This window comes from Streptomyces sporangiiformans (assembly GCF_005768555.2).
GTDB classification, from domain to species: Bacteria; Actinomycetota; Actinomycetes; order Streptomycetales; family Streptomycetaceae; genus Streptomyces; species Streptomyces sporangiiformans.
The window spans coordinates 1-55,216 of the sequence record NZ_VCHX02000176.1; the positions used below are offsets into that span (position 1 = coordinate 1).

Sequence of the window (55,216 nt, forward strand, 5' to 3'; positions counted from 1 at the left end):
TCCAGGGGGCAGAGCCCCCTGGCGGGGTCTGGGGCGGAGCCCCAGGGGACGGGAATGGGTAGGGGCGGCGGGGGCGAAAAACCCCCCGGGCCCTCACACCTGAACGATCGGCTCCTTCGTGAACAGCGCCCCCAGCTGTGGCGCGTTCACCCGGCGGTCAGCCAGCCGCAGCGCCTCCCAGACCGTCACCTGGTTGGCGGTGAGGACCGGCTTGGACAGGGCCTTCTCCAGCGCCGGGATGTGGGACGCCGTATGGAGCGCGGTGTCGGGAAGCAGCACCGCGTCCGCGTCGGGATGGTCCCCCTCCCGGGCGAGCGCGAGCACCTCGTCCTCGCCCCACGTCCCGACCTCCGCGGCGGTGATGATGCCGCTGCCGCGCATGGAGACCACCTCCAGCCCCGCGTCCTTCAGGAACGCGACGAACAACGAGGCCACGTCCTCCGGATACGTCGCCGCGACAGCGACCCGCTCGGCGCCGATCTCCCGCGCGGCGTGGGCGAAGGCGAAGGACGTGGAGGAGGCCGGCAGCCCCGCCGCCAGGGCCAGGGAGCGCACCTGTTCGTGGGCGCCCTGCCAGCCGTACACGAAGCTGGCGCTGGTGCACGCCCAGACCACCGCCTCGGCCCCGGACAGGCGCAGCTCCTCGACCCCGGCGGCCAGCCGGTCCACCGAGCCCATCTCCAGGAGGGCGTCGACGCGGTGGGCGTCCTCGCCGATGTCCGTGTGCACCAGCGGGAGGCGGATGTCGCTGCCCAGGAGCTGCTCGATGCGCGGATAGTCGTCCTCGGCCGAGTGGCCCGGGTAGAGGAATCCGAGAGCCGTCATGCCCAACCTTCCTGTTCTTCCGGCAGTACGGGGTCCTGCCGCGCCGTCTGGTCTATCAGCGCCTGATAGGACCCCACCGCCCGCGTACCCAGATGGCGCAGGGCAGCCCACATCGTCACCTGGTTGGCCGAGAGCACCGGGATGCGCAGTTCCGCCTCCAGCTGTGGGATCACGTCGTACGTGGGGAGGTTGGTGCAGCTGATGAAGAGCGCGTCCGCGGCTCCGCGTACCGCGCCGCGGGCCATGTCGACCACGTCCCGGTACGGGACCTTCCAGATGTGCCGGGTCAGGCCCATGAAGGCACGCCCGGTGACCTCGACGCCCGCCTCGGCGAGGTAGTCCTCCAGGGACTGGGTCACGGAGACCGTGTAGGGCGTGACCAGGGCGATGCGGCTGGCGCCCACTTCCCGGAGCGCCGAGAGCAGGGCGCCGGAGGTGGTCAACGACGGCACCGCGCCCGCGCGGGTCATCGCCTCGCACATCGCGCGCTCGCCCGCGATGCCGCCGACGAAGCTGCCCGACGTACAGGCGTACGCGACGATCTCGGGCTCGACCGCGTTCAGCGCGCGCACCGCCTCGCCGAGTGTCTCGTGCTCACTGACCAGCCGCGCGAGGTCGAGGCTGACCTCGACGGGCACAAAAGGGGTGCGGGTCAGGTGCAGCGACACCCCGTCCGGAACCCAGCGCCACAGTTCGCGATCGAGGGCGAAGTCGAAGGGCGCGACGACACCCACACCCCTTTGAGGGTGCGGTCCACCAAGGAAGGAGACGTCCATGAGCAGGCCCCAAACTCAAGAATTTGTGCGGTGGAGACCGGCCCGTGGGCCGGGGGACACAAGCCGGCGCATGCCGGGACGTCGGGACAGGGTATGGACCGCTTTCAGGCCCATGTTGACGAAGGTAGGTTCGGGTGCGAGCGTGGTCAATCCGCGCATCTCAGACGGCTGATTTCAATTTCCCGCAACTGTGCCCCGACTCCAGAGAAGCGGATCCTCATTGCGAAATGGTTTCTCCCCGATGACCACCCCCACACCCTCACAGATGGCTGAAAACAGGACGACTCTGCTGGTGCTGGACGCCGAGCCCCTCCCCCGGCTCGGCCGGCTCACCGGGCGGGTCCGGGTCGAGCACGCGAACGAGTCGACACTGGCCTCGCTCCTGCCCTCGGCGGACGTCCTGCTGGTCTGGGACTTCGCCTCGCACGCGGTACGCCGTGCCTGGCCCGGCGAAGGGCCGCGGCCCCGCTGGGTGCACACGGCGAGCGCGGGCGTGGACCACCTGATGTGCCCGGAGCTCGCCGCGTCCGACACGGTGGTGACGAACGCGCGTGGTGTCTTCGACCAGCCGATCGCCGAGTACGTGGCCGCGCTCGTCCTCGCGATGGCCAAGGACCTCCCGCGTACGTGGGACCTTCAGCGGGCGCGGGAGTGGCGGCACCGTGAGTCGCAGCGGGTCGCGGGCACGCGTGCGTGCGTGGTGGGTTCGGGGCCGATCGGGCGGGCGATCGTGACGACGCTGGAGGCCCTCGGCATCACCACGGCACTGGTGGGTCGCACCCCGCGCGCCGGTGTCCACGGCCCCGAGGAGCTCGACCGGCTGATCGCCCGCGCGGACTGGGTGGTGTCGGCTGCGCCGCTCACGGAGGAGACCCACGGGATGTTCGACGCGCGGCGCTTCGGCGTCATGCAGCCGTCCGCCCGCTTCGTCAACGTCGGGCGCGGGCAGCTCGTCGTCGAGGACGCGCTCGCGCGGGCCCTGTCGACGCACGGGATCGCAGGGGCGGCGCTCGATGTCTTCGAGCACGAGCCCCTCGGCCCCGAAAGCCCGTTGTGGGAGGTCCCGGGCTTGATCGTGTCACCGCACATGAGCGGGGACACCGTCGGCTGGCGGGACGAACTGGGTACACAGTTCGTGGAGTTGTACGAGCGCTGGGAGGCGGGCGAGCCCCTTCCGAACGTGGTCGACAAGCAGCGTGGGTACGTACCTGGGCACTGAACCTCCCTGGTACTCCCGGGGCAGCGAACTTCCTGGAGGGCGGATGACCGACTTCACCGAGCTGACCGCGGTACAACTCGTCGAGGGCTACCGCAAGGGCGAATTCAGCCCCGAAGAGGTGACACGAGCCGCGCTACGGAGGGCCGAGGAGGTCCAGCCTTCCGTGAATGCTTTCGTGCGCCTCGATATTGACGAGGCACTCACCCAGGCGAGTGAATCCGCCGAGCGGTGGCGGCGGGGCGAGCCGGCCGGGCTCGTGGACGGGGTGCCGGTCACGGTGAAGGACATCCTGCTGATGCGGGGTGGTCCGACCCTGAAGGGCTCCAGGACGGTGCGCGCGGAGGGGCGCTGGGACGAGGACGCGCCCTCCGTGGCCCGGCTGCGCGAGCACGGCGCCGTCTTCCTGGGCAAGACCACGACGCCCGAGTTCGGGTGGAAGGGCGTCACGGACTCACCGCAGGCCGGGATCACCCGCAATCCGTACGACGTGTCGCGTACGTCGGGCGGGTCGAGCGGTGGCGCGGCGGCGGCCGTGGCGCTGGGCGCGGGGCCGCTGGCCCTCGGCACGGACGGCGGCGGCAGTGTCCGTATCCCCGCCGCCTTCTGCGGGATCTTCGCGCTGAAGCCGACGTACGGGCGCGTGCCGCTGTATCCCGCGAGCGCCTTCGGGACGCTCGCGCACGTCGGGCCGATGACGCGCGACGCCGCCGACGCGGCTCTCACCCTGGACGTGATCAGCGGCCCGGACGCCCGCGACTGGTCCGGGCTCGGTCCGGCGGCCGGCTCGTTCACGGACGTGCTGGACGACGGTGTGCGGGGCCTGCGGATCGCGTACTCGCCGTCCCTCGGCGGGCAGGTAGCGGTGCGGCCCGCCGTCGCGGCGGCCGTACGCCACGCGGTGGAGGGCCTCGCGTCCCTCGGTGCGTACGTCGAGGAGACCGACCCGGACTTCGCCGACCCCGTGGAGGCCTTCCACACCCTGTGGTTCAGCGGCGCCGCCCGGGTGACCCAGCCCCTCGGCCCCCACCAGCGGGAGCTGCTCGACCCCGGGCTGCGGGAGATCTGCGCACTGGGGGCGCGGTACTCGGCCCTCGACTACCTCGCCGCCGTCGACGTCCGCATGGAGCTCGGCCGCCGTATGGGGCACTTCCACGAAACGTACGACCTGCTGGTGACCCCGACGCTCCCGCTGACGGCCTTCGAGGCGGGCGCGGAGGTCCCGCGCGGCTCCGGCCATCACCGCTGGACCGGCTGGACCCCGTTCACGTACCCGTTCAACATGACCCAGCAGCCCGCGGCCTCGGTGCCGGTGGGCGTGGACGAGGCCGGCCTCCCGGTGGGGCTGCAGATCGTGGCGGCACGCCACCGGGACGACCTCGTTCTGCGGGCGGCTCACGCGCTGTACGAGGCGGGGGTGGCCGGTGTGGCTCCCCCGCCGTACCCCACCGCGGTGGGCTAGGAGGCCCTGTCGCCTAGGACTTCCGGAAGCTCAGCGTCTCGCCGAGAGCCCCGGCGCGCCACAGGTCGTTGCACGCCTCCGCCATCGCTTCCAGGCCCTCCACCACCTGCCCCCACACGATGCCGGGCACCCAGCCCACATCGCCGTTGAGGAGGAGGTTGTTGCGTTCGTAGAACAGTGCCAGGTCGATCACCGGGGTGCCGGCCTGGACACCGGAGGTGTCGGAGTAGCCGTAGGACTGCGTGCCCAGTTGGGTGCCGGAGAAGGAGAAGTAACAGAGGTCGCCGGGGATGGGGGTGACGGTCGGGTTTTCCAGGGGTGGCTCGGCGGGGGCGAAGGCGGGCAGGAGGGTGTAGATCTCGTTGCGGGCGTACTTGGCGTGGTAGACGTCGCTGCCGAGCGGGAGCGCGTTCCACACCGCCTCACAGGTGATCGGGGCGCGGTCGTCGAGGAGCTTTGCCGTGCAGTGGACTCCCCGCTTGACCAGGGAGACTTCGATGTAGCGGTCTGCCATGGACCCATGGTCCACCCCCGGTCAAGGGTGCCTCGGTAGCGACCGGGGCCAAAAGTGATCCGCATAACTCGCATGAAGTCGGGTAGCCGCGCGCCCATGGCTCGACCACACGCAAACCGATCAGGAACCGACAACGGACCCAGAGGTCTCAGTCGCCGCTCGCTGCTCGCCGGAGCGGTGTCGCTGGGCGCGGCGGGCAGTCTCGGAGTGGCCGGCTGCAGCCGCGTCCCCGAAGAAGGAAAGGTGCTCGGAGGCAGCCTGCTGGACACCCTGCGGGACCAGGGATCCGTGAAAATCGGCATAGCCAGCGAGCCGCCCTTCGGTTACGTCGGAGACGACGGACAGGCCACCGGCGAAGCACCCGCGATCGCCGAGGTGATCTTCAAGAGGCTCGGCATCGACGAGGTCCTGCCGGTGCCGGTGGACTTCGGGGCACTCATTCCCGGCCTGAAGGCCCGGCAGTTCGATGTGGTGTCCGCCGGGATGTACATCAATCCGGACCGATGCGCGCAGGTGCTCTTCTCCGACCCGGACTACCTGATGCTGGACGCCTTCATCGTCAAGAAGGGGAATCCGCACGGCATCAAGACGTACGAGGACGTCAAGAAGAAGGGCCTCAAACTCGCCTCCGGCAAGGCCTACGCCCAGATCGACTATGCCAAGGCCGCCGGCATCAGCAACGTCCTGATCCTTCCCGACCAGGTGGCCGGCCTCGACGCCGTGGCCCAGGGCCGGGTCGACGCCTTCGCCGGGACCCGCATCACGGTCAAGGACGCGGTGCAGGGATCCAACCGCGCCTCGGCGACCGAGCCCTTCCAGCCCAAGATGGACGGAAAGCCCGCCTATGGCGCGGGCGGGTTCGCCTTCCGGCTGTCCGAGCAGAACTTCCGTGACGAGTTCAACAAGGAACTGCTGAAGCTCAAGGAGAACAACTACAAGGAGCTCCTCAAGATCGTCAGCCCCTTCGGTTTCGGCATGACCGAGATGACCGACCTCACCGCGAAGGAGCTGTGCGCCGGATGATGAGCTCGGAGTTCTTCACCACCTGGTTCCTGCCGGGTATATGGGTCACCATCCAGGTGACGGTGTACGCCGCGGCCCTCGGCGCGGCCATCGCGTTCGGCATCGGTCTCGCACGCACCTCGCAGCTCTGGATCGTCCGTTTCCTCGCCGGTGTGTATTTCGAGATCTTCCGCGGGATGTCGGCCCTGGTGCTGATGTTCTGGATGTTCTTCGCACTGCCGTTCTTCGGCTGGCAGTTGGTGCCCATGTGGGCCGGCGTCAGCGCGCTCGGTCTCACCTACGGCGCCTACGGTTCCGAGATCGTGCGCGGTTCGCTGGCCGCCGTCGCCCCGGCGCAGAAGGAAGCGGGCATCGCGCTCAACTTCACCCGCTGGCAGCGGCTCCGCCTGATCGAACTGCCCCAGGCATGGCCCGAGATGGTGCCGCCGTTCAACAACCTCCTGATCGAGTTGCTGAAGGGCACCGCCCTGGTCTCCGTCATCACGGTGGCCGACATGACCTTCGCCGGCAATCTGCTCCGGCTGGGCACCAACGAGACCACCCCGGTCTTCACCCTGCTGCTGGTCCTCTACTTCGTTCTCGCCTTCCTCATCACCCGCGGCATGCGGCTGGTGGAGCGCAGGGCGAAGGCCGGAGTCGGGCAGCGACCGCAGAAGACGGGTGGGATCACCAGCAGGCTCAGCTCCCGTGGCGAGAGTCTGCAGGCCGGCTCGCAGTCCGCAGGAGGTATGTGATGAGCTGGGACTGGCAAGTCGTGGACGACTTCATGCCGCGGTTCTGGGACGGCGTGTTCGTCACGCTCCAGGCCCTGGCCATCGGCACGCTGATCGCCTTCGCCCTGGGCCTGGTGTGGGCGCTGGCGCAGCGGTCCTCGCAGGTCTGGGTGCGCTGGCCGGTCGTCGCCGTCACGGAGTTCATCCGCAACACCCCGCTGCTGGTGCAGCTGTTCTTCCTCTTCTACGTGGTGCCCAACTTCGGCCCGTCGATGTCGCCGCTCACCACCGGCATCATCGGCCTCGGACTGCACTACTCCACCTACACCGCTGAGGTCTACCGTGCGGGCATCGACGGCGTCCCCGTCGGCCAGTGGGAGGCGGCCACGGCGCTGAGCCTGTCCAAGGGCCGTACGTGGCGTGCGGTGATCCTTCCGCAGGCGATCCGCCGTGTTGTCCCGCCGCTGGGCAACTACGTCGTCGCCATGCTCAAGGACTCCCCGATGATCGCGACCATCGGTGCCCTCGACATGCTCGGCGAGGCCCAGGCCTTCAGCAACGAGACCTTCACCACGGAGGCGCTCACCGTCGTGGGTGTGGCCTTCATCGTCATCGCCTACCCCGCTTCCCTCCTGATCCGAGCCCTGGAGCGACGTCTTGTCCGCTGACACCCCTCTGCAGAACGACCATGACGGCAACGAGAACCCACCGGTGGACGGCAGCGAGCTGATCCGGTTCGACAAGGTCACCAAGCGCTTCGGCAGCAACGTCGTCCTCGACGAGCTGGACTTCTCGGTCGCCTCCGGCAAGCACGTGACGCTGATCGGCCCGTCCGGCTCCGGCAAGACGACGATCCTGCGTCTGCTGATGACCCTGCTCAAGGCCGACGAAGGCACGATCAAGGTCAACGGCGACTACCTCACCCACGAGGAGAAGAACGGCAAGCTGGTCCCGGCCGGCGAGAAGCACGTCCGCGAAGTCCGCAAGAACATCGGGATGGTCTTCCAGCAGTTCAACCTGTTCCCGAACATGAAGGTGCTGCGCAACATCACCGAGGCGCCGGTCACCGTCCTGGGACTGTCCAAGGACGAGGCCGATCAGCGGGCGCGCGAGCTGCTGGACATGGTGGGGCTCGGCGACAAGGCCGACGCGTATCCGACGCAGCTGTCCGGCGGTCAGCAGCAGCGGGTGGCGATCGCCCGCGCGCTGGCGATGCGCCCGCAGGTGCTGCTGCTCGACGAGGTGACGTCCGCGCTCGACCCGGAGCTGGTCGCGGGGGTCCTCGACGTGCTGCGCGACATCGCGCACACCACCGACATCACGATGCTCTGTGTGACCCACGAGATGAACTTCGCCCGGGACATCTCGGACCAGGTCCTGATGTTCGACTCGGGGCGGGTACTGGAGTCCGGTACACCGGAGAAGATCTTCGGCGATCCGGAGCACGATCGGACCCGGGAATTCCTCAGCGCGGTCCTGTGAGGCCTTTTCCTTGGTCGTGAGCCGAAGGAGGGCCGACCTCCTTCACTCCCCGTAGTCGCCCGAGGCCGGACAGCTATGACATGACTGCGGCATATGCCAGAGTGGCGCGTTCCTGCTGAGAGAGCCGGGACGCGCCACTTGTCTCGTCAACAGACCCTCCCGCCAAGGCTCTTGGCGTCTATCGTGGAGGCAGCCCGGTAGCCCGGGCTGCCCTGAGGGGAAAAGCGGGCCGACAAGCGCAGGGGGAACCGTGGCGCTGATGCACGAGCCGACCGCGCCGTACCACTCGGCCCAGGACGCCCTCCGCGTCCTGGAGGCCATGGCACGGCACACCACCGGCGTCACCGACGCCGAACTCGCCCGGCAGACCGGCCTCGGCACGGAGCGGCTGACCACGCTCCTGCGGATGCTGAACCGGGAGGGGTACGTCGAGCGGGCCGCCGACGGTGCGTACGTCACCGGGGCCGCGCTCAGCAGGCTGACGTCCACGCACGGCCGCGACCGGGCCCTGCGCGAACAGCTCCAGCACAACCTCGAGCGGCTGCGCGACTCCGTGGGCGCCGCCGTCTACATCAGCCGGTACGTCGACGGCGAGATCCACATCACCCAGTGCGCCGCCAGTCCAAGCACGCCCGCCGTGAACGAGTGGGTGGACTTCCGCTCCGCCGCCCACGCCAGCGCGATCGGCAAGAGCCTGCTCGGCCAGCTCGACCTGAACGCCCGCCGCGACCACCTCTCCCGCCACAAGATGGCCCGCCTCACCTCGCGCACCATCACCAGCGAGCGGCTGCTCCTGTCCCGGCTCGACGCCCAGGCGCCCAGCGTGCCGGTGCTCGACCTCCAGGAGTACGCGGTCGGCACGGTGTGCGCGGCGGTCCCCATCACGGCCGGCTCGGCCGTGGGCTGCCTGGCCCTCTCCCTCCCCGTCGCGCACGCCCACCGTCTGCGGGCGGCGGCGGACACACTGAACCGGGGCGCCGCTCCCGTACTGCTGTCCCTCGCGATCTAGGGGTCCTGGGGGCGTGTACGGCGGATCGTCCGCGCCCCTCGGACAGTGGTCCGGAGCACCTCTTCGGACCAGGTAGTATTTTCTCTGTCGCCGCCCGCGGAAGCGGGGGGGCGGGAGTCATGCGCCGCTAGCTCAGTTGGTTAGAGCAGCTGACTCTTAATCAGCGGGTCCGGGGTTCGAGTCCCTGGCGGCGCACGATGACGATGGCGGGGTATGTTCGCACAACGCGCGAACGTACCCCGCCATCGTCGTTACTGCGCGGCTCCGCCGCGCGCTTTGGGGGCTTCGCCACCCACACCCCTTGCGCCGCGGTGAGCCTCGCTGCTACCTGGCCAGCAGCTCCTCCCGCCCCCGGGCCCGGTACTCGGCCTCCAGCCCCGCCACATCCTCCGCGCCCAGCCGCCGGTACGTGGTCTCCCCGGGCGGCCGCCACCACACCGGATCCGTGCACCGGAACCCCTCCCGCCGCAGCCCGACCCGGTGGATCTTGTTGGTGGCCGTGACGGGCATGCGCGCGACGACCCGTACGAACCGGGGCGCCATCTTCGTCCCCAGATCGGCCTGCGCCGGCAGGAACGCCTCGAACCGCGCCGGATCGAAGACGGCCCCGTCCCGCAGCGCCAGCGCGGCCATCACCTGATCACCGGCCACCGGGTCCGGCACCGCGTACACCGCCACAGCGGCGGCGTCCCCGTACCGGGCGAGGATGTTCTCGATCATCGCCGCGGCCAGGTTCTCGCTGTCGACCCGCAGCCGGTCGTCCGTCCGCCCCGCGAAGTACAGAAACCCCTCGGCGTCCCGGAAGAAGAGGTCCCCGGTCCAGTACCAGCCGTCCCGCTGCCGCGCCCGCTCCGCCTCCGGGTTGCGCCAATAGCCCTCGAAGGGACTGGGCGCGCGGTTCACCAGTTCACCTATCGCGTCCCGCCCGTTCAGCAGCCGTCCGTCCGGCCCGAGGACGGCCGGCGGGCACTGCGCCCCGCTCACCGGATCGACGACGGCGAGGTCGTTCCCGGGTGCCGCCCGCCCGATCGCCCCCGCCGGTGTCCCGGGCGTCCGCTGAATGGCGGCACCGCCCTCGGACGACCCGTAGCCCTCCACCAGCCGCACCCCGAACCGTTCCTCGAACGCGGCCGCGTCCACCGCTCCCGCCTCCGTCCCGAAGCCCATCCGCAGCGGGTTGTCGCGGTCGTCCGCGCGGGCGGGCGTGGCCAGGATGTACTGCACGGCCCGCCCCACATACGTGAAGTACGTGGCCCCGAAGGCCCGTACGTCCCCCAGGAACCCCGAGGCCGAGAACCGTCGCCGCAGCGCGACGCCCGCGCCCGCCGCGAGCGCGGGAGCCCAGTCCGCGAGCACCGCGTTGCCGTGGAACATCGGCATGCAGACGTAGTGCACGTCGTCCGCGCGCACCCCGAAGTGCTCCACCAGCGACCACCCGGCCGCCGCGAGCCGCCCCTGCGAGCAGATCGCCGCCTTGGGCGCGCCGGTCGAGCCGGAGGTGAAGTACAGCAGGAGGCGGCTGCCGGGAGTGGCCTTCGAGGGGTCCGGCCTCGCGCCCTCGTACGGCGCGAGGAGTTCCTCGTACGCCTTGGTGTCGGTCACCAGCAGCCGTACGCCCGGGAGTTCGAGCCCGTCGAGCAGGGGCAGATGGGCGCGTTCGGTGACCAGGACGCGGCATTCGGTGTGCAGGATGTCGCGGGCCAGTTCGGGGCCGCGCCGGGTCGGGTTGATGCCGGCGACCGCGGCCCCGGCCAGAGCCGCGCCGCTCAACCACAGGGGGTATTCAGGGGTGTTGTCGAGCAGGACACCGAGGTGCGGCTCCGCGCCGGGCGGCAGCAGGTCGGCCAGCACCGCCGCCCGCGCCGCCGCACCCGCCGCCACCTGGTGGTGGCTCAGCACCCGCTCCTCGAACCACAGCCCCGGCCGGTGATCACCCCACCGCTCCTGCACGAGTTCCGCGACGGTGCACCTCTTGGACCCCATGGGCGCACCATAATTGACGATGCGTCAGATAGGGAGGTCCAGGAGGAGCGGGTCAGGAGGAGCGGGTAAGGAGGAGCGAGTCAGGAGGCGAGCGCCGCGACAACGAGGAGGCCGATGGCGATGAAGGCGACGCAGAAGGCGATGATCACACCGAAGCACCCCATCGTCAGGCCCGTGCCCACGGAGAGCCTCCCGTGGCTCGGGGCGTGGGCCGTCGCCCGCTCCGGGTGTTCGGCGGTGTAGTACACGATGGCGAGATCGCCCTCGACCCTGGTGGAAGGCCCGTTCACCTCGTCGAAGCGGAAGACGCGGCCGTCCCACGTCATGAACTCGTACACATGGTGCAGCCTCGTAGTCACAGAGGTGTTGCCGCCGCCACCACTGGTCGTCGTGTACGTCCGCAGACAGCGCGCCTGGGCCGTCAGACCGCTGGTCCAGGCCCGCCTGACCTCCCGCGTCCGGCCGATCATCTTGACCATGGAGAACACCACGAGGGCCAGGATCAGCGTCGGCACCAGCAGCAGGAACAGTACGAAGAATTCCATCTCGTCCCCCGTCGTTCGGTTCCACGCACACCACCTCGCCGATCGTGAAGGGCGGCGTGCGTGGAACCTACCCGCGCGGGGTGCCGAAGATCCTCAAGGGACGCTCAGAGCTCGCAGCCCCGAAGACTTCAGAACGTGACGTCCGAGCAGGCGTAGAACGCGTTGCCCGTGTCGGCGATCGTCCACACCGCGAGGATGACGTGGTGCCCGCTCTTGCCCGACGGCAGGGTGCCGCTGTGCGAGAGCGTCGCGGGCGGCTGACCGCTGTAGGGGACGGTCAGAAACGGCGTGGTGTTCAGGGCCGCCCGGGTGAGCGGGGCGTTCTGGTTCCAGCCGTTCTTGGTGACGTAGTACCTGAAGTCGGTCGTGGAGTGCCGCGCCGTGAACTGCCAGCGGAAGGTGTACCTCTGGCCGCCGGTGACCTTGGTGGTGGGCCAGGCGCCGCCGGACGGGGTCTTCGGCTGGTCGAGTGAGCCGAAGTTGCTGTGGCCCGCGGAACAGATCCTGCCGTCCGCGGGTCCGGCCGAAGGGAAGCCCTTGGGGCCCTCGACGCTCTGGGGCTCCCACTGGATGGCGCCGCAGTTGGTCACGGTGCCGTTCTGGCAGAGCTTCTGCCGGCTGATGGGGAGGTCGGTGTAGCCGTGGCCGCTGGCGCCGCCACTGGAGAGCACCAACGCTCCCGTGGTGGCGAGGCCGACCACGGCCGCGTACCACTTGGTCTTCTTTCGCATGCTGCCGCTCCTGAGAACGTGGGGAAGTTCCGTGAGCTGTGCGTGCGCATCGCGATGCGGTGAGCCTGTGATTCAGGTCTAGACCAAGCTTCAGATTATTGCGGGCCGTTGGACATGTCCATACCAATCGGGGAGATGTCCGCCCCCACCGTGGAGACGAGCCGGTGGCAGCGCTCCCGCGACTTCTCCACGAGCTCCCCGTTCGGGTCGTCGTTCGTCGCGACCCAGTCCCGCGCCGCCTCCTCGGTCCGTCCGCCCGCCAACTGCCGCTCCACCAGCCGCGTGTGGCGTACGTCCCCGGGCGCCTCCACGTACCAGCACTCCGCCATGAGCGCGTACGCGTCCCGCCAGCCCGGCAGATCGCAGGCGAGGTAGTTCCCCTCGGTGACGACCAGCCGGGCGCCCGGCGGCACCAGGTGCCGTGCGGCGACGGGCTCGTCGATCGTGCGGTCGTAGTCCGGTACGTAGATGTCGGCGTCGGTGTCCGTCAGGACCCGGCGCAGCAGCGCGACGTATCCCCGTACGTCGAAGCTGGGCTCCGATCCCTTGCGGGAGGTCAGGCCCAGCCTCTCCAACTGGCGGTTGGAGAGGTGGAACCCGTCGAGCGGAAGATAAGCGGCCTGTTCGCCGATGTGCGCGACCAGGGCGCGGGCGAGGGTGGACTTCCCCGCGCCGGGCGGGCCCGCGAGGCCCACCACGGCGCGCGGCACGTGGGCGGTCAGCTTCCAGGCGTCTGCGGCGAGCCTGGTCAGTGGGCGACGGTCAGCGATCTCCATGCCCTGTATAGAACGCCACTGTCAGGTCCTTCACCAGGGCCTTGCGCTCGAATTCGTCGAGCTCGATGAGCCCGCGCGTCGTCAGCTGCGTCACCGTGTCCTCCACGGAATCGACGACGGAGCTGAGGAACCTGTCGCGGTACTTGGCGTCCAGCGCCGCGATGCGGCGGCGCTGGATCCCGGGCGCGACCTCGGGGGCGTACTCGATCTGGGCCGGCTGTGCCGAGAACACCTCCAGCCCGATCGCCGCGGCGTCCGCCGCCACGATCCGGGTCAGCGCGTCGCCGACGGCCTCGACGTCCTTGGCCGCGGACACGCCGGCCATGTCGGCCGGCAACTGCCCGAGCACCCGGCTGAGCCCTGCCTCCACACATTCCTGCAGGTACCGCTCGTGGTCCTCGACCCCGAGCACGGCACGAGCGGTGTCCTCGACCCGCCACACGACGAGCACGACGACGCGCAGAGAGACCCCGTTCGCATCGACCGCGGCCATCGGCTCACTGCGCCAGTGCCGCAGCCGCACATCGATCCGGCGGCGCATCAGGAACGGGTTCACCCACATGAGCCCGGTACGCCGAATCGTGCCCCGGTAGCGCCCGAAGAGGTCGAGCACCCAGCCGCGTTCGGTCCTCCCGCGCGACAGCCCGGCGAACCCGAAGAGCCCCACCACCGCGGCACCGACGAGCGATGCCAACTGCGGGATACCGGGCTCGGCACCCGCGAGCACGGGCAGCCCCATCGCTTGCACGGCCTCCGGCGGCACCAGACCCGCCCACCAGGCCGCCACGGCAGACCCGGCCACCCCGGCGCCACCGGCCAGCGCACCGACCGCTCCGGGCAGCACACGCGCCGGATACTCAGCGAGGTCGGGGTCGACGACGGGCACGGGCCGCGGTGTCACCGGCGTACGCCAGGCCGTCCGCGGCTGCTCGCCGGTACCGCGCCGCCGCCCGATCACGGAGGCACCCGCCGGCATGGAGACGGGCTCGGGCTCGTCCCGGAACAACTGGTGAACCGGAATCTCTATGGTCACCTCGTTGTGGATCAGCCGAGCGCCCCTGGTGCCGGCCTCGGGAGAGCAGTCGGACGGCCGGGGCCCTTCAGGCCCTTGCCCACCTTGCTCGCCCTGCTCGTTCCTGCCGCTCTGCTCGACCGGGCCGCCCTGCTCGACCGGGCCGCCCGGGCCGGCTTGCTCGCCGTGCCCGGCTTGCTCGCCATACCGGGATTGCTCGCCCTGTTCGTACTGGTCGTACAGTTCGGGCTGTTGGGACTGCTGGGACTGTTGGGACCGTTGGGACTGCGAAGTAGTTGTGCCCATCCGTACCTCCATACCTCCGCACTAGGAAGAACCCTTTTGAGCCCGCGCAGAGCACGCGGAGCGAACCAGTGAGGAAAAACCGTCGGGAAAGCCGCCGGTCAGCCGCCGGTCAGCCCTCGGTGAGCCGCCGGTCAGCAGTCAGTGAGCCGCGGTCCGGCCGGCCGTGAGCCGCCCGGTCAGCCATCGGTGAGCCGCCGTTCGGCCCGTCAGTGAGCCGCCCGGTCAGCAGTCAGTGAGCCGCCCGGTCAGCCGCCAGTAGGCCGCCGGTCAGCAGTCGGTGAGTCGTCGGTAAGTCGTGGTCGAGTCGTCCGGCAACCGTCAGGAGAAGAGCCGCCGCCAGGTCTCGGGTCCCGGATAGCCGTCCGCCGCCCCACCCCGCCAGCCCTGTGAGCGCTGGAAGGCCTCGACGTTGCGCCGGTCGGCCTCGCCCCAGCGCGGTCCGGGACCGCTCGTGTAGTACTTGCTGAAACCTTTCTTCACGAGCTGCCGACCGAGTTGGGTGACGTACGCGTTGTTCGCCCCGGGACGGAACAGGCTCCGGCCCGGATAACCGGGAACGCCGTGCGAGGCGACGCCCCCAGCGGAAGGCAAGGGCTTCCCGGCGCTGCCGGCGCTCCCGGCCCTGATGTCCTTGCCCTTCCCGTTCACCAGGTACGACCACGTCGTCGGCCCCGGCAGCCCGTCGGCGTCCGCCCCTCTCCAGCCCTGAGCCAGCTGGAACGCCCGGGTGGCCCGCCGGTCCGCGTCGGTCCAGCGCGGGCCCGGCCCCGAGGTGTAGTAGGGACCGGCTCCCCGCTTGACCAGCATCCGGCCCAGCTGGGTGACGTACGCGTTGTTCGCGCCGGGGCCGAAGGCGGCCCGGCCGGGGTAGGCCCGCGCGGACGGAGAGGTGGCACCGGGGCTCGCGCCGCCCGTCCCCGCCGCCCGCAGCCCCTTGTAGCGGTACGCCACATAGCGGTTCGACTGGCTCCAGTAGGCGAACGGAGTGGCCTGCCCGCGGGCGCGCGGGCGGACCGCCTCGTACGCGAGGTAATGGGTCTGCGTGTAGTCCGTCCAGCCGCCGAAAATCACGACGTGCGAGCCTTTCTGGGGGTCCGCCGGATTGTGGAACAGCAGAATGTCGCCGGGCTGGAGCTGGCTCCGGGAAATACGGACGCCGTACTGGGCGAGGCTGCCCGTCCATTCGTTCGCGCCCAGATTCCAGGCCATCGAGACAAAGCCCGAGCAGTCCTGCCGGTAACCGTCGGACCAGTACGCCCTTATGTTGTACGGCACCTTCGCGGCGACCCATTTCTTCGCCCGGTTGATGATCTCGGCCCGCGTCGCCAGAGGTGCCTTGGCCGTTGCCGCGGCACCCGCGGGCCCGTGCAGCGGGGCCTTGCTGCCCTGCGGGGTGTCGGGCTCCTCAGCTGCGACGACGCCGGGGAGCAGCGGTGCGTGCGCGGCGGTGGCGGCGACGGCCGGCACCGTCTGCCCGGCACCGAGCGCCGTGCCCGCCACGGCCGCAAGGACGAGCGCCCGGTGGGCGGCCGGGTGCCCACCGAACGAACTGGGCAGGGAATGCGGCCTGACGCGTCGCCAGTGCACACATCCAGGGCAGTCGCAGTCACTCGCGGGATCGAATTCCTCGAATGCCGGAGCAGCCATGCGAAACCCCTCAAACTCCACGTGGAAATGTCCGCGCTTCTGCACGACCGTCAGTTTCTCAACGGTCCTCGCGCGTCGCATGTTGACGGTCCGAACGATGTACGCGCCTGCTCGCTCCCCCCGGCACACGTCGGGAGCGGCAACCCGCGAACGCCCGGTCCCAGGCGCCCCGCCCCCCGATACCCTCTCGCCATGGCGCGCGACCTGCAGGAACGGATCAAGAAGCTCATCATCGACCGTCGGCTGCCTTCGGGGGCGACCCTGCCGACCGAGCCCGAGCTGATGGAGCTCCTTGGCGTCAGCCGGAACTCGGTGCGCGAGGCGCTGAAGGCGCTCCAGGCGATGGGCATCGTCGAGATTCGCCACGGCTTCGGGACCTACGTAGGGCCGATGTCGATGGCGCCGATGATCGAGGGCCTCGCCTTCCGCACGGTCGCCGGGCACTACCGCGGCGAGGACAGCCTGCTTCAGCTCCTGGAGTTGCGCGAGGCCGTCGAGACCGGCCTCATCTCCCGGCTCGCGGGACGTGTCCCCGAGGACGATCTCGCCGAACTGGACGCGCTGGTCGACCGCATGGACGCGGAGGCCGCCGCCGGCACCGGTCTCGCCGAGACCGACCGCGCCTTTCACGCCACCCTCTACCGCGGCCTCGGCAACCTCCTCCTGAGCGAGGTCCTGGAGGCGTTCTGGGACGCCTTTCACCGTGTACGCACGGACCTCGTTGAGCTGCCCCAGGATCCGAAGGTCACCTGCCGGCAGCACCGGGAGATCCTCGACGCGGTGCGTTCCGGGGATGCGGTTCGGGCGGAAGAGGCGATACGAGAACACTTCGGCCACATCCGTACACGAGTGACCGCAACGGCAGCAAACGAGACCAACAGGCGCCCCAATTAGCGCGAATGACCGGTAAACACCGCGTTTCGCATCTTGCGATCATGACGAACGCCGTAGAACCCTGAACCCTGGATTATGAAGAGCTGCGGTGACACCGCGGTTGGGGGCTTGGAACCGGTTGCGGGATCGAGACGGGGATGGGGGCCCCGTTCATGAAGCGATGCCGAGTAGAAGCATCATGCAACCGGAAGGGCGCTGTCCCATGTCTATAGAGTGTGGGGGATGTGGTGGCGGGGGCCCACAGTTGATACGCCTGTGAAGGTCGAGGGGGACGCGGAGCGGGCGAACGGAACAACGAGCACGCGTGCTTTGCGTGTGGGGGGAATGACTCATGACGTCGACGCCGACGGGCGCCCGGCACAACTCCGACGCGTCTCAGACGACCCAGCTCAGGGTGCCGTCACACCGGACGGGCAGCTTCCGCAGAATCAAGAAGGCACTGCCGAGATACGACTACGAGCACTACAGCCGGCTCGCGGGTCCGCTCACCCAGCCCGACCCGACCAAGCCGTACAAGGTGCAGTACCGTTCGCTGCTCTCGCAGGAGCCGCACCGCCTGCGCGCGGCGCTCATGCTGGGCGCGGCACCGCTGCTCTCGCTCGTGCTGCTCGCCTGGCTGCTCCAGCCCACGCACTGGACCGAGCGCGACTACGTACCCAACGCCTACCTCGAGTACCTCGACATCGTCATGCTCGTCTCGATCGGTCTGATCGAGTTCTTCCGCTGCATGAACGTGCTGTCGAACGCGCACGCCACGCTGGTCGCCCGCGATCCCATCCCGGTCGTGCCCGAGACCGGCACCAGAGTGGCCTTCCTCACCTCCTTCGTGCCCGGCAAGGAACCGCTGGAGATGGTGACGAAGACCCTGGAAGCCGCGGTGAAGATCCGCCACCGCGGCCTCATGCATGTCTGGCTGCTGGACGAGGGTGACGACCCCGAGGTGAAGGCGGTCTGCGAACGCCTGGGCGTGCACCACTTCTCCCGCAAGGGCATCGCGAAGTGGAACCAGGCCAAGGGCCCGCACCGCGCGAAGACCAAGCACGGCAACTACAACGCCTGGCTGGACGCGCACGGTGACAACTACGACTTCTTCGCCTCCGTCGACACCGACCACGTCCCGCTGCCCAACTACCTGGAGCGGATGCTCGGTTTCTTCCGTGACCCGAACGTCGGCTTCGTGATCGGCCCGCAGGTCTACGGCAACTACGACAACCCCATCACCAAGGCCGCCGAGTCGCAGCAGTTCCTCTTCCACGCCCTGATCCAGCGCGCCGGAAACGCCTACGGCGCACCGATGTTCGTGGGCACCTCCAACGCCGTACGCATCAAGGCGCTGAAGCAGATCGGCGGTCTGTACGACTCGATCACCGAGGACATGGCGACGGGCTTCGAGATCCACCGCCACAAGAACCCGGCGACGGGCAAGAAGTGGCGCTCGGTCTACACGCCGGACGTGCTCGCGGTCGGCGAGGGCCCGAACGCCTGGACGGACTTCTTCACCCAGCAGATGCGCTGGTCGCGGGGTACCTACGAGACGATCCTCAAGCAGTACTGGAAGGGCTGGTACTCGCTGCCGCCGAGCAAGCTCTTCAACTACACGATGATGATCATCTTCTACCCGATGTCGGCCCTCAACTGGCTTCTGGCGGCGCTGAGTTGTGCGCTGTTCCTGGGCCTGGGCGCCTCGGGTGTGAACATCGACCCGGCGATCTGGCTGATGCTGTACGGCAACGCGTCCGCCCTCCAGATCGGTCTCTACGTCTGGAACCGCCGCCACAACGTCTCGCCGCACGAGCCGGAGGGCTCCGGCGGTGTGGCCGGCATGATCATGTCCGCACTGTCGGCGCCGCTCTACGCGAAGGCGCTGATCGACTCCGTACTGCGCCGCAAGAGCAAGTTCGTGGTCACCCCCAAGGGCGATTCGGCAAGCCCGGACACGTGGTTCGGGACCTTCCGGTACCACTGGTACTTCATCCTGATCTTCGGCGGTTCGATCGGCGCCGGCTTCTACTTCGGCCACTCCCACCCAGCGATGATCATCTGGGCGACGTTCGCGATGCTGATCACCGCGTCGCCGATCTTCGCGTGGCGCTGGATGATGCGGCAGGAGCGGAAGAAGCCGCCGGCCCCGGCGGAGCCGCAGGACGCCGTGACCCCGCCACAGCCGTTGCCCGCCCAGCACGCGCCGCGCCATGCGCCGCAGCACAAGCCCAGCTGGGCGGCCTCGAACGGGGGAAATGACCAGACCATGCAGATCGCCCTTGGGGGACGCAAGAAATGAAAGACCGTTCCAGCCACCGCCGCGCCCGGCGCATCGCGATAGGCGCGGCGGTGGTGCTAGCGCTGGCCGGGATGAACGGACCGGCGCTCTACCGCTTCGGGTCGGAGAAGTACCACGAGTACGCGATCAACCGGCCCGAGTACAAGGCGGAGAACGGCAGGTGGGAGATAGTCGAGTTCCCGGAGGAGTACCGGCTGAACACCATTCACGCCGCGCTCCTGCACACCGGGAAGATCCTGCTGATCGCGGGCTCGGGCAACAACCAGGACAACTTCGACGCGAAGAAGTTCGACACCCGCGTCTGGGACCCGGTCAAGAAGACGATCAAGAAGGTCCCCACGCCGGCTGACCTGTTCTGCACGGGCCATACGCAGCTGCCCAACGGCAATCTGCTGATCGCGGGCGGCACCAAGCGGTACGAGAAGCTGAAGGGTGACGTCACGAAGGCCGGCGGCCTGATGATCGTGCACAACGAGAACCCGGACAAGCCGATCACGCTGCCCGCCGGCACCAAGTTCACCGGCAAGGAGAACGGCCAGACGTTCGTGTCGAAGGACCCGGTCGTCGTCGAGCGCGCCGAGAAGAAGTTCGACCCGGCGACCGGCAAGTTCCTGCGTAATGAACCGGGTCTGGGCCGCATCTACGTGGAGGCACAGCGGAGCGGCAAGAAGTACGAGACAGGCACCGAGGACAACTACCGCATCCAGGGCCTGTCCGGCGCCGCCGCCCGCAACACGTACGGCATCGCGCAGAAGCTCGCCCTCGACAAGAAGGACTTCCAGGGCATCAAGGACGCCTACGAGTTCGATCCGGTCGCCGAGAAGTACATCAAGGTCGACCCGATGAAGGAGGCGCGCTGGTACCCGACTCTGACGACCCTGTCCGACGGCAAGATCCTCAGCGTCTCCGGTCTGGACGACATCGGCCAGCTGGTGCCGGGCAAGAACGAGGTCTTCGATCCGAAGACCAAGAAGTGGACGTATACGAAGAAGATCCGCCAGTTCCCGACGTACCCGGCGCTGTTCCCGATGCAGAACGGCAAGATCTTCTACTCGGGTTCGAACGCGGGCTACGGCCCGGACGACGTGGGCCGCGAACCCGGCATCTGGGACGTGGAGTCCAACAAGTTCACCAAGCTGCCGGGCCTGAGCGACCCGAAGCTGATGGAGACCTCCGGCACGGTGCTGCTGCCGCCCGCGCAGGACGAGAAGTACATGGTGATCGGCGGCGGCGGGGTCGGGGAGTCGGAGCGGTCCAGCGAGAAGACCCGCGTCATCGATCTGCTGGCCGACGACCCGAAGTTCACGGACGGCCCGTCCATGGAGAAGGGCACCCGCTACCCGCAGGCGTCGATCCTGCCCGACGACACCGTGCTGATCTCCGGCGGCTCCGAGGACTACCGCGGCCGCGGTGACTCCAACATCCTCGAGGCGCGGATGTACGACGCGAAGACCGGCAAGATGAAGCGGGTCGCCGATCCGCTCGTGGGCCGCAACTACCACTCCGGCTCGATCCTGCTGCCCGACGGCCGCCTGATGTTCTTCGGCTCGGACTCGCTCTACTCGGACAAGGCCAACACCAAGCCCGGCAAGTTCGAGCAGCGCATCGAGATCTACACGCCGCCGTATCTCTACGGGGACTCGCAGCCCACGCTGTCCGGCGGCCCCAAGACCGTCAAGCGCGGCGCCTCGGCGACGTTCACCTCGCAGCACGCCGCGGCCATCAAGACGGCGCGGCTGATCCGCCCGAGCGCCTCCACGCACGTCACCGACGTCGACCAGAAGTCCATCGCCCTGGACCTCAAGAAGACGGAGGACGGCGTCACGGTGACGGTCCCGAAGAACCGGAACCTCGTCCCCTCGGGCTGGTACATGCTGTTCGTGACGGACGAGCAGGGCACGCCGAGCAAGGCGCAGTGGATCAAGGTGCCGTAACGCTCCGCTCGGTTCTCCGACGGCCCTGAAATCCGACGGCCCTGAAAGGTGTGGCCCCCGCGCACAGCGCGGGGGCCAGCCTTTTTCCTGGTGTCAGCCGGAGGCCTTCGCCAGCTTCAGTGCGTACTCAGGCCACCACTCGCCCGCCTTCGGGCCGCCCTTGCAGGTGCCGTCGGACTCGCCGGGGCGCTTGACCCACAGATAGGCGTCGATCAGGTCGTCGCCCGTCTTCGTCGTGGGTGTCTCGCCGAGCGCGCGGCCCGGCGGGTTGCACCAGTTGTCCTTCGGATCGCCTTCCGTGTACGGCCCGTTGCCGTTGCGGCTGGTGTCGATCACGAAAGGCTTGTTGCCGACCTTCGCCGACAGTTCCTGGCCGTACTTCTTGCTGTCCGCCGTCGTGTAGAAGTTGGAGACGTTGACCGAGAAGCCGTCGGCCTGGTCGACACCCGCCCACTTCAGCGGCTCGAAGATCTGGTCGGGTTTGCCCCAGCCCGCGTTGCCCGCGTCGAGGTAGACCTTGGTGTTCTTCAGTGACTTGAACTTCTCGATGGCGCCCTTGAGGAGGTCGTAACGCTCCTCGTGGAACTCGTCGGGCGTGCAGCCGTCCACCATGTGCAGGACGGCGTCCGGCTCCAGGATCACCGTGGCGGCCCGGTCGCCGATGCCCTTGGCCACCTTGTCGATGAAGGCCCGGTACTCGTTGCCGTCCGCGGCGCCGCCGCCCGAGAACTGGCCGCAGTCGCGGTGCGGAATGTTGTAGACGACCATCAGCGCGTCCCGGTCGGCCTTCGCGGCGGCCTCGGTGAAGCCGCGGGCCTCCTGCTCGGCGTTCTCCGGAGTGAGCCACTGACCGACCGGCTGCTCCGCGATCTTGCGTATCAGCTCGGCGTCGTCGTCCTTGCCGTCCTTCTCGTAGGCGACCACCTGCTCGGCCGCGTTCCCGTCCGGGTTGACCCAGTACGGGTCCTTGCTCTTGGGCTGCTGGCTGACCTTGTCGGCCGACTCCTTTGGGTCATCGTCGCCCCCCGACGAGGAACACCCCGTGAACAGCAGCACCGCTCCGGCCACCGCCACGCATGCTCTGGCCCCGGCCCCCCTGCTCCCGTACATCCAACTCCCCCCATGGGCGCACTGTCCGAAGCACCAATCCTGACATACGTGTCGCCACGCCCACGAGTGCGGTCGAACCTTGTCGGGCAGCTGTTACAGCCTTCCGCGGGAAGGGTAGGCGCCGGACGGACGGGGGCGTGCCGACGCAGGCCTTGGGGAGGGCTCGACATGCACCACTGCATCCGGGAGACCCGGCTGGGGGTGGCCCTGCTGGAAGCCGCGGACACTCTGTCCGAGGCATTCGACACCGGGCTGTATCTGCAACGGCTGTCGGACCACTGCGTGGATCTCCTGGGTGCCTCGGCCGCCGGCATCATGCTGATCGAGGGCGGCGAGACCGTGTCGTTAGGTGTGAGCAGCCGCCGACAGCGGCTCGCCCAGGACCTGTTGGAGGTCCAGCACCACAGTGGTCCCTGCCTGGACAGCTATGGCACCGGTCAGCCGGTCCCGCCGATCGCGATCCTCGCGGCGCACGCGTCCTCCCGCTGGCCCGACTTCACGCAGCGGGCCCTGCGCCACGACATCGACGCCACGTTCGCGGTGCCCCTGCGCCGGAACGGGACGCGGCTCGGCGCACTCAACGTCTTCGTCCCCGCCGGCGGCGAACATCCGGCGCCCGACCGGGAGTCGGGACTGCGCCTCGCGCAGGTCCTGGCCGACGCGGCCGCCGTCGGGCTGACCAACCACCGCACGGTCGCGCGGCACCGCACTCTGACGAGCCAGTTGCAACAGGCCCTCTCCAGCCGCGTCCGCATCGAGCAGGCGAAGGGCATGCTCGCGGAGCGCTGGCGGACCGGCGCCGACGAAACGTTCACGGCGCTGCGCCAGTACGCACGCCGCCACCGCCTGCCCCTCCACGACGTGGCGACGACGGTGATCGAGGGCACGGAGGACGCCGAGGGACTGGCGCGCGAGCGCCCGGCACCCTCGTAGCCGACTGGGCGGGTAGGGGGTAGGGGGGTAGGCGGCTACTGGGTGGGGCGGGGCCGTACCCGGGGCAGGGCTCACGCCCTCGTCCCCGTGAGGTACGCGGAGACGACCACGTTCGCCGTATAGCCGCGGCGGGCCCCGTCGAACGTGCCCCCGCAGGTGATCAGCCGCAGCTCCGCACGCCCGGACTGCCGTACCCCGTATGCCTTCTGGGCGTCGAAGCGGTCCCGGGCGAAGACCTGTACGTCGTCCACGGTGAACTCGGCCACCGTGCCGTCGTCCCGGATCACACGGACCGTCGCACCGGGCCGCACCTCGCTCAGGTGGTAGAAGACCGCTGGCCTGGTCTCGGTGTCGACATGGCCCACCAGCAGCGCGGCCCCCTCGGCGCCGGGCCCCGCACCGGCTCCGTACCAGCCCACGGCCCCCGCGTTGCTGTACGGCGGTGGATCGATGGCCCCCTGCGGGTCGAGCCCGCGCGCGACCACCGGCGCCCGCACCCCCAGCGAGGGGATGTCCACGCGCTGCGGTCGCGCGTTGCTCAACGGCTGGGCGGCGGGGGGCAGTTCGACCCCCTGGGGACGCCCCACCGCCGCCACGTCCCCCGTGGTCGGCGCGGACGTCCCCGGGCGGATGTCGGTCACCTCACGGCCCCACAGCCACAGCCCGAGCAGCAACAGTGCCCAGGCCACGCCCATCATCAGGCGGCCGGTACCGGAGGAACGCTCCCGATCGGACTCGAACATGGCCGGTCAGTCCGTGCCGCCGCCGCGTCCCCGGCGGGCGCTGCGTACCGCCACGGCCACCGCGGCGACGCCCGCCAGGACCAGGCCGACCACCGCGTGCCAGGTGCCGGGCCCCTCCGACCGGTCCTCGACGGCGGACAGCTGTGCGGTTCCGCCGCCACCCGCGCGCACAGGCGCCACGGGGGACGCGGGCGCCCACACGTCCTCGTCGCTTTCGGATTCGTGTTCGTGGTCGGGCTCGGGCCTGGGTTCGGGTCTGTGAGTGGGCTTGTGGGTGTGTTTGTCCGGTACGACGGTGATCGTGCCCCTGATCTTGGCCCTCTCCTCGAAGTCACCACAGATGACCTTGACGTCGTATGCGCCCGGGGTGAGCCTCGAGCGGACCCGCGTCTCGCCGAACAGCAGACCGCCCTTCCCGACCAGCTGCGCCGGAGCGACGAATGCCTTCGACTTGGCGGTGGCCGACTTCCCCTCGCAGCCCCGCACCCGCAGCCAGACGTCGGTACCTGGGGTCGGGAACGACGGCGTCACGGAGACGCCCGTATCGCTCGCGTACGCGGCTGGGGCGGGGAGTGGGAGGGAGACAGGGCCGAGCGCGGTGGCGACCACCGCACCAGCACACAGAGTGAGTCGCAGTGAGCTCATCGTGAACCTCCAGACATCTGGAGACTCCTCCCCGGGGCGTGGCGGCGCATCCGGGGCGAGGGCTTGCTACTCCGTTCGGGTGGCTTGCGGGCCCACCCATGCCCAGAGATTCACAGGGGTTCAGATCCGGTCGACGAGGTCCGCGATCGAGTCCACGACCTTGGACGGGCGGTACGGATACCGCTCGACCTCATCGGGCGCGGTCAGTCCCGTCAGCACCAGGAAGGTCTGCATGCCCGCTTCCAGCCCGGCGAGGACGTCGGTGTCCATGCGGTCGCCGATCATCGCGCTCGTCTCGGAGTGCGCGCCGATGGCGTTGAGCCCCGTGCGCATCATCAGCGGGTTCGGCTTCCCCGCGAAGTACGGCTTCTTGCCGGTCGCCTTGGTGATCAGCGCCGCCACGGCGCCGGTGGCGGGCAGCGGGCCCTCCGAGGACGGCCCGGTCTCGTCCGGGTTGGTGCAGATGAACCGGGCCCCGCCGTTGATCAGCCGGACCGCCTTGGTCATGGCCTCGAAGGAGTACGTACGGGTCTCGCCGAGCACCACATAGTCCGGCTCGTGGTCGGTGAGCACGTACCCGATGTCGTGCAGCGCGGTCGTCATGCCCGCCTCACCGATGACGTACGCCGTGCCGCCGGGCCGCTGGTCGTCCAGGAACTTGGCGGTGGCCAGCGCGGACGTCCAGATGTTCTCGACGGGCACGTCCAGGCCCATCCGCTGGAGACGGGCGTGCAGGTCACGGGCGGTGTATATGGAGTTGTTGGTGAGGACCAGGAAGGGCCTTGCGGAATCCCTGAGCTTCTTGATGAAGGCGTCGGCGCCGGGAATCGGCACACCCTCGTGAATGAGCACACCGTCCATGTCGGTGAGCCACGATTCGATGGGCTTGCGCTCTGCCATGTGCCGTCTCCTGCCGTACGCGGTGCTGCGTGTCTGCGTGTGCCGTGCGGGTGTGGGGGCGCCGCCACAGCGGTGTGCCGACGCCCACAGCCTAGCCACCGGCCGGATCATGTCGGAGGGGCCGTCGCCCTTGCGATGCGGGGGCGGTCGTGCTTGCGATGCAGGGACCGTTGTCCTTGCGGTTCGGTCGGGCTCAGCGTCGGCGCCGGGCCACGAGCAGGACACCGACCCCGGCACCGATCAGCAGGAACGCACCGGCCGCCGCCCCGAGCAGACGGCGCGGCGAGTTCATTCCCGTACCGGCCATCTCCTCGGCGAACGGCACCGCGCTGTGCGCGGATTCGGGGGTGCCTTCCGCTTCGGTGGTGGGCTCACCTTCGGCGGTGCCCTCCGCTTCGGGAGTGGGCTCACCTTCGGGGTTGGCCTGCGCTTCGGGAGTGGTCTCCGCTCCGGGGGTGATCCCGCCCTCGGGAGTCCTCTGGGCTTCGGGGGTGCTCTGGGCTTCGGGGGCACCCCCGGCGACGATGCGGAACCGGTAGTCGTTCGATGCCCCGACCCAGTCGCCGTCGTCGTCATGCCGCTGCACGACGGCCGCGTTCGCCACGACGTCGTTGGGCACCGCGTCCGCCGCGATCGCCAGCCGCACCGTGACGGACACCTTCGCGCCCGGCGCGACGGTGAAGCCGGGGAACCCGTCGTCGAAGACGCCTACGTTCTCGGCCTCGCTGGTCCGCTGGAAACGGACGGGGTGCGGCCGCTCACGCTTCCCCGCGCCTTCCCCTTCGCCTTTCCCCACGCCCTCGCCGTCGCCCGTGGCCTCGCCCTCATAGAACTCGAGCCGCGCCTGAGCGGGCTTCAGCGCTCGCTTCTCGTCGACGAGTACGACGACCGGGTGGATGTTGCCGCAGACGTCGTCGGTGGTGTTGGTGAGGTCGAGGTACCAGGTCCGGTAACCGCCTCCGGCGCCGTACGTGTCGGGCCCACCGTGGATCCGCGTACGCACGGGGAATTCCCGGCTGCCGGAGCCGGCACAGGTGGGCTGACGATCCGCCCCCGGTGCGGCGAGGGCCTGCGCGGGCGCGACGGTCGCGAAGGTCGCGAGGGTGGGGATCGCGAAGGCGAGGGCGGCAGACGTGACGACGCGGGGGACGAGGGACACGGCCTTGCACAGTCGCATAAACACGAGACGTTGCCAGGGGTTGGGCGAGGTCTCGACCGCGCCACGCTCACCGGGCACCCGTTCGGCGACGGAATCCATCCCTTCGGCCCAGCGGCTCCCCCGCCTCGCTCACCCCTCCGCTCGTCCGAACAGCGGCGCCAGCAGGAGCTGGGCCGCGCCCTCCGCCACCGCTCGCGCCCCGCCGGAGGCGACCCGGACCGGTACGGGGCTGATCGCGCCCTCGCGCTGGGCGAGTTCGTCCAGGACGGCACCGACGCCCCGTACGAAGCACTCCGGGTGGGCGGCGACGGTACGGCCGCCGAGCAGGACGAGGTCGACGTCGAGAAGCACGGCGAGGTTCGCGGCCCCGGCGCCGAGGACGCGCGCCGCCTCGTCCATGTCACCCCGCTCGACCGCCGCGAGGCACAGCGCCTCGATGCAGCCGCGGTTGCCGCACGAGCACAGCGGCCCGTCCATCTGGATGACCTGGTGCCCGAACTCCCCCGCCCCGGTACGGGCTCCGCGGTACACGTCACCACCGAGCACGAGCCCGGCCCCGAGCCCCGTACCGAGGTGGAGATACGCGAAGGCCCCGACCTCGCCCGCGACCGCGAGACAGAGGGCGGCGGCATTGGTGTCCTTGTCCAGCACGACGGGCACGCCCAGCCGCCGCGCCAGCGCGTCCCGCAGCGGAAAGCCGTCCCACTCGGGGAACCCGGTGACCCGGTGCAGTACTCCGTGGGTGTGGTCGAGAGGTCCGGGCATCGCCACTCCGACACCGAGGACGGTGGAAGGTGCGTTGCGAAGTGAGACGTCGGGCGACGCCCCGTCCAGCAGTGTCTCCACACCCCCTCGGCTTCCGCCGCGATCAATTCCATCACGGTCTCCGCCCCGGCCCCCAGGTCCAGCGCGGACTGCCGCTCTCCCATCACCGCCCCCGTTAGGTCGACCAGCACCGCCCGCATCTCGTCCCGTTCGAGATGCAGCCCCACCGCGTGCCCGGCCTCCGGCACCAACCGCAGCACCGTGCGCGGCTTGCCGCCCGTGGACGGCTGCTGCCCCGCCTCCGTCGCCAGCCCGTCGAGCCGCAGGCGGGCGGTGATCTTGCTGACGGCCTGAGGCGTCAGCCCCGTACGCTCCGCGAGTTCGAGGCGGCTGATGCCCGCGCGGCCGGCGCCCCGCAGCAGGTCGAGCACCAGCGCCGTGTTGTGCCCGCGCAGGGAGAGCAGGTTCACCCCGGTGGCGCCGTTCGCCCCCGTCGCCCGGACCCCTCCTGCGCCCCCGGCGTTGGTCGCACCCGCATTCGTCCTGTTCACGTATCTATTGTCCACCCGGCTTGCCCTTCGGCAACAGCGTTGCTTAAGTGAGGGGGCGTTGTGGAGCGGTGGAGCAATGGAACAGACGGCGGAGAGCACGGTGAGGACCATGGCGGACACGACGGCGACGGGCACAGCCCCCGGCACACCCCTCCGCGTAGGCCTCGTCGGGTACGGTCTCGCGGGCTCCGTCTTCCACGCCCCGCTGATCGCCGCCACCGAGGGCCTCGCGCTCGACACGATCGTCACCGCGAATCCGCAGCGGCGCGAGCAGGCCGACGGCGAGTTCCCCGGCGTCCGCCTCGCCACCGCACCCGATGACCTGTGGGCCCGGGCAGGCGAGTTGGACCTGATCGTCATCGCCTCCCCGAACAAGACCCACGTCCCGCTCGCCACCGCCGCCCTCGAGGCGGGCCTCCCGGTCGTGGTCGACAAGCCGATCGCGGGCACGGCGGCGCAGGCACGCGAGCTGGCCGCGCTGGCCGACGCGCGCGGCCTGCTGCTCTCCGTCTTCCAGAACCGCCGCTGGGACAACGACTTCCTGACCCTCCGCGGCCTCCTCACCAAGGGCGAACTCGGCGACGTCCGCCGCTTCGAGTCCCGCTTCGAACGCTGGCGCCCGCAGCCCAAGGGCGGCTGGCGCGAGTCCGGCGACCCGGAAGAGATCGGAGGTCTGCTCTACGACCTCGGCAGCCACGTCGTCGACCAGGCGCTGGTCCTCTTCGGCCCCGCGGCATCGGTCTACGCGGAGTCGGACGTACGGCGGCCGGGCGCCGAGGCGGACGACGACACGTTCATCGCGATCACGCACCAGGGCGGCGTCCGCTCCCACCTCCACGTCTCCGCCACCACCCCCCAACTCGGCCCGCGCTTCCGCGTGCTGGGCTCGACCGCCGGCTATGTGAAGTACGGCCTCGACCCTCAGGAGGCCGCCCTGCGCGAGGGCGAGCGGCCGACGGCCGGTGAGGACTGGGGCGTCGAAGGCGAGGACCTGTGGGGCCGGATCGGCTCCGGCGAGTCCCCGCTGACCGGCGGCGGCCGCCCCGTCCCGACCCTGCCGGGTGCGTACCCCGCCTACTACGCCGCGGTCACCGCCGCCCTCCGAGGCACCGGCGAGAACCCGGTCACGGCCCTGGAGGCGGCTGGTGCACTGGACGTACTGGAGGCGGCGGGGAGGTCGGCTCGGGAAGGGGTCACTGTTCGGCTGTAGGAGCTGCCTCGGCAGAGTTGCCGGCCTGCCGCTCGTGCGGGAATTCATCCGTGGTGAGCGTGATACCGACCGGAGTCTGGGTGAGGTCGATCTCGTCTCCGAAGTCGAGAGTCAGGTTCGCGCGGTACTCCCCACCCTTGGGGCGCGTGTGGAGGTGCCACTCGCAGGTGTACGGATCGACGATCAGATAGACCGGCACTTCGGCGGCGGCGTAGGTCTCCAGCTTGGGCCCGTAGTCGTTCGCCGCGGTGCCCTTGGAGATCACCTCGGCCACGAACTCGACGTCCTGGTGACGCCATCGGCCCTTGTCGTCCTTGACCGCGCCTTCCTTGAGGGCGACGACGTCCGAGGCGAATCCGTTGAGGTGGCCGGGGTAGTCGATCCTGACGTCCGACTTCACGCGCTTGCGGGGGTACTTCTCCCTCAACTGCTCGACGATGTCCAGGATGATGTCCCAGTGGTTGTCCCGCTGCGGCGTCATGTAGATGGCCCCCCGGACGATCTCGACCTTGAATCCCTCGGGGGCGGGCTCAATCCACTCGAACATCTTGTCGAGGGAGAGCTCGTCGCTCTGCTCGGCCATCACGATCCTGTCTTCGAGAACAGTCACCGTTGCCGCTCCTCCCCGCTGCCGCACGGTTTGCGGGCAGTCGCGCAGTACAACGATACGCTCGGCATCCCGGTTACGCCGGGATGCCGAGCGCCGCTGTCATGCCGCCGCCGGAGGCGCCGGCTACGCGTCCTTGAACTCCTGCCGCTGCCGCCCCAGCCCCTCGATCTCCAGCTCCACCACGTCCCCGGCCCGCAGGAACGGCTTCGGCTCCGGCTGACCGAGGGCCACCCCCGCCGGCGTACCCGTGTTGATGACGTCGCCCGGGTAGAGGGTCATGAACTGGCTTACGTAACGCACCACTTCGGCGACCGGGAAGATCTGGTCGGAGGTGTTGCCGTTCTGCTTCAGCTCGCCGTTGACCCACAGCTTCAGCGCCAGGCTCTGCGGGTCCGCGACCTCGTCCGCCGTCACCAGCCACGGCCCCAGCGGGTTGAACGTCTCGCAGTTCTTGCCCTTGTCCCAGGTCCCGCCCCGCTCGATCTGGAACGCGCGCTCGGAGACGTCGTGCGCCACCGCGTACCCGGCGACATGCGCGAGCGCCTCCTCGTGCGAGCCGAGATAGCGCGCCGTACGCCCGATGACGACCGCCAGCTCGACCTCCCAGTCGGTCTTCTCCGAGCCACGCGGCACGAGCACGGTGTCATGGGGCCCGACGACCGTGTCGGCCGCCTTGAAGAAGATGACCGGCTCGGCGGGCGGCTCCGCGCCGGTCTCGGTGGCGTGGTCGTGGTAGTTGAGGCCGATGCAGACGACCTTGCCGATCCGGGCGAGCGGCGGCCCGATCCGCAGCCCCGTCGCGTCGAGCGCGGGCAGCTCCCCCGCCTCGGCCGCACTCCGGATCCGGCCGAGCGCCGCGTCGTCGGCGAGCAGCGCCCCGTCGATGTCCGGCACGAGCCCGGACAGATCCCGGACGGTCGTCCCGTCGGCGTCGAGCAGCGCGGGCCGCTCCGACCCCGCCGTACCGACTCGCAGCAGCTTCATTGGTCCATCTCCCAACCATGGGTACAGCCATAGGACAGCCATAAGACAGCCATCGGAGGTCTGGTCGATCCTCCAAGCTGTACGTCCACTCTGCAATACCCGGTTCACACCCTGGACCTACCCCCTGGACCTTCACCCGGCGGTAGCCGCCATCGCGGCGCCTCCCGCCCCCGGCATGTCCCGGTACAGCACAGCCCGCTCGACCGCACTCCACGTCGTACTGGTCACCACGTACAGCGCGGCGGCGAGCGGGACGACGGCGACCGTGAAGAGGGTCATGAAGGACATCAACGGCATGATCTTGAGGACCGCACCCATGCCGGGCACCTGCTGCTCGCCGCCGGCCGCGACGCCTCCGGTGGCGCCGGTGGCCATCTGCCGCTTGGTCCGCCGGTAGTTGAAGGTCGCGACGGCGGCGACGACGGCGAACAGCCCGAGGTAGACGAGCCCCTGCGCCCCGAACACCCCGCCCTCGCCGAGCGCGTCCGCCCACCGTCCCCCGAGCGGCGCCGCGAACAGCTTGTGCGCGAGCATCTCGTTCGCCTCGCCGCCGATCGTCGAGTTGGAGAACAGGTGGTAGAGCAGGAAGAAGGCCGGCAACTGGAAGAGACTCGGCAGACAGCCGGACAGCGGTGAGACCTTCTCCTTGGCATGCAGCTCCATGACGGCCTTCTGCAGCTTCTCGGGGTTCTTCTTGTGCTTCTTCCGCAGCTCGGCGATCTGCGGCTGCAGCTTCGCCCGTTCCCGCTGCCCCCGCGCCGCGGCCCGCGACAAGGGGTGCACGAGCAGCCGTACGAACGCGGTGAACAACACGATCGCCGCAGCCGCCGCGGACGCCTGGAACAACGGCTCGAGCAGCTCGGCCAGCCCCTCGACGAGGTCGGCGAAAACGGACATGAAAGCGGACATGGGTGAGCCCTCCGTGGGTCTCGTCGTGCCGGGAGATGTCCGTGAGATGCACGGACATGGACGTACGTCGGCGTGACGACCCGCGAAGGGTGATGGGGTGAGGGTGTGCTGGGGTGCTGCTGAGTTCCCCTACGCGGCCGTCAGGAGGAGACGGCCGGGGGCTCGGGGACGCGTACGCCCCGATGCGTCGGGGTCGCGCTGCGGCAGGAACGCCGTGCGTTGCTCACGGTCACGGATGGCCGTACGCACCCGGGTGCGCGGCACGGCGGGCGCGAGCCGCGAGGCGATGACGGAACAGGCGGCGAGCGCGGACCCGGCCGCGGCGGTCGCCGCGAAGGCGACGGCGCCGGCGAGGCTGCCGGTGTCGAGGAGCGCCACCTCGAGAAGGAGGACGAGCAGCACGGCGGCGGGCTTCAGATTCGCCCAGGTCCGCGGCATCGGCTGTACTCCCTCCCCGTGTGCTCCATGCTCCATGGCTTTCCCTGCGTACTCCAGGGCTTCCTGCCGTTATACAGGATCCGTCTCGATCGGCTGAAGCAGCCTCTTGGTCGCCGTACGGGCCGCGGCCGCCCGGCCGATGGTCAGTGCGGTCGGCGCAGTCCTGCGATGAGGAGCTCGACCAGTCGCCGTGCGTCGTAGCGGGGATCACTGTCCGCCCCGATGCAGAGGTTCCCGACGCCGCGCATGAGCTCGTAGGCCTCCAGGTCGGAGCGGATCTCGCCAGAATCGGCTGCGGCGTCGAGCAGTTGGGCGCACACCGGCACGAGGCGGTCGAGGAAGTAGGCGTGCAGCGTCTCGAAGCCGGCGTTGTCGGACTGCAGCACGGCGGCGAGTCCGTGCTTGGTGACCAGGAAATCGACGAAGAGGCTGATCCATTGCCCCAGTGCGGCGTGAGGGGTCGCGCTGGTGGCCAGCAGGGCTGGACCGGCCTCGGCGCAGGCGTCGACCTGGTGCCGGTAGACGGCGATGATGAGATCCGCCCGAGTCGGGAAGTGGCGGTAGATCGTGCCCACCCCGACGCCGGCCTTGGCCGCGATGTCGCGTACCGGCGCCTCCACGCCTGACGCGACGAAGACCGCGGCGGCCGCATCGAGCAGAGTCTCCTTGTTGCGCCGGGCGTCCTTCCGCTTGGACTGGGCCGCGTGCCCTGCGCCCTCGTCGCTGTCGTTCACCGCGCCGCTCCCTCCGCCACCGAGCTTGCCAAAGCGGAACAACGTTCCGTATCGTCGAACCGGAACGAGGTTCCGTTTGCCTCTTGCTCATGATGCCAGAGCACGGGCCCGGCAACCAAGCCACGCATCATCACCACGCTTTCATCCGCAATGGAGGAACACGGTCATGCAGTACCGCACCTTGGGCCGCACCGGTGTGCAGGTCAGCTCCCTCGCGCTCGGCGCGATGAACTTCGGCGAGATCGGGCGCACCACCCAGGACGAGGCCACCGCCATCGTCGACGCCGCCCTCGAGGGCGGGATCAACGTCATCGACACCGCCGACATGTACAGCGGCGGGGAGTCGGAAGAGATGGTGGGCAAAGCCATCGCCGGCCGCCGCGACGACATCGTGCTGGCCACGAAGGCGAGCATGCCCATGGGTGACGAGCGCAACCACCAGGGCAGTTCGCGCCGCTGGCTGGTCACCGAGCTGGACAACAGCCTGCGCCGTCTCGGTGTCGATCACGTTGATCTCTACCAGATCCACCGGTGGGACCCGAGCACCAGCGACGAGGAGACGCTGTCGGCTCTGACCGACCTGCAGCGCGCGGGAAAGATCCGCTACTTCGGCTCCTCGACCTTCCCGGCCTACCGCATCGTGCAAGCCCAGTGGGCCGCCCGCGAGTATCACCTGAGCCGTTACGTCACCGAACAGCCCAGCTATTCGATCCTGCAGCGCGGGATCGAGACCCACGTGCTGCCCGTGACCGAGGAGTACGGGCTCGGTGTGCTGGTGTGGAGCCCGCTGGCCTCGGGCTGGCTGTCGGGCGCGATCCGCGAGGGCCGGGACATCACCACCAGCCGCTCAACGTTCATGCCGGAACGCTTCGACACCACCCTCCCCTCCAACCGGGCGCGGCTCGACGCCGTCGAGCGGCTGGCCGAGGTCGCCGACGAGGCCGGCCTGACCATGATCCAGCTCGCGCTCGGATTCGTGACCGCGCACCCCGCCGTGACCAGCGCGCTCATCGGCCCCCGCACACTGGACCACCTGCACGCGCAGCTCGCCGCCGCCGACACCGTGCTCTCCGCCGACGTACTCGACGCGATAGACGCGATCGTCGCTCCCGGCACCGACCTGGCCGCGCACGAGAAGTACGACACTCCGCCCGCGCTGCTCGACCCGTCACTGCGACGCCGCTGATCGTCCGGGGGCCGGCGTCCGCATCCTCTCCCGCGGCTCCCGAGTTCCGCGGGAATCGCGCAGGTGCCCGGCGAACCGGGAGGTTCGCACGTACGGCATCGCGATCGGCGCGCCGCTGGGTGCTCCGACACCGCTGGTAGACGGCGCCGGAGCACTCACGGGTGGTTCACCGGTGCGTCAGCGCACCCAGAGCTCGTAGTCGCTGAAGGCGCCACCGCATGTGCACTGGTACTGCCTCCAAGCACCAGTGTTGATTCCGCCGTTGCCGGTGTTGGTGCAGGTGCTGGCCCAGTAGTACTCGCCGACATACCGCCAGCCGCGCCCGGGCGGGCACTCGGGTACGTCGTCCTTCGGGCTGACATCCTTGGCGAGCGCGGTGCGGACGCCGGACACCGAGCCCGATCCGGCCTTCGACGACGCGGAGACGGTGGAACAGGCCTTGGCTCCGGCCTTGTCGCCGCCCTCGGGCTTCTCGGCCGCCTGCGCGGCCGGCGTCATGAGTGAACCGACGACCAGGGCGGCGCCTAATACCGCGCTGGCCAGGGGCTTGCGAAGGTGCATGGTTCCCCCTAAACGGTGGTCAGGTGGAATGCCGGGAGTCGTCATCCCCGTACGACTGCCTGTGACGAATTCCGTGGCGAATTCCTGTGGGCACTCACCATCGCGAGTGGCCGCCGGAAAGTCCTCGGCACAGCGTGCACGGATCCTTAACCCTGCTCGCACACCGATGCGCTGAGCGTCGCTCGGCGGTAGTCCCGGGGTGGCACGCCGTACGCGGTGCGGAAAGCGCGGCTGAAGTCGGCCGGGTGGGTGAATCCCCAGCGGGTGGCGATGGCCTGGATGGCTGTGGCGCGCTGTGCGGGGTCGGCGAGGTCGGCGCGGCAGCGTTCCAGGCGCTGGGCGCGAATCCACGCGGCCACGGTGTGCTCTTGCGGTTCGAAGAGGCGGTACAGGTACCTGAGCGAGATGTGGTGGGCCGCGGCGACCACGGCAGGGCTCAGTTCCGGGTCCCCCAAGTGCCGCTGGATGAACGCCCGAACGTCCAGGATCAGCGCACGCTGCCGGCTCTCGGGCGGCACGGAACTCTCCGCTTCGAGTTCGTGGGCGAGCAGCGCGGTGACCAGATCGAACAGGACCGTACCCAGGCGGGAGGCGTCGGACGGCGGGTAGGAGTCCGTGTCTTTGATGAAGCGGGTGAGAAAGTCGGCGAGCAGGGCCCCGATCCCCTCGCGCCCGTCGAGACGTCGGGCCGCAAGCTCATCGACCCTGGCCTCCGGGAACGGCAGCAGTGCTCGTGGAAAGCGGACCACCGCCGCGTCGACCCTGCCCTGGGTGTTGGCTCCTTGGTAGGGCCGCGAGGTGTTGAAGAGCGCGAACTGCCGTACGCCGATCGTGGTCTCCCGGTTCACCTGGGACAGTTCCGTCTCTCCGCGCACGTTGAGCCGCAGGTGGTACAGCTCCGGATCTGATCGCCGAATGTGCCTCGGCGTTCGGTAGGCCCGCACTGACGGGATGGACGTGTAGCACACGTCGACGGCATCGAGGACCACGGTGCGTGCTGCCGCGCGGAAGTCGTCCCTGTGGTCGCAGCGGATCTCCATGGGCACGGACGCCTGGTCGGACATCTCACGCCATGCCTCGAATCGCTCTGCCGGCGGTAAGTCATCGTTCCGGAATACTGTCGCGATCATCATCCCCTCCGTATTGAGCGTCAGTCTGAACAGACCGTACTAAGTGCGCATAAATGTTCGATGAACGCGCAGATGTCGCTTGCTGAGCGGTTCGGCCCCCACCACCCCGGCGAACCGGCCTACGCCCCCGGCCGGCCGGCCGACCTGTGCACATGCACACCCTGTCTGGCCGCTTACGCCAAGTCGGGCGCCGCGTACGTCATGATCAGCACACCCGCGGCCACGACCGCGGACTGGAGGGCGAACTTCTGCCATCGCGAGGTCCGCCACCGGGGCAGGAGCGCCAGTACGCTCCTCCCCCACATCGTCCCGATGGCCGGCATGAACCGCGGTGACCCTAGCGGGGCCGCATGGACGCCAACTTCCCCCACACCACCAGGCGGTACTTGGAGGTGTACTCCGGAGTGCAGGTGGTGAGGGTGATGTAGTAGCCGGGGTCGGTGTAGCCGTACCGCGGGTGGACGGTGCTGCGGGGTATGCCGCGGATCACCCCGCCGTCCCGGGGTGAGGTCTGCGCGAGCGTCGTGTCGACGACGTACGTGTAAGTGGCCGTGCTGGTCTCGACCTTGAGCCGGTCGCCCCTCCGAAGCCGGTCGATATGGCGGAAGGGTTCACCGTGGGCGTTCCGGTGTCCGGCGAGCGCGACGTTGCCGGCCCGGCCCGGCTGGGCGGTGTCCGGGTAGTGGCCGACGTACCCCTTGTTGAGAACGTTCGGCTTGCTGATCCCCTCCGCGACGGGGACGCGGAGCCCGAGACGGGGGACGGTGAGGATGGCGTAGGCCTGGTCCCAGCGCGGTGGCGTGGCGGGGGCGGAAGCGGTGGCGGGGTCGGGGCCGGCGCCGGAGCTCTGGGCCCGACGGAAGGAGCCGCCGGAACCACCGGACCCACCGGACCCACCGGACCCACCGGAGCCACCGGAGCCACCGGAATCACCAGAACCACCGCCCGAATCGGCGAGGCCGCCGCTACCGCCGTCCCACTCCCTCTCCAGGGCCTGGACCTTCCGTTCGGCCCCCTCCCGCGCCTGCCGGTTGGTCCACCAGAGCTGATGGACGACGAGGAGCATGAGGACGAGGCCGAGGGTGACGAGGAGTTCGGCACCGGTCCAGACGGCGCGCGCGTAACGGGCACGCCGCCGCCGGTCCCGCTGACTGGTGACGGGAACCCGCATACGTACGCCTCCTGCCGCCGTCGAACGCCTCCCTGCCCGGTCCCTGGCTAGGCCCATGACCCGGCCTCGCGGGCGCACGATAAGGGCTGCCCCCACAACTCACCAGGCCCATGTACTCAGCCGTGCAGTATGCGGCCTCCGGCCGGGGCAGCCGTCGGCCAGAGTCGCCCTCACTCCGGGAAGGGAACGGCAGTACGGTGTCACCCATGCGCCCCGACACGTCTGCCGAACACGTCGACCACAACGCCGAAGCAGCACGCCTGGAGCGGACCGCCGGCCTCTATCCCGAAGACGCCGAACACCTGCTGCTGCAGGCCGCGGCCCACCTGGAACTGGCCGACGACCGCCCCCGGGCCTCGTCCCTCTACGACCGCCTGCTCGCCACCCCCTCCTCCCTGGAGAACCCGCTCCTGGTACGCGCCCTGAAGGCGGCCAACCTCTGGGAGTACGGCCACGAGGCGGAGGCCCGCGCGATCATCGACGGCGTCCGCGCCTCAGCTCCCCGCGACCCGGCCCCCTGGGTGATCGTGGCGGAGGCCCTGGAGGCCCACGACGAGTTGGAGGCGGCGCAAGAAACGTTCACGCAGGGCACGACCCTCCTGCTGACGGACGTGACGGACCCCCCGTACGCCACACACCCCCTGCTCTTCGGCCGCCACCGCGTCCGCCGCATGCTGGGCATGCCGCACGACGACTGGGACGCCCGCGCGGACACCCTCCACAAGGCCCCGGTGTCCCTGGACGAGCTCCACGACCCCAAGCGGGTATGGGCCCTCGGCTCCGACAATCCAGCGGAACTCCAGGCGGAGATCGCCCGCCTCCAGTCGGAACTGACGACGGCCCGCGAGGCCCTGTCCCGCCCCTTCCCGGTGGCGGTCCTGCACTGGCCGGCCGACGAACTGACCGAACTCATCGCCGCGTACCCCTCCCTGGAGTCGGAGTACCCGTCCCACGAGCAGCACCTGGCGACGATAGAAGCCTCACTGCGAGAGCTCGCGGCCTCCGGCACGGGCAACCTGGGCATAGTCCCGGGCACGGTCCCGTCGTACGAGGCCTTCGCGGCATCGGAACTCGCGTCACCCGCGGACGCGAGCCTGCTCCCCCAGTACGCGACCACCCTCGCGGCCCGCGGCCGAGCGGTCCCGTGGCCGCCCGAGCAGGGGACGGCATGCTGGTGCGGGTCGGGCCGGACGTACGGGGAGTGCCACGGGGACGCCGGCTGACGGGGAGGAGCTCGAGAACGGCCAAGCCTGGCTCGGCACTCGTTGGGCATGTGAACGGCGCTGCTAGATTCGTCCGCCATGCGCTCACGTGAGTTCGACCTCGACTTTCGCGACCGAGCCAGTCGAATACGCAGCTGGGGTATCGGCCTGTTGTCCCTCGCGGCGCTCCTGTGGACCTGGTGTTTCCTGTTGCTGCTCACGCCGTACGAGGTCGACGAGGAGCCCGACGACCGTTACCCCCAGGAGTGCGAATCACGGTTGCTCACCGAGCGCGGTACGGCCAACGATGGCCTGCAAAGGGGTGCTTGGTGTGAGAACGAACGTGACTGGCCCGAGGCCCTGGCCGTGCTCGGGCTGTCCGTGCCGGTATCGGTCGCCGGCGTGGCACTCTTCACGAGCGGCAGCCTGAGCCGCCGGATGAGCGCCCACGCCGAGGCAATGCGCGAGCTGGACAGGCTTGCCGACGCACGGAAGAACTAGTGGCGTGTCGCGCTTCCTCGGCCGGGTAATCGACGTGTTGCCCGGTGGTCAGCAGACTGTCTCCAGGACCTGATCTTGGAGGTGGAGCAGAGCGCCGCCATCGGCACCTACATCCGCTGGCGCAATACCCGCGCCGAGCCCAAGACCGACTTCGCGCCCGACTCACCGATCCGTCAGTGGACCGAATACCCGGCCAAAGCCGCGTGACAAGCCACTAGTCCTGCGGAGCGTGCCCTTGCGGCTCTTGCGGCGGCCAGGTCTGTCCGGCCGGTTCCTGTCCTGGCAACGGGGGTGCAAAAGGAGCCTGTCCGGGCAAGTGCGGTCCCGCCGTGATATTTCCGGCGTGGGCTCCCTGCCCGGTCGGGACCCGACCCCCGCCACTGCTGACGATCCGCCGCAGACCCGCGCCGTACCGCAGCCACACCACCCCGATGACGATCGGGAACGCCAGACCGCACACGACCTGAGCAATGGCGAGCGCGATCCCGGCCGCCCCGTACTCGTCGAGGTCGGGCTCGAAGGCGACGACGGGCACCCCGAGGAGGCCGACGGCAGGCGTCACGGCATGCCACTGCCACGCTTTGGGCGCGATGTGCCGGGCGGCACGGGCCTGCTGGAAGTGGCCGTAACTGTAAGCCAGCCAGGCGGTGGCCAGCCCGCCGACGGTGAGCTGTGTCGTCTCGTCCGACCAGGTCTCCCACCGACCGAACGCAAGCATCCCGGTCGCGGCCGAGGTGAACTGCAGCAGCCCGCCCGACATAAAGGCCCGCGCCGCCTTCGGCCCTTCGACAAGCGCGAGCGCCCGCCCCATGGCCAGCGAGAACAGCGCGTTGACCAGGGCGGCCCCACCGATCACGACGACGGTACCGATGAAGAAGGTCAACTTCTGCTCGGCGGTCACCGTCGCGATCCCGTCGCCGATGATGGCCGCGATGGCAGGCAGCAGGAGCAGCCACAACACGCCGTTGACAGTCACCAACCACGGCAGCGAACCAAGCCCACGGCCCAGTGGCGTGGGCGGTGTCGCCGAAACGGGTGGCTGCGTTACGGGTCCGCCTCCGTTGAACTCCATGTGCGTCCGCCTTCCCCCGGGGCGGCTCGCCCGCCCGTCGCCCGCGTCATCGTAGGCCCAACGTGCGCTGTGGACCCGCCCGGGCGGCACGCCGCTGGGCCTTGCGCCCCGCGCTGTGCCTTCCTCGGCACTGAGGACGCGCAGGCGGCAGGCGAGCGGGTCGCCGGAGATCCGCGTGGTGTGTGCTGACCGCCGAACAGCACGTCGATTACTCGGTCGAGGAACCGCGACAAGCCACTAGGCAGCTTCTGGTGGAACTCCTTCAGAAGCCCCCCGGCCCGTACGGCCGACTGCTACAGACCACGCATGGTGAAGGCACTCAAAGGGCGAGGCCACGATGCCCGATCGATGTCAGGGCCACGACCCCCGCCACTTCCAGAACGAAGGCGAGCGCCTCGGCGACCCAGGCGAACGGGGCGGGGGTCGTCATGGTGCGTGGCCTCCCGTGGCTGTACTCGCGCGGTGTCTCTGCCCAATGGGGACTTGTTCGACACAGGCGTACGGGTCGTCAGGGCCCTGGCAGCGGCAGACTGGGCAGCTCCGGCTGCCGCAGGTACTGACCGCCGTCGTCAATGTGCAGGGTGAAGGTCTCCGCCCCTGGCCGGTCGGCCGAGTCATAGGCATCAATGAGGCACTCGGCCAGCGTCAGGTAAGGGTGGCGGCGGAGCCAGTGACCACGTCGGCGATGGCTTGGGCGATGCCGTGGGCGCGAACCTGCTCCCGCTGGCGGAGGCGAAACAGCAACCACCCCCCGTAACTTGGCGCAAGGTACCCCCTCTGCTGCGCTTCCTCCTTGCGGAGCCTCAGACCAGTGGCATGATCTATACATGACAAAGAAGGAGATAGTCATAGCCCCCGGGGACGTTGTCACAAGAGCCCAGATCCGTGAGGTGTTTGGAGGCAGTGCACAGGGAGGGATTTGCCCCTCCGTTGAAATGCAGAGCGTGAACCTATTTTCCGACCCCTCCGTGGGCGAGAAGTTAGGTTACTACGATGGGTGGCTTGCCGAAGATGACGACCTGGGCCCGGTCTTCGAATACACCGGGGCCGGGATGTCAGGGAACCAGACTTTTGAAGGGGTCGCAGGAGCTGGGAATAGGGCGATCCTGAAGCACGCCGAGCAAGGTCGCGCACTGAGGACATTTACGCAAGTTGGTAAAGTGCCCGGGAGTGGCACAAAGACCCATAAATATCTTGGCGAATTCTCACTCGATCGACTACAGCCCTACGCTTGGCGCCAAATACATGGCGCCGACGGCCGCGATCGAAATGTGGTGGTTTTCCGACTGAGGCCGGATGGTGAGGTACAGCGTTCCGAAAAAGATATAATCCCGCCGGCAGAGGAAACCACCGCAGAGCTTGTGCCCTTTACCGTGGTCACAGCGGCGATGCTCCAATCCGCTCCCGCAACAGGTGGTGCATTGTCGCAGCCAAAGCAAAGAAGGAAGAAGCCAAGCTCGCGAAGTAAGCCTGTCAATGCCGCAACCAGCGGAACATTTGTTGTACCAGAATCTTTTAACACGAGAATGAGCCTTCGGTCCGCCACGGCATCTTTTATCGCTGTGCGGCGCGAAGCAGAATTAACCCAGGCATACAAGGATTACCTTGAGTCCCTAGGGCACACGGTTGGTGCTTTCCAAATAAAAGTCAGAGGCTTGAGCTCGACGCTTCGAACTGACCTGTATGACGCGACAGATCACATACTTTACGAAGTCAAAGGTGCGAGCGCCCGCGAGGACGTGAGAATGGCCCTCGGGCAACTTCTGGACTACAGCCGGTATGTGAGCACAGAAGCACATCCCGGGTCCCCCAAGCGGATCATCCTCCTACCTTCCGCACCTGACACAGATATGTACGACCTTTGCGAGAGGTACGAGGTCGGGTTAATCCATCGTTCAGAGAGCGGAAAGTTTACTGTCGGCTCAAATCCCCTGGAGGGCTCTAAGGTTTGTCCAGCGCCTTAGCCTGATGCTTGGCTTGACCCATTGGCCAACGGCGGACGGATGTACCCAAAGGCGTAGCATCCGAGTAAGGCACAAGGTCTAGAGGGTTCATCCATGCGTCCGAGAAGTGAATATTAAGGTGTAGCGCAAGGGGCAGCAAGATATCCTGGTTGGGTATTGCGTCGATCTGCAGAAGCGACGCCCCTGGCTCGGGAGACCTATCAATATATCCGTTTACCGGGCTCTGCCATTGCAGCTGCCCCTTGCCAAGCACCCAGACGCTATCTGGCCATTCAACGAGATCTCGACTGCTGCACCATTTCGCGAGGTGCCCACCGACGGTCTCCAGCTTTAGACTGTCAAAGGCAATAATGATCCCAGATGTCGGGAAGAAGTCGTGAGCCTTCCCGTATGCCGAGGTAGATCTCGGAATTAATCCAGGTGTGGGGCGATAAGAGTTTTTCGGCAGCTGTCGCAACTTACTGATCTTATTGCATGCGTCTGCGAGTTGGTCGCCGTCCAGCTTGGTCTTCACCTCAATCACCCCATATACACACTCATTCGGGATGATCCGGTAACCACTCAAGGTAGTGAAGGAGGGCGTTCCACGGTCAATGAGTACGATGTCACACTGGGGGGAAGTTTCTCCGGTCGCAGTCACGATTTCCGCGTTGTGTACTGCTTCAACATGAGGCGGTAGATATCCCGCTAGGAAGTCGCGAATAATTAATTCGCGCGACGTACCCGCCTCGCCGTTGTGATTGAAGGTCTTGGATTGCTCAAAGTCGGCTCGCATTCTCTTTGCAACTGAGCTGAGAATCTTGCCGAGCTTCTCCTGAGTCATGCCAATATCGTAGGTCATCTGGCGTAGCGCCGTGTCAGAACTGCTGCTGACGTTCCCGAAACAACCAGCGCTCAGCAGACAGCGCGCCCACCCTGCGCGTACATCATGAAGGCGCCCTACCGGCTCAGTCGCTCCGTGGCTAGGTGTCAGTGGCCTCTGTTAGACATGGCACAGCCGCCTGAGCGACCAAGGGAGCCACTGCGTGTCCGAGCCGACGGATGTGTCACAACCTGTCACGGGCTTGTACGAGCAGCTCATCACGCTGCGCTTCGAGCAGCAGCTCAAGGAGCTCACCGATCAGGGCTGGCATCCGATCAGCAACGCGGTAGGGGACGAATCCGTTCCGCACGTACTGACTGGCCATGTCGCTAACACAGTGAAGCGGGTGCTGCAGGGCCTGCCGGCCGAGGAGCGGGTGTACGCCGCGAATCACATCCTCGAGTCCATCAGTACGCTCGATGGAGCACGTGAGTGGGTGGATCTCGTGGCCGCAGGGCCTCGTCAACTCCTCGCTCTCACAAGGAACGAGGCGCCTGGTGTCTTCTCGGTCCGTCCAGTCACCCCACTCTCCGATACGGCTCTGATCACCAACTCGCCGGAAGATCCCAGCCTCGGCTTCGAGCTTCGCGCCGAGCTCGCCACGGCCGACCGCGTGGATTTGCTCTGCGCCTTCGTCAAGTGGCATGGACTGCGGATCATCGAACAGTCCCTGAGAGCCGCTCATGAGCGAGGCGTCCCCATACGCGTCATCACTACGACCTACATCGGTGCAACAGAACGGCGGGCGCTCGACCGACTGGTGCAGGAGTACAACGCTAAGGTCAAGGTCAACTACGAGACCCGGACGACACGTCTCCATGCCAAAGCCTGGCTCTTCCGCCGTAACAGCGGATACGACACGGCATACGTCGGCAGCTCCAACCTCTCCAAGGCCGCGTTGCTCGACGGCTTGGAGTGGAACGTCAGGCTGTCGTCCGTAGCCACGCCTGACGTGCTGCGGAAGTTCGATGCGACCTTCGATGCGTACTGGAACGATCCGTCATTCGAGACGTACGACCCTGACACCGACGGCACCCGGCTTCAGGAGGCGTTGGCCATTGCGGGCGGGACGTCGTCCATCACAGCCGCCGATCGCAGGATCAGCCTGTCCGGTCTTGAGGTACGTCCGTACCCGCACCAGCGCGACATGCTTGAACGGCTGGAAGTGGAGCGCGAGATCCATGACCAGCACCGGAATCTCCTGGTTGCGGCGACGGGGACCGGGAAGACCGTGATGGCTGCACTTGACTACAAGCATCTACGCAAGAAGCACGGCCGCGATCTACGACTCCTATTCGTCGCACACCGCAAAGAGATCCTTCAGCAGTCAATGCGGACCTACCAAGACATCCTGGTAGATGCGAACTTCGGAGAGGCGCTCTACAGCGGAGAGATTCCGGAGCGCTGGACCCATGTCTTTGCCAGCGTGCAGTCGCTCAACGCTCGGGCGCTGGATCGGCTCGACGCCAATCATTTCGACGTGATCGTGATCGACGAGTTCCACCACGGTACGTCACCAACGTACCGAAAGATCGTCGAGCACTTCCGACCGCTGGAACTACTAGGGCTGACGGCAACACCTGAGCGTATGGACGGCCGGAATATCCAGGACGAATTCTTCGACGGCCGCATCGCTGCCGAGCTGCGTCTGTGGGAGGCGCTGGAGAACGAACTACTCAGCCCCTTCCACTACTTCGGGATTAGCGACAACACCGACTTGAGCGCGGTGGAGTGGAAGCGCGGAGCCTACGACGAGACCGCCCTGAGTAACCTGCTGACCGGCAACGACGCGTGGGCGCGGCTCATTGTGAAGGCCGTGAATGAGAAGGTCGTTGAGCCGGGCGCAATGCGAGCGCTGGGCTTCTGTGTCTCGGTGGCGCACGCCCACTTCATGGCCAGGTACTTTCGCGCCGCTGGCCTGAAAGCCCTCGCCCTCTCGGGAGAGACTCGGGCCGAGGAGCGTAGGCAAGCCCTCGCTGATCTCAAATCCGGTGCTCTGCAAGTGATCTTCTCTGTAGACCTCTTCAACGAGGGACTCGACATCCCCGACGTAGACACCCTGCTTCTGCTGCGTCCAACGTCCAGCGCAACCGTGTTCCTCCAACAACTCGGTCGAGGTCTACGCCGGAGCGAGAACAAAGCGGTGCTCACCGTGCTCGACTTCATCGGCCAGCACCGCAAGGAGTTCCGCTTCGAGAACCAGTTCCGGGTCTTGACGAACCTCACCCGCAAGCGGCTCCTGGACAACATCGAGCATGACTTCCCGCAGCTTCCGTCCGGCTGCCAGATCATGCTTGAGGAGAAGGCAAAGAAGACCGTCATCGACAACATCAAGGACCAGATCGGCGTCAACGTCACCGCACTAGCCCGCGAGGTTGCGGCCTATGCCGAACCTAAGCTGAGCTCCTACCTCTATGAGAGCGGTCGGGAGCTGAAGGAGCTGTACCGCGGCAACGGCAACTCCTGGACAGGATTGCTACGACGTGCGGGGCTCCTCAAGGGTGAGCCACCGGAGGGTGAGGCTGCCCTCCTCAAGCGTGTGCCGGCCTTCCTCCATGTCGACGATCCGCTGCGGGTCGAGGCGTACACACGCATGTTGGAGGACGACGCCCCCTCCTACGTTGACCTCGATGAACGGGGACAGGCGTATGCCCGGATGCTCTTCTTCCAGTTCTGGCCACTAGGAGGCAGTACCCGCAAGGGTTTCAAGGATTACGACGCTGGGTTCGCAACACTCCGCAATCAGGACGCCGTACGCAGCGAGGTTCGCCAGATGCTCGAGTACAACCTCGCCCATACTGAGCACATCCCGATCCCTCTGTCAGGAATGGGCGGCCATACCGGTTTCCCGTTGACTGTCCACGCCTCCTACAGCAGAGAGGAGATCCTCCCTGCGCTCGGCCAGTCGTACATCGGCGGCTTCATGCCGGGCGACTTCCGTGAGGGCGTGAGGTGGTGCGAATCAGTGAAGACCGATGCTCTACTGATCACTCTGAACAAGGACGAGAAGGACTTCTCCCCGCAAACTCGATACCACGACTACGCCTTGAGCGAGTCCCTCTTCCACTGGGAGTCCCAGAACCAGACATCGGAGAGGTCCGCCACCGGCCTGCGCTACCAGCGTCATGCAGCTGAGGGAAGCCACATCCTGGTCTTCGTTCGCCGCTTCAAGAACACCGACATCGGTGGAGCCCAACCGTGGATGCTGCTCGGCCCGGCCGAGTATGTCGAGCACAAGGGGAGCAACCCGATGGCGATTACGTGGAAGCTGGCACACGAAATCCCGGCAGACGTGTGGACGTACTCCGCTATCGCTGCTGGGTGAACTCACTCCCCCTGCCGTGCCAGCTCCACCTCCGCTTCGAAGTGCATCTGAGCGCGATCGATGGCTTCATCAACATCAAGGCCATGGGCATGCAGCCAATGCAGAAGGTCTGCGATCACGTCGATCGCGGCTTCCTCTGCGATGGCCACACTCAGCGGGTTCGGAGCTGTAGTGCAGGGAAGTCGCGCCGCTTGATAGAGCCCGAGCACGGCTTCGGCTCTCGTCACGCGCGCACCGCCGCTATGACCGTCCGCGGTAGCCAGCCCTGTTTCTAGTTCGCACCAGGTCACTTTGCGGTCGGCGAGGAGTTGGACACCCCATCGGTCGGCGAGGGCATCGATGAGGGTCATTCCGCGACCGGCCTCGGAGTCGCAGTTGGCGGAAACGAGGGTGGGGAGTGCGCGCGTGTCAGGGTCGTGGACTTCGATACGTAGGTGCGTGCCACTCATCGAGACGGCGAGCGTAGTTGGGGTTCCGATGCCCACGTGAGTGATGACGTTGGATGTCAACTCGCTGACGCAGAGTTGGGCTGCGTCGATGAGCTCATGCAAGCCCCACAGGCCCAAGTGCAGCCGCACGGTTCGGCGTAGGCCCGCGACCTCCTTGGGCTCGGCCAAGAAGGAGAGGTCCCAGGGCTTCCTCAGCACGCCCGCGATGCAGTCCATCCTTCAACTCCTCTGATGTCACTCGAGTTCGTCGAGTTGCGGTACGCAATCGACCACACACCTAGAGTTGCAGTGGAACTCTCAAAATGGAACTCTCATTTTGAGGGGAACGAGAGTGCGTCTGCGTACCGCGCGCCCCCGGCGCGCACCACCTTGCCGTTGTGGTTAAGCAAGCCGCACGATCTGACAGATCCACATGAAGGGCTTGGGACATGGCAGTCGGACCTACTACTCGTAGGCGCCAGTTGGGCGCCGACCTGCGCCGCCTCCGCGAGCTCAAAGGCCTCACCCTGGAGGAAGCAGGCACACGCGTCGGCATCTCGAAGGCGACGCTGAGCCGGTACGAGACCAAGGAAGGCTCGGTCAAGTGGCCTGCCGTGGATGCCCTTTGTCGTGAGTACGACGCCTCGAACGAGGAACGCCTTGCCCTGGTTGAGTTGGCGAAGGGCGCGAAAATTCAAGGCTGGTGGCGGTCACTCGCCGACCCCATCCCTGAGTCAATGAACCTCATGCTCACGCTGGAAGACGAGGTGGTACGGGAGGACCACTACGCCTGCATGTACATCCCGGGGCTCCTCCAAACCCGTGCCTACGCCGAGGCGGTTCACCGAGCCTCGGAAATGCGGTGCCCCGAGAGGGAGGTGCAGCACATGGTCGACATCCGCATGAGGCGACAGGAACTCCTCCAGCGGGAGGAGCCACCGCACATCTGGTGCGTAATTGACGAGGCAGCGATCCGACGCACAGTTGGCGGACCAGAGGTCATGCGTGAACAGCTTCGGCACCTACTGACCGTCTCAGAGCTGCCCCATGTGACCGTACAAACCCTTCCTTTCTCAACCGGGGCTCATGCGGCGGCAGTTGGGAGCTTCGTCGTCCTGGGAGGTGAGACTCCCGAACTGGATGTCGTGTACGTGGACATCCTCGGGGGTGGGCTCTTCATGGAGAAGCCCGAAGAACTGGAGCGTTATAGGTTGGCGTTCCAATACCTTCGCGCACAGGCACTCGACCTCGAGTCCTCCGCGGCGCTGATCCATCGCATAAGCCAGGAGTCGTGATGGCCGTACGGTCCGAGCCCCACTGGTTCAAGTCCTCGTACAGCGGCGGCAGCGGCACCGAGTGCGTCGAGTGTGCCCACAGCGTGGACGGTGCGCTCGTACGTGATTCCAAGGTGAGCGGTGGGCCAGTCGTCGCCGTTCGGGTGCCGGCTTGGAGGGCTTTTGTACGGGGCTTGGCGGGCGGTGCTCTGGTCAGTGGGTCGTCCTGACCACGATCTTGCCGAACTGGGTGTGGGTTCCATGTGCTGATGCGCTTGGGCGATTCCACCGGCGGGAAGAGGCGGTCCACCACTATCCGGGCGGAAGGCTCCGCTGCGTAGGCCCACGGCGCCGACGGGTACAAGGGCACGCGAAGCCCCTGGTGAGCGTGGGTGGTCTTGGTTGAGAACCCGGCTACCAGGAGCTTCGTCGTTGAGTTTGGTCAGCCCTCAAATGGCCTGCCCCGTCAGCAGGTTGGTAACGCCGTCGGCTGACGTCAGGTGATCGGCGCGTCAGGCCTCTTCCCAGTTCACGCTGGCGACACCCGAGCTCCAGTACGCGCAGGTGGCTTTGGAGGTGTTTGTTGCACCGGGGGTGAGCGTTTTCCACTCCCCGTACTCGTCCCTGGACCAGCCGCAGGTCACCACGGCGCGGAAGGCGATCGTGCGGTTGGTGTTGTTCCGGCAGCCGACGGTGCCGGTCAGGCCCTCGGCACTGGTGAGACCCGTCAGCTCCTTGGCGGCGGCGTCCGGTGACGCCTGCGCTGCGCCCGCGCTCGGCGCCGACTCGGTCATCGAGAGGGCCGGACGCCGGACGTCGCCGCACCGGCGGCCAGTGTCTTCTTCAGGCTCATGATGTTCAGCCCTCCTCCCAGTTCACGCTGCCCACGCCCGTGCTGAGTTCCGGGCAGATGCCCGAGGAGGTGCCCCACGTTCCCGGGGGGAGTGTCAACCAGGCGCCGGCCGCGTCCAGCCCCATGCCGCAGACGACGGTCGAGCGGAAGGCGATGGTGCGGTTGGTGTTGTTCGTGCAGTTCGCGGTGCCCGTCCGGCCGTCGGGCGTGTACGTCGTGCAGGTGAGGACCTTGGCGGCGGCGTCCGGCGACGCCTCTGCCGCCGTGGCGCTCGGCGCCATGGCGACCATGGACAGTGCTGCCGCGGACGTCGCGGCACCGGCGGCCACGATGGTTTTCAGGGTCACGAATCGCTCCGAGTCAGTGCTCGTGGTGTCCCTAACGGGACCTTGCGCCTGGAACACGTGCGGGGTCGGGAGCCTGTATGACACATTCCTGCTGTGATGGGCGTCACTCGCTGGAAAGAGCTCAGTGTGGGTGGGTGCGTGGGTTTTGGTGGGCCTGGTGGTTGGTGAGCGCCGTGGGGGGCCGCCCGCTTCTTCGCCCGTGTCGTGCTTCCATGGCCCGAGTGAAAGGGCTCCAAGGAGCTCCCCGGCACGAGTTGTAAGAGAGCGGGCGGCCCGGTGTGATGCGGGACATCGGAACGGTTGACCAGGTGCGGGTACCGCTACGCCACCATCCAGCGCTGGTTCTCACCGCCGTGCCAAGTCCATTGAATGACGGATACTGCGTCATTCAGGGATCCCCCCTGCACATCGAGGACTTTGCCCGAGTGCCTGGCGATGATCTTGGAGAATCCGTCCGACTGGCGCTCGATCCTGAACTGCTGGTGCTCCCGGCCGTTCCAATCCCACTGCACGAGCTTCGCTCCGTCGGCTTTGGAACCCTCGGTAACGTCGAGCACCTTGCCGGAGTGCAGTGCCACCAGCCGCACGTATCCGTCTTCCAACGGCTGGATCATGAACCGCTGGTTGTCCCCGCCGGTGCCCGGGTATTGGATGATCTGAGCTCCGTTCGCCGTGCTGCTCTGGAAGACATCGAGCATCTTTCCCGAATGGTGCGCCATGATCGGCAGCGCGCGGAACGTCCAGATCTGGCTGGACCGGGCAATGCTGGGGGCCTTCTGCACGATGTGCTGGCCGCGGACGAGGGGTGGCCCGCCGACATCGAGCACCTTTTCGGAGTGAGACGCCGTCAGCGTGTAGGTGCCGGTGCTCGTCTCCAGGAGCTGGAACTGCTGGTGATCCCCGCCCACCCAGTCGGATTGCACGACCGGGGCGTTGTCCTCCATGGACGCGTCGAGGACAGTGAGTACCTTTCCCGAGTGCCTCGCCTCGATGCTCAGAGCGCCGCCACCGGCGGCACGCAGGATGAAGCGCTGGTTGTTCCCGGCCTGGTAGGGCCACTGGATGGCGTTCATCCCGTTCTGCAGGGACCCCTGAGCGATGTCGATGACGTGTTTGTTGCCCGGGTTGAGGGACATCAGCGGTCCCTCCACCTGCCAGCCGAGATGGCTTCGGGTGTACTCGCACAGGGCCAGGGCATCGAGCTTCATCACGCACTGCTTGCCGCCATGGAGAGCGTGATTCGCGCAGTTGCCGTTCGGGATTTTGAACCGGCCTGACAGTTCGCCGTAGTCGGCCCCCGCGAACGCGTACTCGTCCGGGCAGCCGAATATGTGCCCCGTCTCGTGCGCGATGAGTAAGTCGATGTTGTCGGGGCTGTAGGTGCCGCCTGTGGCATGGATCGCCGTGAAGGCGTCCTGCGGCTTCGCGTAGCCGTTCTTGTCTCCCTGCATGGGGTACTTGTGGACGAAGATGCAGTAGGCCCACCGCGTATCGAGACGGCGCTGCACCTCGTCCACGTAGGACAGGACTGAGGTGTGTCCCAGCTGTTCCAGAGTGGGCGTCAGCCAGAGGTTCTCCCTCTCTTGGCCGTCCCGTGTGGGGCTTTTCGGGACGTCGAGGGTGACCTTCGCGAAGGAGCCGGAGAACCGCGGTTTTGCGTCCGGGGGCGCTTCCTTCCTGAAGAATTCGCATGCCTCGATCGCCTCGACGCCGAACTTGCCCCACTCCTTGTCGGACACGGCAAGGTCACCCGGCCCGCTCACCACGACGAACCCGATGCCTACCGTTCCCTCCAGATACTCGTTGCGTGTCGCGGTCTCCGCGGCGGAGGGACGTCCGCTCTCCATTGGGCTGGTCGAGGCGATGCAGCCGCCCGCCCCCACGTTTTCGGCATCCAGAGTCCGGCGCTCCTTCGCCTCGCGAAACTCGTCGGACTCCCGCAGCCGTTGCGCTTCGACGACCAGCCGTTCGAAGGGCTCCAGATCGCGCAGTTCGGCTTCGGTGAAGCTGCTCGCCGAACGGATCCCGTCGCCCGTCAGCTCGTGTCCGGCACCGGGTTCCAGATGGACGATCCCCACCCGTCCGTACTGCTGGACGACCCGGCCCGCCTTCTCCGGCACTTCGAGTACCTCAGCCGCCCCCGGCTCGTGTGACTCCCTCGCCATCCCGTTTCCCGCGATGACGATGCCCGTGGTGATGTGCTGGCCGTCTGCCATGTCTTCGCCTCTCCGCCTCTGCGGCGGCCGCTACCGCTGCCGTCGTCCTTCGTTGGCCCGACGGGAGGCAGGCGTGCGCGACCAGGCCGACGGAAGATCGGTACGAGCGTGCGCACCTGTGCCGCGGGCGGCGCTCCCCCGGGCTGACCACGCCCTTACGATCCTCCCGCCCTCACCGCATGGCAACGCGATCGCATGCCTACTCCTGGTCATGCAGAAGAGGGATCGGCCCGAGTCGAACTGCATGACACGGCATCACACGACAGGCGGCAGGGGCGGGATGCGCGGCACGTCGCGTCGGCTCGGAGATGTCCGCCGACTACGCAGATCGGGCCCGGCCTCCAGCCACCGTCGGCGTACAACGGTCGGACCGACACACCCCGGAGCGGGCCCGATGTGTCGACGTCGACATCGATCTCCGACTCACCCCTTCGAGCCGCGGCGGCCGGGCTACACCTCCGGCTCGCCCCACAAGGTGACGTGCACCTCGTCGCCCACGGAGAGTTTGCCCGTGCGGAGCACGGCGTACTTCGTGCCGAAGGCCAGGCCGCCCTCGGCGGCTCGGCGGTAGGTGGCGAGGGTGCGGAGGGGTTCGGGGCCCACTTTGGTGCCGGCCTGCTGGTCGACCGTGGTGACGACGCAGCGGATGGCGAGCTTGGTGTAGCCGAGTTCCGTGTCGGCGACGGTGATCCCGCGAGCACGGTCCTCGGTGTGGGGGACGTCCCAGCCGCCGATGACGATGTTCGGGCGGAAGCGGTCCATGGGGAGGGCGGGCGCGCCGCGCTCGCTCAGCCGTTCGTTCAGCAGGTCCAGCGTGGACCGTGACAGGACATGGACGGCGGAGCTGTCGGCGTACCCGGAAGTGCCGGGAGTGCGACCGTCGGTGATGCGGTCGTGCTCGGGCGGTACCCGCACCAGGCGGCTCGGCTCGCCGAGAACCTCCGACAGCCATGCGGCGGCCTCGTCACCCTGGTCGATTCCCGTGAACGGCGCTCCGAACAGATCCACGTCGCGGCGAGGGCCCAGCGTGTCGACGTCGATGTCGATCTCCGACGAGTACGGGCGGCCGGAGGCCCGGAGGGTGAGCCGTTCGCCGTCGGCGCTGAGCCCAGGGTGGATCAGAGCCAGCCGCGGGTAGTGCCGCTGGGTGCGGTACACGCCGTCCTCACCGGTGACCATGAAAGTCCGGTCGTGGGCGAGACCTGCGGAGGTCAGCACCGCGTCGTGCGTCGAGACTCCGGCGCATCCCTTGATGGGGTAGTGCAACAGCTCCACGACCCTGGCCACGCGCTCCCCCTGCTTCCGCTGCTCCCCCAACGTTCCGCCACGCCGTTCGCCGTTCGCCGTACGCGACATGCGCACGCGACACGCGACACGCGACACGCGACACGCGAGCCAACTGTACGCATTGCACGATGACGGACGCCGATGTTCTTGCACTGCGTACAGGGACACGTGTCTGGTCCCGGCCATACGATCTGGGCTCCCACTCAGCAGGCATTGCACTACGAGGAGTGCGGCACAGTGGCGTCCCTGAACTGGCTCGACTGGTTGTTCATCAGCATCTACTTCTACTTCCTCATCGCGATTGGCATGCAGTCGGTCAACCGGGACAGCGCCGACGACTTCGCCGTCGCCGGCCGCAGGATCAGCGGTGGGGTGGTCTTCGCAAGCCTCGCCGCGTCCTTCATCGGGGGCGGGGCCGTCATGGGCACCGCGAGCAGCACCTTCAGCGATGGCTATGTGTTCCTGTTCGCGATCTGCGCCTTCTCCGTCCAGACGGTGCTCGTCGGTCAGTTCGTGGCACCGCGTCTGCGCCACTACCGAGGAGCACACACAGTTGGCGACGTGATGGAGACCCACTACGGGCCCGCCGCCCGGCTGTTGACCGGTCTGCTGTCCGTCACCGTCTGCGCCGGAATCCTCGGCGCTCAAGTGCTCGCCGTCGGCACGGTCTTCCATCTGCTGCTGGGCACCACGAAGCTGGTCGGCGTCCTCGTCGGGGTGGGATTCGTGCTGCTGTACGCCACCTTCGGCGGCATGTGGTCGGTCGTGAAGACCAACGTCGCCCAGTTCGTGATCTTCAGCATCTTTCTGCCCGTCATCCTGCTCTTCGAGGTGTCCCATGCGGGCGGCCCCGCGGCGCTGATGGCGAGCGTCCCCGAAAGTCATACGTCGTTGCTGGGCGGCTGGACTCCGCTGGCCTTCGTCGGGGTCTTCGCCTCGTTCCTGCTCGGTGAGACCCTGGTACAGCCGTACGCCCAGCGCGCCTTCGCCGCCAAGAACCCGTTGGCGTCCCGGAACGGCTTTCTGCTGGCCGGGATCTTCTCGGTCGGCTTCTACTTCGTCACCGCGTCCATCGGTCTGGTGGCGCGCGTCGTGTACCCGGACATCGAACCCGATCAGGCCCTGCCCACGGTCGTCTCCGAGCTACTGCCCGTGGGCATGAGCGGGCTCGTCCTGGCCGCCCTGTTCGCCGTGATCATGTCGACGGCGGACTCGTACCTCAACGCCACGGCGGTCTCCTTCGCCAAGGACATCTACGTCTCCTTCCTCCATCGCGGCGCCGGCGAGCGGCTGTTGCTGGTGGTGCAGCGTCTGGTCACGGTGGTGGTGGGAGTCGCAGCGGCGTTCTTCGCTCTCTCGGCACCGTCGATCATCGACGCGCTGCTGCTCGCCTACAACCTGTGGGCGCCCACCGTCGTCGCCCCGCTGATCCTCGGCGTGGTGTGGGGCTTCCGCAGCCACATCGCGGGGACGGCGGCGATCGTGGCGGGGGGCGGCGCCATGGCGATCTGGCGGTGGGAGCTGCATGAACCGTTCGGTATCACCGCGCTGATCGTCGGCGTGGCCGTCAACATCGTCGTCTACGCCCTCGCCTACGTCCTCGACCCGCGGGCTTATCGGCTTCACGCCCAGGCCGAGGCCGAGGCCGAGTTCGCGCGTACGGCGTCCGCGAACGGGGCCGGTGTCGGCCTCGGTTCCGGTCCCGGTCGCGGTCCCGGTCCCGGTCCCGGTTCCGGTTCCGGTTCCGGTCTGGGGTCCGGCCCCGGTCTCGGGTCCGGTCCCGGTCCATGGAGGTAACTGATCATGTACGTCCTGCTGTTCTACGGTGTTCCCCTGGCCGTCATGGCTGTGGCCCTGGTCGTCGCCGTCATCGGTCCCCGCTTCTACCTTCAGGAGTCGGAATAGGCGGGCGGCACCGCACACTCACGTACGGGCGTTTTCCGCTGGTGGGGCCCAGCCGCCGGCCGCGGTCGCCGGGGACCAGCTGCTCGGCACGGGGTGAGACCTGAAACGGCCGACTGTCGTCCGTGTGTCGGCGAGTTACTCTGCCGCTTGGTCCCGCTCCTGCTCGCCACGCTCGCTGCCCTCGCCGTGCACCTGATGGCCCTGGTCGAGGCCGCGTTGTTCGGCCTGTGCGACGAATGGCCGTCTGCCGGCTGACTGACCGGCTGCACCGGCAACGCCGACTGCATCGTCAGTACGGTGTTCTGAACCGGCGCCGGGCTCTTCGCCCGCGCCGTGGTTCCGTTCCTGCCGACCCCGTTCCTGCCGACCCCGTTCCGGGCCCCGTTCCGGCCGACGGCGAAGACGAACAGGCGCAGCACCAGGAAACGCCCGATGCCGGCGAGCGCGGAGGCGCTGAGGTAGACGATCTGCTCGCAGAGCACCCCTGCCGACGGCTGCACCACGTGCAGGACGAGCATCGCCGCACAGGTCACCGCGTACGCGGCCGAGGCCGACCCGGCGGACTGGAGGTGCCGGCGCCATCCGGCACGCCCCCCGGCGCCGAAGGTGAAGCGTGCGTGGAGCTCCGTGCAGAGCAGGGTGGAGGCGACGGTGATCAGTGCGTTCGCCACCACCCAGGGCAGCAGCGTGGCCAGCAGTGCCACGGCGGCGCTGGAGGCGAACCCGACGCCGCCGCCGCAGAGTACGAACCGGGCGAAGGAGGCGAGCGGGCCGGGGGCGGCCGCGGCCGGGGTCTGGTGTACGCCGTCCAGGTTGGTCCCGCCCAGAGTGGTCCCGTCCAGGGCGGTGTCCATCCGCTCCGTGCGCCGTGTCTCGCGCGCCTTTCCCGGCTTCGACGAGAGCAGCGACTTCATGGGAGTTTTCCTTCCGGATGGAGGTTGTGAGCCTCTGGATCGGCTGAGTTGAACGATGCCGTGGCCCGCTCACCGGCACGAGGACGTACGCCCCCGAACTCGGGGTATGGCTGGCCCCACCGTGGGCCGGGGGCTAGTGGGGCTGAGCTGCGCGTCAGGCGAGGGACATCACGGTCAGGGCGAGGATCGAGGCGCCGA

Annotated in this window: 52 protein-coding genes, 1 tRNA gene and 2 pseudogenes (1 of these 55 cut by a window edge); 22 read left to right on the plus strand and 33 right to left on the minus strand. The window is 68.1% G+C overall.

What is annotated here, in order from left to right:
* Positions 1–93: 93 nt before the first annotated feature.
* Positions 94–825 (minus strand): maleate cis-trans isomerase family protein, encoded by a 732-nt coding sequence (locus tag FGD71_RS31015; protein WP_119103870.1) that lies wholly within the window; start codon positions 823–825, stop codon positions 94–96.
* Complete coding sequence (locus FGD71_RS31020) at positions 822–1,601, minus strand: maleate cis-trans isomerase family protein (protein ID WP_119103871.1); 780 nt, start codon at positions 1,599–1,601, stop codon at positions 822–824. The genes FGD71_RS31015 and FGD71_RS31020 overlap by 4 nt, the downstream gene beginning before the upstream one ends.
* Positions 1,602–1,866: 265 nt before the next feature.
* Here FGD71_RS31020 and FGD71_RS31025 point away from each other — a divergent pair, with 265 nt between their 5' ends.
* On the plus strand, positions 1,867–2,820 hold the full coding sequence (locus FGD71_RS31025; RefSeq protein WP_240436853.1) for a D-2-hydroxyacid dehydrogenase: 954 nt from the start codon (positions 1,867–1,869) through the stop codon (positions 2,818–2,820).
* Between the two features lie 43 nt (positions 2,821–2,863).
* Positions 2,864–4,279, plus strand: a complete 1,416-nt coding sequence (locus FGD71_RS31030; RefSeq protein ID WP_119103873.1) for an amidase — start codon at positions 2,864–2,866, stop codon at positions 4,277–4,279.
* 13 nt (positions 4,280–4,292) lie between these two features.
* On the opposite strand, the gene FGD71_RS31035 is transcribed toward FGD71_RS31030, so the two are convergent.
* On the minus strand, positions 4,293–4,793 hold the full coding sequence (locus tag FGD71_RS31035; protein WP_119103874.1) for a DUF3830 family protein: 501 nt from the start codon (positions 4,791–4,793) through the stop codon (positions 4,293–4,295).
* Between the two features lie 96 nt (positions 4,794–4,889).
* Between FGD71_RS31035 and ehuB the strand changes: the two genes are divergently transcribed.
* From ehuB to FGD71_RS31065, 6 genes are all read left to right on the plus strand, one after another.
* Positions 4,890–5,816 carry an ectoine/hydroxyectoine ABC transporter substrate-binding protein EhuB gene (ehuB, locus tag FGD71_RS31040; protein WP_162931273.1) on the plus strand — a complete coding sequence of 309 codons (927 nt, stop codon included), beginning with the start codon at positions 4,890–4,892 and terminating at the stop codon, positions 5,814–5,816.
* Complete coding sequence (ehuC, locus tag FGD71_RS31045; protein WP_119103876.1) at positions 5,813–6,550, plus strand: ectoine/hydroxyectoine ABC transporter permease subunit EhuC; 738 nt, start codon at positions 5,813–5,815, stop codon at positions 6,548–6,550. The genes ehuB and ehuC overlap by 4 nt, the downstream gene beginning before the upstream one ends.
* Entirely contained in the window at positions 6,550–7,197 is a 648-nt protein-coding gene (gene ehuD, locus FGD71_RS31050; protein WP_119103877.1) for an ectoine/hydroxyectoine ABC transporter permease subunit EhuD, read from the plus strand. The genes ehuC and ehuD overlap by 1 nt, the downstream gene beginning before the upstream one ends.
* A complete protein-coding gene (gene ehuA / locus FGD71_RS31055) occupies positions 7,187–8,011 on the plus strand; it encodes an ectoine/hydroxyectoine ABC transporter ATP-binding protein EhuA (RefSeq protein ID WP_420878366.1) in 825 nt (274 codons plus the stop codon). The genes ehuD and ehuA overlap by 11 nt, the downstream gene beginning before the upstream one ends.
* Before the next feature lie 250 nt (positions 8,012–8,261).
* On the plus strand, positions 8,262–9,020 hold the full coding sequence (locus FGD71_RS31060) for an IclR family transcriptional regulator (RefSeq protein WP_119103878.1): 759 nt from the start codon (positions 8,262–8,264) through the stop codon (positions 9,018–9,020).
* A 121-nt stretch (positions 9,021–9,141) separates the two neighbouring features.
* Positions 9,142–9,215: transfer RNA gene (locus FGD71_RS31065), tRNA-Lys, on the plus strand.
* Between the two features lie 129 nt (positions 9,216–9,344).
* Here the strand turns inward: FGD71_RS31065 and FGD71_RS31070 are convergent.
* From FGD71_RS31070 to FGD71_RS31095, 6 genes are all read right to left on the minus strand, one after another.
* On the minus strand, positions 9,345–11,003 hold the full coding sequence (locus tag FGD71_RS31070) for an AMP-binding protein (RefSeq protein ID WP_119103879.1): 1,659 nt from the start codon (positions 11,001–11,003) through the stop codon (positions 9,345–9,347).
* A gap of 80 nt (positions 11,004–11,083) precedes the next feature.
* Complete coding sequence (locus FGD71_RS31075; protein WP_119103880.1) at positions 11,084–11,548, minus strand: DUF3592 domain-containing protein; 465 nt, start codon at positions 11,546–11,548, stop codon at positions 11,084–11,086.
* Positions 11,549–11,676: 128 nt separating this feature from the next.
* On the minus strand, positions 11,677–12,279 hold the full coding sequence (locus FGD71_RS31080; protein ID WP_119103881.1) for a lytic polysaccharide monooxygenase auxiliary activity family 9 protein: 603 nt from the start codon (positions 12,277–12,279) through the stop codon (positions 11,677–11,679).
* A gap of 95 nt (positions 12,280–12,374) precedes the next feature.
* Positions 12,375–13,055, minus strand: coding sequence for a nucleoside/nucleotide kinase family protein (locus tag FGD71_RS31085; protein WP_119103882.1), 681 nt, complete (start codon positions 13,053–13,055; stop codon positions 12,375–12,377).
* Positions 13,042–14,373 (minus strand): SPFH domain-containing protein, encoded by a 1,332-nt coding sequence (locus FGD71_RS31090; RefSeq protein WP_205571155.1) that lies wholly within the window; start codon positions 14,371–14,373, stop codon positions 13,042–13,044. Before FGD71_RS31090 ends, FGD71_RS31085 begins: the two co-directional genes overlap by 14 nt.
* Positions 14,374–14,691: 318 nt before the next feature.
* On the minus strand, positions 14,692–16,020 hold the full coding sequence (locus tag FGD71_RS31095) for a peptidoglycan-binding protein (protein WP_119103883.1): 1,329 nt from the start codon (positions 16,018–16,020) through the stop codon (positions 14,692–14,694).
* A 192-nt stretch (positions 16,021–16,212) separates the two neighbouring features.
* On the opposite strand from FGD71_RS31095, the gene FGD71_RS31100 reads away from it, so the two are divergent.
* From FGD71_RS31100 to glxA, 3 genes are all read left to right on the plus strand, one after another.
* Positions 16,213–16,914: a FadR/GntR family transcriptional regulator gene (locus FGD71_RS31100; RefSeq protein ID WP_119103884.1), complete on the plus strand. Its 702-nt coding sequence runs from the start codon at positions 16,213–16,215 to the stop codon at positions 16,912–16,914.
* Positions 16,915–17,245: 331 nt separating this feature from the next.
* Complete coding sequence (locus tag FGD71_RS31105; protein ID WP_119103885.1) at positions 17,246–19,195, plus strand: glycosyltransferase family 2 protein; 1,950 nt, start codon at positions 17,246–17,248, stop codon at positions 19,193–19,195.
* Positions 19,192–21,129 carry a radical copper oxidase GlxA gene (gene glxA / locus FGD71_RS31110; protein WP_119103886.1) on the plus strand — a complete coding sequence of 646 codons (1,938 nt, stop codon included), beginning with the start codon at positions 19,192–19,194 and terminating at the stop codon, positions 21,127–21,129. Before FGD71_RS31105 ends, glxA begins: the two co-directional genes overlap by 4 nt.
* Before the next feature lie 93 nt (positions 21,130–21,222).
* Here the strand turns inward: glxA and FGD71_RS31115 are convergent, their stop codons facing one another.
* The gene (locus FGD71_RS31115) at positions 21,223–22,239 is read right to left on the minus strand and encodes a glycoside hydrolase family 6 protein (protein WP_119103887.1); all 1,017 of its coding nucleotides are present in this window, start codon (positions 22,237–22,239) and stop codon (positions 21,223–21,225) included.
* A gap of 168 nt (positions 22,240–22,407) precedes the next feature.
* Between FGD71_RS31115 and FGD71_RS31120 the strand changes: the two genes are divergently transcribed.
* Positions 22,408–23,172, plus strand: a complete 765-nt coding sequence (locus FGD71_RS31120) for a GAF and ANTAR domain-containing protein (protein ID WP_119103888.1) — start codon at positions 22,408–22,410, stop codon at positions 23,170–23,172.
* A 71-nt stretch (positions 23,173–23,243) separates the two neighbouring features.
* Here the strand turns inward: FGD71_RS31120 and FGD71_RS31125 are convergent, their stop codons facing one another.
* From FGD71_RS31125 to FGD71_RS31145, 5 genes and pseudogenes are all read right to left on the minus strand, one after another.
* Positions 23,244–23,915 carry a class F sortase gene (locus FGD71_RS31125; RefSeq protein WP_119103889.1) on the minus strand — a complete coding sequence of 224 codons (672 nt, stop codon included), beginning with the start codon at positions 23,913–23,915 and terminating at the stop codon, positions 23,244–23,246.
* A 6-nt stretch (positions 23,916–23,921) separates the two neighbouring features.
* Positions 23,922–24,560: a hypothetical protein gene (locus FGD71_RS31130; RefSeq protein ID WP_119103890.1), complete on the minus strand. Its 639-nt coding sequence runs from the start codon at positions 24,558–24,560 to the stop codon at positions 23,922–23,924.
* Between the two features lie 120 nt (positions 24,561–24,680).
* Positions 24,681–25,460 carry an HAD-IIA family hydrolase gene (locus tag FGD71_RS31135; protein WP_119103891.1) on the minus strand — a complete coding sequence of 260 codons (780 nt, stop codon included), beginning with the start codon at positions 25,458–25,460 and terminating at the stop codon, positions 24,681–24,683.
* 193 nt (positions 25,461–25,653) lie between these two features.
* Complete coding sequence (locus FGD71_RS31140; RefSeq protein WP_119103928.1) at positions 25,654–26,637, minus strand: MSCRAMM family adhesin; 984 nt, start codon at positions 26,635–26,637, stop codon at positions 25,654–25,656.
* Positions 26,638–26,748: 111 nt separating this feature from the next.
* Positions 26,749–27,935, minus strand: a pseudogene (locus tag FGD71_RS31145) (ROK family transcriptional regulator).
* A gap of 109 nt (positions 27,936–28,044) precedes the next feature.
* On the opposite strand from FGD71_RS31145, the gene FGD71_RS31150 reads away from it, so the two are divergent.
* Positions 28,045–29,145 carry a Gfo/Idh/MocA family protein gene (locus FGD71_RS31150; RefSeq protein ID WP_119103929.1) on the plus strand — a complete coding sequence of 367 codons (1,101 nt, stop codon included), beginning with the start codon at positions 28,045–28,047 and terminating at the stop codon, positions 29,143–29,145.
* On the opposite strand, the gene FGD71_RS31155 is transcribed toward FGD71_RS31150, so the two are convergent.
* From FGD71_RS31155 to FGD71_RS31175, 5 genes are all read right to left on the minus strand, one after another.
* Entirely contained in the window at positions 29,129–29,755 is a 627-nt protein-coding gene (locus FGD71_RS31155; protein ID WP_119103892.1) for a Uma2 family endonuclease, read from the minus strand. The genes FGD71_RS31150 and FGD71_RS31155 overlap by 17 nt on opposite strands.
* 123 nt (positions 29,756–29,878) lie before the next feature.
* The gene (locus FGD71_RS31160) at positions 29,879–30,739 is read right to left on the minus strand and encodes a fumarylacetoacetate hydrolase family protein (protein ID WP_119103893.1); all 861 of its coding nucleotides are present in this window, start codon (positions 30,737–30,739) and stop codon (positions 29,879–29,881) included.
* Between the two features lie 132 nt (positions 30,740–30,871).
* Positions 30,872–31,648, minus strand: a complete 777-nt coding sequence (locus tag FGD71_RS31165; protein ID WP_119103894.1) for a YidC/Oxa1 family membrane protein insertase — start codon at positions 31,646–31,648, stop codon at positions 30,872–30,874.
* A 129-nt stretch (positions 31,649–31,777) separates the two neighbouring features.
* Positions 31,778–32,086 (minus strand): DUF6412 domain-containing protein, encoded by a 309-nt coding sequence (locus FGD71_RS31170; protein WP_119103895.1) that lies wholly within the window; start codon positions 32,084–32,086, stop codon positions 31,778–31,780.
* Positions 32,087–32,229: 143 nt separating this feature from the next.
* The gene (locus FGD71_RS31175) at positions 32,230–32,820 is read right to left on the minus strand and encodes a TetR/AcrR family transcriptional regulator (RefSeq protein ID WP_119103896.1); all 591 of its coding nucleotides are present in this window, start codon (positions 32,818–32,820) and stop codon (positions 32,230–32,232) included.
* Positions 32,821–32,986: 166 nt separating this feature from the next.
* On the opposite strand from FGD71_RS31175, the gene FGD71_RS31180 reads away from it, so the two are divergent.
* Positions 32,987–34,006: an aldo/keto reductase gene (locus tag FGD71_RS31180; RefSeq protein WP_119103897.1), complete on the plus strand. Its 1,020-nt coding sequence runs from the start codon at positions 32,987–32,989 to the stop codon at positions 34,004–34,006.
* A gap of 177 nt (positions 34,007–34,183) precedes the next feature.
* On the opposite strand, the gene FGD71_RS31185 is transcribed toward FGD71_RS31180, so the two are convergent.
* The 4 genes from FGD71_RS31185 to FGD71_RS31195 all read right to left on the minus strand — a co-directional run bounded on the left by FGD71_RS31185 (position 34,184) and on the right by FGD71_RS31195 (position 36,868).
* A complete protein-coding gene (locus FGD71_RS31185; protein WP_119103898.1) occupies positions 34,184–34,567 on the minus strand; it encodes a hypothetical protein in 384 nt (127 codons plus the stop codon).
* A gap of 146 nt (positions 34,568–34,713) precedes the next feature.
* Positions 34,714–35,631: an AraC-like ligand-binding domain-containing protein gene (locus FGD71_RS31190; protein ID WP_240436855.1), complete on the minus strand. Its 918-nt coding sequence runs from the start codon at positions 35,629–35,631 to the stop codon at positions 34,714–34,716.
* Positions 35,632–35,870: 239 nt separating this feature from the next.
* Positions 35,871–36,020, minus strand: coding sequence for a hypothetical protein (locus tag FGD71_RS47590; protein WP_162931274.1), 150 nt, complete (start codon positions 36,018–36,020; stop codon positions 35,871–35,873).
* 14 nt (positions 36,021–36,034) lie between these two features.
* Complete coding sequence (locus FGD71_RS31195) at positions 36,035–36,868, minus strand: class E sortase (RefSeq protein ID WP_119103900.1); 834 nt, start codon at positions 36,866–36,868, stop codon at positions 36,035–36,037.
* A gap of 206 nt (positions 36,869–37,074) precedes the next feature.
* Here FGD71_RS31195 and FGD71_RS31200 point away from each other — a divergent pair, with 206 nt between their 5' ends.
* The 3 genes from FGD71_RS31200 (at position 37,075) to FGD71_RS49755 (ending at position 38,778) form a co-directional block, all read left to right on the plus strand.
* Complete coding sequence (locus FGD71_RS31200; protein ID WP_119103901.1) at positions 37,075–38,091, plus strand: SEC-C domain-containing protein; 1,017 nt, start codon at positions 37,075–37,077, stop codon at positions 38,089–38,091.
* A 78-nt stretch (positions 38,092–38,169) separates the two neighbouring features.
* On the plus strand, positions 38,170–38,571 hold the full coding sequence (locus FGD71_RS31205) for a hypothetical protein (RefSeq protein ID WP_119103902.1): 402 nt from the start codon (positions 38,170–38,172) through the stop codon (positions 38,569–38,571).
* Positions 38,572–38,646: 75 nt separating this feature from the next.
* Entirely contained in the window at positions 38,647–38,778 is a 132-nt protein-coding gene (locus tag FGD71_RS49755; RefSeq protein ID WP_276147168.1) for a hypothetical protein, read from the plus strand.
* Between the two features lie 7 nt (positions 38,779–38,785).
* Here FGD71_RS49755 and FGD71_RS31210 read toward each other — a convergent pair whose 3' ends face one another.
* Positions 38,786–39,550 carry a hypothetical protein gene (locus tag FGD71_RS31210; RefSeq protein WP_140935984.1) on the minus strand — a complete coding sequence of 255 codons (765 nt, stop codon included), beginning with the start codon at positions 39,548–39,550 and terminating at the stop codon, positions 38,786–38,788.
* Positions 39,551–40,470: 920 nt separating this feature from the next.
* Here FGD71_RS31210 and FGD71_RS31215 point away from each other — a divergent pair.
* Positions 40,471–41,607, plus strand: coding sequence for an SRA domain-containing endonuclease (locus FGD71_RS31215; protein ID WP_140935985.1), 1,137 nt, complete (start codon positions 40,471–40,473; stop codon positions 41,605–41,607).
* Here FGD71_RS31215 and FGD71_RS31220 read toward each other — a convergent pair.
* The gene (locus FGD71_RS31220) at positions 41,585–42,430 is read right to left on the minus strand and encodes a DUF6602 domain-containing protein (RefSeq protein ID WP_140935986.1); all 846 of its coding nucleotides are present in this window, start codon (positions 42,428–42,430) and stop codon (positions 41,585–41,587) included. The two genes, FGD71_RS31215 and FGD71_RS31220, sit on opposite strands and share 23 nt — an antisense overlap.
* Positions 42,431–42,632: 202 nt before the next feature.
* On the opposite strand from FGD71_RS31220, the gene FGD71_RS31225 reads away from it, so the two are divergent.
* Positions 42,633–45,794 carry a DEAD/DEAH box helicase gene (locus tag FGD71_RS31225; RefSeq protein WP_119103904.1) on the plus strand — a complete coding sequence of 1,054 codons (3,162 nt, stop codon included), beginning with the start codon at positions 42,633–42,635 and terminating at the stop codon, positions 45,792–45,794.
* A gap of 2 nt (positions 45,795–45,796) precedes the next feature.
* Here the strand turns inward: FGD71_RS31225 and FGD71_RS31230 are convergent, their stop codons facing one another.
* Positions 45,797–46,459: an ATP-binding protein gene (locus tag FGD71_RS31230; protein WP_119103905.1), complete on the minus strand. Its 663-nt coding sequence runs from the start codon at positions 46,457–46,459 to the stop codon at positions 45,797–45,799.
* A 212-nt stretch (positions 46,460–46,671) separates the two neighbouring features.
* Between FGD71_RS31230 and FGD71_RS31235 the strand changes: the two genes are divergently transcribed.
* Together FGD71_RS31235 and FGD71_RS31240 are read left to right on the plus strand one after the other, a co-directional pair.
* The gene (locus FGD71_RS31235; RefSeq protein WP_119103906.1) at positions 46,672–47,517 is read left to right on the plus strand and encodes a helix-turn-helix domain-containing protein; all 846 of its coding nucleotides are present in this window, start codon (positions 46,672–46,674) and stop codon (positions 47,515–47,517) included.
* A complete protein-coding gene (locus tag FGD71_RS31240) occupies positions 47,517–47,726 on the plus strand; it encodes a DUF397 domain-containing protein (protein WP_119103907.1) in 210 nt (69 codons plus the stop codon). The genes FGD71_RS31235 and FGD71_RS31240 overlap by 1 nt, the downstream gene beginning before the upstream one ends.
* 282 nt (positions 47,727–48,008) lie before the next feature.
* Here FGD71_RS31240 and FGD71_RS31245 read toward each other — a convergent pair whose 3' ends face one another.
* The 4 genes from FGD71_RS31245 to FGD71_RS31260 form a co-directional block, all read right to left on the minus strand.
* Positions 48,009–48,290: a hypothetical protein gene (locus tag FGD71_RS31245; protein ID WP_119103908.1), complete on the minus strand. Its 282-nt coding sequence runs from the start codon at positions 48,288–48,290 to the stop codon at positions 48,009–48,011.
* 64 nt (positions 48,291–48,354) lie between these two features.
* The gene (locus FGD71_RS31250) at positions 48,355–48,696 is read right to left on the minus strand and encodes a hypothetical protein (RefSeq protein WP_240436856.1); all 342 of its coding nucleotides are present in this window, start codon (positions 48,694–48,696) and stop codon (positions 48,355–48,357) included.
* Positions 48,697–49,016: 320 nt separating this feature from the next.
* A complete protein-coding gene (locus tag FGD71_RS31255; RefSeq protein ID WP_119103909.1) occupies positions 49,017–50,912 on the minus strand; it encodes an RICIN domain-containing protein in 1,896 nt (631 codons plus the stop codon).
* Positions 50,913–51,362: 450 nt separating this feature from the next.
* Positions 51,363–52,199, minus strand: coding sequence for an MOSC domain-containing protein (locus tag FGD71_RS31260; RefSeq protein WP_119103910.1), 837 nt, complete (start codon positions 52,197–52,199; stop codon positions 51,363–51,365).
* A 237-nt stretch (positions 52,200–52,436) separates the two neighbouring features.
* Between FGD71_RS31260 and FGD71_RS31265 the strand changes: the two genes are divergently transcribed.
* Positions 52,437–53,996 (plus strand): sodium:solute symporter family protein, encoded by a 1,560-nt coding sequence (locus FGD71_RS31265; protein WP_162931275.1) that lies wholly within the window; start codon positions 52,437–52,439, stop codon positions 53,994–53,996.
* A 503-nt stretch (positions 53,997–54,499) separates the two neighbouring features.
* Here the strand turns inward: FGD71_RS31265 and FGD71_RS31270 are convergent.
* Positions 54,500–54,958, minus strand: a pseudogene (locus FGD71_RS31270) (hypothetical protein); the annotation flags it as partial.
* Positions 54,959–55,172: 214 nt separating this feature from the next.
* Positions 55,173–55,216, minus strand: partial view of a hypothetical protein gene (locus FGD71_RS31275; RefSeq protein WP_119103912.1) — the 3' portion only. Its footprint extends 475 nt past the window's final position; the window shows 44 of its 519 coding nt (coding positions 476–519); its start codon lies off the right edge, out of view; it ends in the stop codon at positions 55,173–55,175.

What these genes read in the sequence shown, in the direction of transcription:
- FGD71_RS31015 (WP_119103870.1), bottom strand. Translation starts at nt 825, where the DNA reads ATGACGGCTCTCGGATTCCTCTACCCGGGCCACTCGGCCGAGGACGAC.
- FGD71_RS31020 (WP_119103871.1), bottom strand. Translation starts at nt 1,601, where the DNA reads ATGGACGTCTCCTTCCTTGGTGGACCGCACCCTCAAAGGGGTGTGGGT.
- FGD71_RS31025 (WP_240436853.1), top strand. Translation starts at nt 1,867, where the DNA reads ATGGCTGAAAACAGGACGACTCTGCTGGTGCTGGACGCCGAGCCCCTC.
- FGD71_RS31030 (WP_119103873.1), top strand. Translation starts at nt 2,864, where the DNA reads ATGACCGACTTCACCGAGCTGACCGCGGTACAACTCGTCGAGGGCTAC.
- FGD71_RS31035 (WP_119103874.1), bottom strand. Translation starts at nt 4,793, where the DNA reads ATGGCAGACCGCTACATCGAAGTCTCCCTGGTCAAGCGGGGAGTCCAC.
- ehuB (WP_162931273.1), top strand. Translation starts at nt 4,890, where the DNA reads ATGGCTCGACCACACGCAAACCGATCAGGAACCGACAACGGACCCAGA.
- ehuC (WP_119103876.1), top strand. Translation starts at nt 5,813, where the DNA reads ATGATGAGCTCGGAGTTCTTCACCACCTGGTTCCTGCCGGGTATATGG.
- ehuD (WP_119103877.1), top strand. Translation starts at nt 6,550, where the DNA reads ATGAGCTGGGACTGGCAAGTCGTGGACGACTTCATGCCGCGGTTCTGG.
- FGD71_RS31070 (WP_119103879.1), bottom strand. Translation starts at nt 11,003, where the DNA reads ATGGGGTCCAAGAGGTGCACCGTCGCGGAACTCGTGCAGGAGCGGTGG.
- FGD71_RS31075 (WP_119103880.1), bottom strand. Translation starts at nt 11,548, where the DNA reads ATGGAATTCTTCGTACTGTTCCTGCTGCTGGTGCCGACGCTGATCCTG.
- FGD71_RS31080 (WP_119103881.1), bottom strand. Translation starts at nt 12,279, where the DNA reads ATGCGAAAGAAGACCAAGTGGTACGCGGCCGTGGTCGGCCTCGCCACC.
- FGD71_RS31085 (WP_119103882.1), bottom strand. Translation starts at nt 13,055, where the DNA reads ATGGAGATCGCTGACCGTCGCCCACTGACCAGGCTCGCCGCAGACGCC.
- FGD71_RS31090 (WP_205571155.1), bottom strand. Translation starts at nt 14,373, where the DNA reads ATGGGCACAACTACTTCGCAGTCCCAACGGTCCCAACAGTCCCAGCAG.
- FGD71_RS31095 (WP_119103883.1), bottom strand. Translation starts at nt 16,020, where the DNA reads ATGGCTGCTCCGGCATTCGAGGAATTCGATCCCGCGAGTGACTGCGAC.
- FGD71_RS31100 (WP_119103884.1), top strand. Translation starts at nt 16,213, where the DNA reads ATGGCGCGCGACCTGCAGGAACGGATCAAGAAGCTCATCATCGACCGT.
- FGD71_RS31105 (WP_119103885.1), top strand. Translation starts at nt 17,246, where the DNA reads ATGACGTCGACGCCGACGGGCGCCCGGCACAACTCCGACGCGTCTCAG.
- glxA (WP_119103886.1), top strand. Translation starts at nt 19,192, where the DNA reads ATGAAAGACCGTTCCAGCCACCGCCGCGCCCGGCGCATCGCGATAGGC.
- FGD71_RS31115 (WP_119103887.1), bottom strand. Translation starts at nt 22,239, where the DNA reads ATGTACGGGAGCAGGGGGGCCGGGGCCAGAGCATGCGTGGCGGTGGCC.
- FGD71_RS31120 (WP_119103888.1), top strand. Translation starts at nt 22,408, where the DNA reads ATGCACCACTGCATCCGGGAGACCCGGCTGGGGGTGGCCCTGCTGGAA.
- FGD71_RS31125 (WP_119103889.1), bottom strand. Translation starts at nt 23,915, where the DNA reads ATGTTCGAGTCCGATCGGGAGCGTTCCTCCGGTACCGGCCGCCTGATG.
- FGD71_RS31130 (WP_119103890.1), bottom strand. Translation starts at nt 24,560, where the DNA reads ATGAGCTCACTGCGACTCACTCTGTGTGCTGGTGCGGTGGTCGCCACC.
- FGD71_RS31135 (WP_119103891.1), bottom strand. Translation starts at nt 25,460, where the DNA reads ATGGCAGAGCGCAAGCCCATCGAATCGTGGCTCACCGACATGGACGGT.
- FGD71_RS31140 (WP_119103928.1), bottom strand. Translation starts at nt 26,637, where the DNA reads ATGCGACTGTGCAAGGCCGTGTCCCTCGTCCCCCGCGTCGTCACGTCT.
- FGD71_RS31150 (WP_119103929.1), top strand. Translation starts at nt 28,045, where the DNA reads ATGGCGGACACGACGGCGACGGGCACAGCCCCCGGCACACCCCTCCGC.
- FGD71_RS31160 (WP_119103893.1), bottom strand. Translation starts at nt 30,739, where the DNA reads ATGAAGCTGCTGCGAGTCGGTACGGCGGGGTCGGAGCGGCCCGCGCTG.
- FGD71_RS31165 (WP_119103894.1), bottom strand. Translation starts at nt 31,648, where the DNA reads ATGTCCGCTTTCATGTCCGTTTTCGCCGACCTCGTCGAGGGGCTGGCC.
- FGD71_RS31170 (WP_119103895.1), bottom strand. Translation starts at nt 32,086, where the DNA reads ATGCCGCGGACCTGGGCGAATCTGAAGCCCGCCGCCGTGCTGCTCGTC.
- FGD71_RS31180 (WP_119103897.1), top strand. Translation starts at nt 32,987, where the DNA reads ATGCAGTACCGCACCTTGGGCCGCACCGGTGTGCAGGTCAGCTCCCTC.
- FGD71_RS31185 (WP_119103898.1), bottom strand. Translation starts at nt 34,567, where the DNA reads ATGCACCTTCGCAAGCCCCTGGCCAGCGCGGTATTAGGCGCCGCCCTG.
- FGD71_RS31190 (WP_240436855.1), bottom strand. Translation starts at nt 35,631, where the DNA reads ATGTCCGACCAGGCGTCCGTGCCCATGGAGATCCGCTGCGACCACAGG.
- FGD71_RS47590 (WP_162931274.1), bottom strand. Translation starts at nt 36,020, where the DNA reads ATGCCGGCCATCGGGACGATGTGGGGGAGGAGCGTACTGGCGCTCCTG.
- FGD71_RS31195 (WP_119103900.1), bottom strand. Translation starts at nt 36,868, where the DNA reads ATGCGGGTTCCCGTCACCAGTCAGCGGGACCGGCGGCGGCGTGCCCGT.
- FGD71_RS31200 (WP_119103901.1), top strand. Translation starts at nt 37,075, where the DNA reads ATGCGCCCCGACACGTCTGCCGAACACGTCGACCACAACGCCGAAGCA.
- FGD71_RS31205 (WP_119103902.1), top strand. Translation starts at nt 38,170, where the DNA reads ATGCGCTCACGTGAGTTCGACCTCGACTTTCGCGACCGAGCCAGTCGA.
- FGD71_RS31215 (WP_140935985.1), top strand. Translation starts at nt 40,471, where the DNA reads ATGACAAAGAAGGAGATAGTCATAGCCCCCGGGGACGTTGTCACAAGA.
- FGD71_RS31220 (WP_140935986.1), bottom strand. Translation starts at nt 42,430, where the DNA reads ATGACTCAGGAGAAGCTCGGCAAGATTCTCAGCTCAGTTGCAAAGAGA.
- FGD71_RS31230 (WP_119103905.1), bottom strand. Translation starts at nt 46,459, where the DNA reads ATGGACTGCATCGCGGGCGTGCTGAGGAAGCCCTGGGACCTCTCCTTC.
- FGD71_RS31235 (WP_119103906.1), top strand. Translation starts at nt 46,672, where the DNA reads ATGGCAGTCGGACCTACTACTCGTAGGCGCCAGTTGGGCGCCGACCTG.
- FGD71_RS31240 (WP_119103907.1), top strand. Translation starts at nt 47,517, where the DNA reads ATGGCCGTACGGTCCGAGCCCCACTGGTTCAAGTCCTCGTACAGCGGC.
- FGD71_RS31245 (WP_119103908.1), bottom strand. Translation starts at nt 48,290, where the DNA reads ATGACCGAGTCGGCGCCGAGCGCGGGCGCAGCGCAGGCGTCACCGGAC.
- FGD71_RS31255 (WP_119103909.1), bottom strand. Translation starts at nt 50,912, where the DNA reads ATGGCAGACGGCCAGCACATCACCACGGGCATCGTCATCGCGGGAAAC.